This is a genomic window from Wolbachia endosymbiont (group A) of Icerya purchasi, from assembly GCF_947251635.1.
In the GTDB taxonomy this organism is placed as follows: Bacteria; Pseudomonadota; Alphaproteobacteria; order Rickettsiales; family Anaplasmataceae; genus Wolbachia; species Wolbachia pipientis.
In genome coordinates, this window is sequence record NZ_OX366357.1 from 57,672 (window position 1) to 115,342 (window position 57,671).

Below are 57,671 nucleotides of genomic sequence, written 5' to 3' on the forward strand. Positions count from 1 at the left end.
ATAAGATACTATTATTAATATAATGTTCAAATTTTTCTATTATATAAAAAAAGTAATGTATACTACTAAATACTAAACAAACTATAGAAAATTATGCAGCAAATAACAAAAGTAATATTTTCAAGTTTGATTTGTAACACTTTATTGTGGTATGACCACATGCTTTTCAGTCACCTAATAAGCATAATCGGAGATGTTTTTTTTCCATCAGATGATAAATTAGTCAGCATACTTAAGGCTTTTGGAGTTTTTGCAGTAGGTTTCCTGATAAGACCAATAGGTGCTGCTATATTTGGTCACATCGGTGATAAATATGGCAGAAAAATTGCCCTATTTCTTTCTATTATATTGATGACTTTGTCAACCGTATTAATTGCTTTTGTTCCAGGTTATCAAAGCATTGGAATACTAGCGTCAATGCTGGTAGTTTGTTTAAGGTTATTGCAGGGTATATCTCTTGGAGGAGAAGCAGGAAATGCACCATTTTTAATAGAACACGCTCCTAAAAACAAAAAAGGATTTTTTGGCAGCATTGAGGTATTAAGTGCAATTCTTGGTTCAATATTAAGCCTGATAGCGGTACTCATATGCAAGAAAGTATCTGATTTTGATTCTTGGGGGTGGAGATTACCTTTCATTTTTAGTTTAGCAATGGGATTAATCAGCATATATATGAGATATATACTTGATGAAAGTCCAGAGTATAAAAGACAAGAAAAACGATCTGAATTGCCGTTAAAAGAACTATTAAATGGCTATAGAAAACCTTTTCTGATATCAGTAGGAGTCGATATAGTTGAAAATTCATCTCTTTATATATATCTAGTGTTTTTCAATGTGCTTACATCAACAATAAACACTCAATTTAATCACACAGTGGAAATATTGAATCAGGTCGCACTTGGAGGGTTAACAATACTGTTTGCAATGCTTTCTGATAAAATAGGAAGAGCAAAAGTCATGAAATTTGCATTTGTGACTTTTATAGTAGTAAGTTATCCAGCTTTTTCAATGATACTAAGTGGTGATAATTTGCTCACCATAATGGCGCACGTTCTTTTTATAATCCCAATAGCTGCATCGCTTGGGCCTGTTAGTGCATTTATGTGTGAATTATTCCCAACAAGGGTACGATACAGTGGATTTGGTTTATCAAGAAATATAGCTTCGGGATTTTTTGGTGGCCTTGCACCATTTATATGCACAACAATTATCAAGGTTACAGGACAGGAAACTTCAGCTAGTTTTTACATGATTTTCTGTGCATTAATTGGGCTAGTTGCTATATCGCAAATTAAGGGTGAGCTTTCTTCAAAATCATCCAAAGTAAAACAAGTATAGTTGCAGTATAGCAGAATTTAAAAAAATCTAATCATATGGTGGGAAGTGCCAATTCTTAGGTGATAATGTGAATATTTCAGCACCATCTTTAGTTACTCCGAGCATATGTTCAAATTGAGCAGAAAGTGAAAGATCGCGTGTTGTCACTGTCCAGTCATCGAGTTTACTGAGCAGAGTCTCATGTTTTCCAGCATTAATCATTGGCTCTATTGTAAAAAACATACCTTCCTTCAAGATGAGATTTTCATCTTGATCATAGAAATGCACTACATTTGGCGGAGCATGAAAGACTTTTCCTATACCGTGTCCGCAGTAGCTGCGTACGATAGAATATCCAAAATCTCTAATATATTTCTCTATAGCAAGCCCTATTTCATTTAACTTATTGCCGGGTTTAACTTGTTTAATTGCTTCCATCAATGCATGATAAGTAGCGTCACACAAACGTTTTGCTTTTATTGATGGCTTGCCAACCCAAAACATGCGACTTGTATCACCATGCCAGCCATTTAAAATCACCGTGACATCAATATTTAAAATATCTCCATCTTTAAGTGGTTTATTATCGGGAACACCATGGCACACAACTGCATTTTTTGAAGTGCAAATCGATTTTGGATACCCCCTATAGTTTAGTGGTGCTGGAATTGCACCTGCATTAATTATAAAGTCATGGCATAGATCATTTAACTCATTAGTTGTCACCCCTATCTTTACGTACGGTGCAATGAAATCAAGAGTTTCAGCAGCAAGCCTGCCAGCCTTGCGCATAAATTCAAAATCTTCTTGTGAGTGTATAGTTATGTTCATATTTTCCATGTCTTATTATAATTGGTACGCTTACTTGCAGTACATAAATGTAATAACTTTGCGTATTATGAAAATAAGCCCTATGGATCCTAGCGTCAAGTCATTTGTATGAAAGGTGGTAAAACAGAAATCTAGACTGTAACTTTTGATTTAACCCAATTATACAATTTACTCATTTTACCATCCTGACCTAAAATACCAGAATTATTTTTATAAAAAGTGTCAACTATTAGCTTTATAGAGCCTATAGCAGCAGAAAATACAGGATTTTTATCATATTCGCCATCAAGACCGCTACAAGACTCAGGGCACCCAATTCGAACTTGCTTATTGAATATATAGCCTGCAATTTCCTTCATGCTTGTGAGTTGACTAGTTCCACCTGTGATCACTACTTTATTAATTGGATCTTTCTGCTCTTGAAATTGCTCTCTTACCATTTCAAGTATTTCTTCAACTCTTGGTCTTATGATGTTAATAAGCTCAGATTTGAATACTTGAGTAGGTTCATCATTTTCGTTGTTTTGCATTGTAATGTACTCATTCTCATCTATTGAAGTTACGATAGTGCTACCATACAGTATTTTTATATACTCTGCACGTTCTATGCTTGTGCATAGCCCGTAAGCAATATCTCGAGTGATATGAACGCCACCAATTGGAACGCTGCTTGCATACACAAGTTTCTCTCTTTTGAAAATTCCAATTGCAGTGCACCCACCGCCTATATCAACAATAGCAGTCCCGAGCTCTTTTTCATCTTCACTCAGACAGGCAAGACCTGCAGAATATGCAGAAGCAATACAACCTGCCATATTTAATCCACCATTATTGGTAATACAGTTTTCAATATTGGTAAGCGCTGGACGCGAAGCAGTGACAACATTAACATCAGCAGATAGTCTTTTTCCGTACAATCCACCAACTTCTTTTATGTCAGTCATGTCATCTAAGTGATATTTCAGTGGTATATTGTGAATGATAACATTTTCTTCAATATATTTCTCAAACGTCTGAAAAACTACACGTTTTATATCCCGGTCAGAAATTTCATGATTAGCTGCAATAATTTCATTATGTACATTAAAAGATGAGATGCCACATCCAGCAATATTCACATATATCTGATCTATAGTTTCCTCTGACACTTGCTCAGCTAAACCTATAGTTGATGAGATGGAGTAATTTGCGTGTTTTACATTAGTTATTGATCCACCGTTTACACCTTCTGCAATCTTATAACCCGTTCCTGTTACTTTATAGCTGAAGTTGCCATTTATCTTAACGATTAGACAGATAATTTTTGTTGTACCTATGTCTAAAACAGCAAAAACATTTCTCTTTGGTTTTGCTATTACTGCAGAGTACATTAGTTAACCTTATTACGCAATTTCATTTAAATTGTAGCTTTCTTTAATAATTTATATTTCTATTATAGATATAGCAACATTTTAATATACACTAAATTCTGGACAAAAGGAAAAGCAAAACATAGAATTATAATTTTTATGTCCATATTACCAATTGTAATTGTTCTTGATGAAAGACTAATCACACGTGCCAGTGAAGTAACAGATATAAACGATAAAATTAAAGAATTAGTAAACGACATGTTCGAAACTGTGTACGATGCAGAAGGTCTTGGCCTTGCTGCAGTGCAAGTTGGAGTGTTAAAGAGAATTTTTGTTGTGGATGTTCAGCTAGAAACAATTGAAAATGAGCCAGCAGGATATGAATCAACTGGCAAATTTTGCATGATTAATCCAGAAATTACGGAATTATCTGATGAACAAGTGACTCTCAAGGAAGGGTGCCTTTCAATTCCAGAGCAAAGCTATGAAATTAAGCGTCCAAAGTATTTAACTGTGAAATACAGAGACTTGAATAACGAAGAACAGACGCTAAAAGCTAGTGGTTGGCTTGCAAGGTGTATTCAGCATGAATTAGATCACTTAAACGGCATATTATATATTAGACATTTATCTAAATTAAAGTATGATATGGCCATGAAAAAAGCACAAAAGGTTAAAAAGCATTATGAGCAATAAAGACCTAGAATTATTAAAATTTTACCATGAAGTGGGCGTTGATTGCACACTAATGGAGGGTGAAGAGGAAAAAAAATTGGAGAGCAAAGAGAGTGTACAACCCTCTGTTATCCAAACTGGGACCAAGAAGAAAGATGCAGATATGCGCTGGAATGACACTAAAGATGGAAAAGACATGTTTCCAAGTGACTGGATAATTGAAGCAAGAAAACTCGCAAGTAAATGTGGTAGTGTGGATGAATTAAGAAGTGCAGTGAAGTCATTTGAAGGTTGTGAGATAAAAAAAACTGCAACTAATACTGTCTTTTCCGATGGTAATCCAAATGCAAAAATTATGCTCGTTGGTGAAGCTCCAGGGGCAAATGAAGACCTTCAAGGCATACCATTTTGTGGTGCAAGTGGAATGTTGCTCGATAAAATGTTAAATGCAATCAATCTTGATCGCACCAAAGTTTATATAAGCAATACCGTATTTTGGCGCCCACCTGGCAATAGAAAGCCAACTGACCTAGAGCTTGATATGTGCAGACCATTTGTTGAGAAGCATATTGCACTAGTTTCACCACAGATTTTGGTTTTAGTTGGTGGAATTGCGTGTTATAGCCTTCTTGACAGCACAAAAACTATATCGAATTTGCGTGGTAGATTTCATACGTACACTAACCAATATTTGTCCAATTCAATCACCACATCTGCTATATTTCACCCAGCTTACCTACTGCGTCAGCCAATGCAAAAACGTTTAGCCTGGGAGGATTTAAAGAAGATTAGGGAGTATCTTGATAACACCAATAACTGTACGAATACTTAACACCACTGGTGTCGGAAAGTAGCCCGCAGAAACGAAAAAACTTGCTTGACAAACTCCGCCAGCCCCCCTACCATGAAACTGAAGCTATTTATTTATCTTCTCTGTACAGATTAAATGACAAAAAAACTCAACGTATCTGGTGTCTCATGTTTAATTTTTTGCACTATGTGCACCTTATGTCTTTATCAAATTTCTAGCTACACAAGCTGAAATACGCTATTTAAAACATTAAAAAACGCCAACTTAAAAAATGGATAGTGAATAACTAGCTACCCTAGGGTCTCTTTTGCCTTTTTTTCGTTTGGTAAATTTCTTAATGTTTATGGCTAAACGACAACCGTCATCCCGCTGCTTGTTAGCGGGATCTATGCTTTGAGATACCGCGAATAAATCGCGGTATGACGTAGAGCTTGCGTTAGCTACACTTTTATGCTTACCAACTCAGTATCCAATCAAAATCCTGGATTTCAGTGTCAAGCACTGAAATAACACCAAAAACGCAAATTCTGGATTAAGGAAGGAAGTATAGGAAATAGAAGGCTTTTTGGATTTGATGGAATAGGAGATGAGAGTAGAAAAGATATGAACCAAGAAATCAACAGGGGATCTATGGCGAGTGTGTTCAATTTCTAGTCTATTTTTTAGGTAACCAAAAACAGTCTCAATGATAGACCTTTTTCTCAGTAAAATCTTCTCATTTAGCGAAATTAATGTATTTTTCATACCTTTTTTCACCTTGGTAACAAGTTTCAAACCTCGGTCAAACAGCTTCTGAAAAAGCTCTTTTGCAATATAACCTTTGTCACCAAACAAAAGGCCGGTTAATTTTTCCGTCAAATTTGGCACAGGTATCCTATCATCAACATTGCCTTTTGTTAGCGTAAGTGCATGAATTTCACCATTTTCATTGATTACCATATGTAATTTGAAACCAAAAAACCAGCCGTAAGTACTCTTGCTTAATTTTGCAATTCCAGCAAAAACTTTGTTTTTGGATATTCTTTTTGCATGACAAACTGCAATGGGAGTTGTGTCTATATATGAAATTCCAGTGTTTTCTGACTGTCCACAAAGCCAATGCAACAACATTGCTAAATGCCACAAAACCCTAGGCTTTAGAGCAACAAACCTGGTATATGAAGGCAACTTTGGAAACTCTGATTTGTAGAGCAACGTTAGGTAATGTAGATAGAAAGTTTTGAAATTTTTACACGGAGATTGTTGATATAGCAGGATTATTGTCATGATTTCAGAGTGCTCAATTTCCGTTGTTCTTGTGGGTTTTTTACCATTTGGCAGTAGTTTGCCTGCAAAATTTTCTCTATATCTCTGCAAAAATCATCGACCAAACAAAACAGTTTTGTTATATCTTCCATGGGTAACCTCATCTATTTTTTTATAACTGCTGAGTTTACCCTGTTTTCTGCCTTTTCTATTCTCCTTTAATCCAGAATTCGCGTCTAAAGTAAAAAAAGATAAAAAAGGAATAAAAGAAAAAATAAAAAGCTTTAAAATAAAACCCGTAAAAAAAGAGCTAAAAAATGGCAATACGTTCAAAAAAGGTTTCAAAAAGCTAAAAGGGAAAATAAAAAAATTAAACCCAATAAAGGTTAAGAAAAATAAGATAATCGGGAGCAAGAAGTTAGCATTTTTACTAACATCTGCTACAATCGTAGCAATTTTACCAACATTCAGTTTAGCTCCCTTGCCAGCATTAGCGGTAACTTCTGCATGTGTTTTCAGTATTAATTTTATAGCTGTGAAGACGTTAAAGAAAGTTATCAAACAACGCAAATTAGCAGCAAAACACCAAGAAGCAGAAACTAAAGAAGAGTCAACTGTGGCTGAATTAGAAAATCCGAAAGAAGAAATTCAAGATGTGTCTATAAAACCAGTAAGTAAAGAAAATTCTGAGCAAATTTCTAAAGATCTTCACCAATAGATTTATTAAATACTTTTCTATTTTTATTTAAATATTATGTTCTTAATAAAAACACTAGCAAAGCGGGAGTTTTATTTGCAATATAACATAAAAGTGAGTGCAAGAGTTAATAATTTAAAAACATTTATCGCTGCATACTCATATACAAACACATTTTTTGTGAGGTTGTTGTGAAGATCGAAAAAATTTTACAAGACGCTTCCAAGAAGATTTATGAGTTTAGAAATCCTAGTCTTCTTTCATTGATCGTTTTCAAGACTATCAAAACTATTATCAATAGTAGATTTGGTACTAAAATTTTACATTTCTCTGCAAAACGCAATCTTTACAACTTATTTCTATTCCTTGTAAAATATGATGCTAATGTTGATGCAGTAAATAGAAAGGGCAATACAGTACTACACATTGCCTCTCAATATGGATCCACAGCAATAGCAGAGGTTATTGTAGTAATGAGCAAAAATGTTAGTGCTCAGAATATCGATGGCGACACTCCTTTGCATTATTCAGTAAAATATAGATATCTGGACGTTATGCAAAAGTTATTACAATTTGGTGCAGACATTAATTGCCTAAATCGTCTAGGTGAGTCTCCTCTTCATTTGGCTGTACAATATGCTGACGGAGTAATGTTGGGATTGCTGATAAAGGGAGGGCTTTTCTTGAAATTAAAAATATAGAAGGAAGTACCCCTCTTCACCTTGCAGTTTCATTGAATAAAAAAGATCATGTGGAGCTTTTATTGCAAAATAGAGCAGATATTAATGCAATTGGAAGAGATGGTTGTACTCCGCTACATCTGGCTGTTATGAATGGCAATAAAGAAATTGTGGAATTATTGCTGAGTAAAAAAGCAAATGTTTATCTGAAATGTTTTTATAACTCTGCAGAAGGTTATACCGCACTGGAAAACGCTGTAGCAAATCGAAACAAAAAAAATTGTAGCATTGTTTCTGCTTCATGGAATCATTTTAGAGTAGAGAAGATGTCCTACGAGCAAATCGTTATATACGGTATAATATTAATTAGTGCTATTAAAATATTTCTCTTTTTTAGGAGAATATACAAAAACCTCGTCAATCTGAGAGAAAGTGAAAAAGAAAATGGAAAATATGTATCAAAAAAAACTTCATTTTATGACATCCAGGTTTATAAAGAAAATCTGAAAATAGTTGGCATTGCAAAGCCAGTGGGCAAATGGACACAAATGGCTATACTCAATAATCAATTGATGCAGCGTTTAGCGCAACTGATACAACAAGAAGGCGACCAGAAAGGATTTTGGGAGCTATTTGTAAAAGCTCAAGTTTCAACTAGAGGTAGATATAAGGGCAGAGGGCGGTAACCCTTTTTTGAATATTCCCAACAGTTCTTGTTGAACCACTTTGTTTTTTCTGGCTTACAAAACAACGTATCGCTACACCTTTTACAGCTCTTTCTGTAATCTACACATCTTCCCTCAAATTTTAAGCATCATGTAAAATTTTTACTAATTAATTTTTTAAATTTTATCCTCGCTAATCTTTACAACCTCTGATAAAAACGAATGTAATAAACTTTTTAACCTTTGATCATCAATTTTTTGATATTCTTGCATTATACTCAATATCTTGTTTTCTCCTTGACCATCCTCATTTTCACAATAACTTTCCGCTTTTGATGTAGGCAGTAGAGCTCCAGAATGTAATGACAATCCTCCTGCAATTTTAGGTGCTATTTTGAACGATGCATCCCCTTGTTCATACCTGACTATTTGTGACTTGAATATTCCGCTTTTATCCGCTAATTCCTCCTGTGTATACCCCTTTGCAAACCGCCAATCTTTTGCCTTTTGTACCATTTGGTATTTTACAGGTCTTACCTCTGTTATAACCTTGCTAATTTGAATTCCTTTTGACAAAAATCTAGTTAGTACACACACCGCATCACGCACTTCCTGGTCCTTAATTCTTTTTAGGATTTGCACTAAATTAAATGCCTCCTTGTCTTCACTATCAATACAAACTGTTGGTTTAGGAAAGAAAATTTCAATATCACAAGATAATTTTTTTGCTATCTTCTCGAGCGTTTCAGGTTGAATGTTGTGTACCCCTCGATCGTACTTTCCTATTAGTGACTTTGCTACACCAGTTTTTGTTGCGAAATCCGCCTGAGAGTATCATAGTTCTAACCTAACATCTTTTACCTTTTGAGTTATTTGGTAGCATAAAGAGCCAGGATCTATCTTCTTTTCGGTACTCATGTTTTCACTCATTTGCAGTACAAACATATAGTACATTATTATAAAATTTTATTAAAGCCTCACGAAAAAATTGTAACACTCGGCTAAAGTTGCCCAAAACCAGAATAAAGTCTTGAGCACTGAGTTTTTGCCTACAACAATCCGTTTTCTCTAAAGCTAAAATAGCCTCCACTTGTGATGATAATGTGATCAAATAATCTCACACTTACAGTACTACACGCTGCTGCCAAGCTCTTTGTTACTACTTGATCTTCTTCTGACGGCTCTAAACGCGAATTCTGGATTAAAGGAGAATAGAAAAGGCAGAAAACAGGGTAAACTCAGCAATTATAAAAAAATAGATGAGGTTACCCATGGAAGATATAACAAAACTGTTTTGTTTGGTCGATGATTTTTGCAGAGATATAGAGAAAATTTTGCAGGCAAACTACTGCCAAATGGTAAAAAACCCACAAGAACAACGGAAATTGAGCACTCTGAAATCATGACAATAATCCTGCTATATCAACAATCTCCGTGTAAAAATTTCAAAACTTTCTATCTACATTACCTAACGTTGCTCTACAAATCAGAGTTTCCAAAGTTGCCTTCATATACCAGGTTTGTTGCTCTAAAGCCTAGGGTTTTGTGGCATTTAGCAATGTTGTTGCATTGGCTTTGTGGACAGTCAGAAAACACTGGAATTTCATATATAGACACAACTCCCATTGCAGTTTGTCATGCAAAAAGAATATCCAAAAACAAAGTTTTTGCTGGAATTGCAAAATTAAGCAAGAGTACTTACGGCTGGTTTTTTGGTTTCAAATTACATATGGTAATCAATGAAAATGGTGAAATTCATGCACTTACGCTAACAAAAGGCAATGTTGATGATAGGATACCTGTGCCAAATTTGACGGAAAAATTAACCGGCCTTTTGTTTGGTGACAAAGGTTATATTGCAAAAGAGCTTTTTCAGAAGCTGTTTGACCGAGGTTTGAAACTTGTTACCAAGGTGAAAAAAGGTATGAAAAATACATTAATTTCGCTAAATGAGAAGATTTTACTGAGAAAAAGGTCTATCATTGAGACTGTTTTTGGTTACCTAAAAAATAGACTAGAAATTGAACACACTCGCCATAGATCCCCTGTTGATTTCTTGGTTCATATCTTTTCTACTCTCATCTCCTATTCCATCAAATCCAAAAAGCCTTCTATTTCCTATACTTCCTTCCTTAATCCAGAATTCGCGTGTTGAAGGTAAATTGCACAGCAAATGGTGTCATCCCAGTGCTTTAGCACTGAGATCCAGAAAACTTAATTTTAAATAAGTACACCAGATAGCTGCATAATAAAGGCTGGATTCCAGTGCTTGGCACTGGAATGACATCCTCCCTTGTGGAAATTGCTCTCAAATCACAATGTTCGTACAGCTATGGATTCATTCGCGGTATAGATTCCGCTAACTAGTAGCGGAATGACGAATTTGTTGTTTTAAAATTGTCAGTAAATCTAAGTCAGTTTAGCTATATAGCACGAACTAAACCACTAAGCAGCAGAAGACCTTGCATGACCTCCAAAAAATGCTTTTACTCTTTCAAGATAAGTAGGTGGTTCTGCAGGGATTTCTATTTCATCTATTTTAGAATATATTACCGCGTCTACGACTTCATCCGTTATTAACTCCCTTAACCTTTGTTTTATCTGCCCTCTCTGAATATGCTCCCCATAGTCGTTATAAAACTTTACATATAATTCCTTAAACACGAATTCTTTTATAGCATCTCTTGTATAAGAAATGCCGTCCTTTACTTCATCACTCATGTTGCTCAAATCCACCCCAGAACTTGGTGAATACAAATTATCAAAATTTTCTTTCAAAACTTTTATTTTATGGTAGTGCTTATCCACATATTTCTCAAGAAATCTTTTAGTAGCATTACCAGCCAACTTCCCCATTAGCTGAGGCTCCAGTTGAGCTGCAAAGTTGTTTTCTGCTTCAAGGCCACTTAATGCATAAATAATACGGAGAAGCATTCCAGGAGCACATTGGCGGTTACTTTCTTCAAAGCGAACCAGTAATATAGATTTCAATAGTTCTACGTCTGCATTTTGCTCTCTTGCCGCAATTAAAACTAAATTTATAGCCTGTGTCAATGTCAATCCGGTTTGTGAATCTACCCAATTTACCCACTTCCCAGTTTCATAACCATCCAATCTTAGATAAGGTTCTATCATTCGTTTTTGCTGACTTGTTAAACCGCTTATATAACTTTTAAACTCTTCATCCAACTCATTTAACGGCGTACCATGTTCTTCCTTTAATTTTTTGGCACATTCAATAACGCTTTGCTGAAAACTTCTAGTATGAACGCTCTGACTACTAGTACCCACATTACTTACATTAAACAAAAAGCTTAGCTGCTTTACATTCAAACCCAAAGGTGAAAAGAGTTTTACTGATGGATATTTTATTAACTCAAGAAGTGCTACTGGAATTAGCAGTGCATAATTTAACAATAATAAACCAAAATTAAATATAAGAAACCCACGTAGAGCTGATACCTTTGATGCAATGTACAAAAATGGAAGCTGTAGGTAATATATCAAGTGTATACTGAAGAATAAGATTTTGTCCTTTAATTTTATTGTTGGATCTTTATAAACCTCAAACAACATGCTATTGCTATCAATATTGTCGTTTTTAAAGGAGGTATAGTTGTTTGTGATCTTCTCTTGCAAGGGAAGAAGCATTTTATTCAGGCAAATAAACGCAGCAATAACAATAAAACCTGTAGCCAAAAATGCTAGTGCAGGGCTAGAAGTGCTTGTAGATAAATAGGCATAAAGACCATCAACAATTAAGTTTTTGTATAATCTTTCAAAGGGACGAACTAGAATCAGGCCAAGGATATAGTTAACAAGAAGATTTAAATAATACACGAGAAACAAAAGTGCAATCAAAAATGCTTTTAACCTCGGATCCATAACCTCCTCTTAATAACTTGTTAATATAATCTATTTTAGAAATAAATTGAGAAAAATGCAATTTTTTATAAAGATCGATTGAAATTTCCGAGCTTCAGTTATATTGTTAATCTATTCAGATAGAAATTAGAAACTATTGTGTCAAATAAAATAGGTTTTTGGGCTATTTTTGCCTTAGTGATTAGTAGCCAAATTGGCTCTGGAATTTTTATGCTTCCAATTAGCCTTGCTCCATATGGCATGTATAGCCTTATAAGCTGGATAATATCAGGGCTTGGTGCTATATCTCTTGCTTTAGTTTTTGCCTCACTCTGCGCAAAATTTCCGGAAACGGGTGGCCCTCACGTCTATGTAAAGCATGCTTTTGGCCCTGCTGCAGCTTTTTTTGTTGGTTGGACGTATTGGGTGATCTCATGGGTTAGCACAACAGCCGTAATAGTTGTGGGTGTTGGTTATCTTACACCATTTTTCCATGAAGATATTCAAAACGTACATCTGTTTTTAGAGATGTTATTACTTACAATTATTACACTAATAAATTTTAGAGGAGTAGCTACTGCTGGACGTGTTGAGTTTTTATTGACGGTGATAAAAATTTCTGTATTGCTTGTAATACCTATAGCAGCATTGTTTTTTTTTGATAGAAATAACTTCATCATAAGTGAAGAAATATCAAATCTTACAACATCGCAGATTCTTGCCCGTTCTACACTTATTACTCTATGGGGTTTTATTGGAGTTGAATTGGCAACAGCACCTGCAGGGTCAGTTGATAATCCAGCTAGAATAATACCAAGAGCTGTGGTACTTGGAACAATCTCTGTTGCTGTTGTGTATTTTATCAACAATCTTGCAATTATGGGATTAATAAATGGCAATGATTTAGCAAGTTCAAGAGCACCATATGTTGACGCAATAAAAATTATGGCCTCTGGCACTTGGCACTTGATTATTTCTATAACTGCGTTCATTTTTTGTGTTGGTACTTTAAACGCTTGGGTACTAGCTAGTGGACAAGTGGCCCTTGGCCTTGCAAAAGATAAACTGATGCCACAGTTTTTTGCTCAAAAAAACAAGCACGGTTCTCCTTTCTGGGGCATAACAACTAGCTCAGTTGGAACTGCAACTTTACTAATCCTCACTTCAAGCAACAATTTTGCTAAGCAGATCACATCAATTATCGACTTTTCTGTAGTTTCATTTTTATTTGTTTACCTTGCATGCAGTCTTGCTTTTCTCAAAGTTATTGTGCAAGAAAAGAGTTGTTACAAATTTTTAATTGGCAGTATAGCAACAACCTTTTGCTGCTGGGTAATATTTGAAACTTCTGTGAATACCTTGCTGATCGCAAGCTTATTCACTGCAAGTGGCGTACCTCTTTATTTATTTTGGTATCGCAGAGTTTCTGTATAGCAAATGTTATGTATCTGTTCAGCAGAGTGGCAAAATAAGGTAGACGAGAAAAGACAACTATAGGAAGAAATGGGTGTCATGCCAGTGCGTGACACTGGCATCCAGTTCTTTCGCGCAGTTCAATCAAAAACGTTGTAAAGCGCTTTCGTGTTTACCAACTTAGTGCCCAATCTGGATCCCAGTGTCACGCACTGGAATGACAAGAAAGGGAACACTGGAATTTTTGTTTCAATATTTGTACATGAGCCATGCATCTGAACAGATACAATGTTGTAGCTAGAGATAATTTTTAAATGATTGATATTTATGAATCACGACTTTTCTTGTTGTCCACTTGTTCAACATTACCCTTCTCAAGTTTACTATCTACTTCTTTTGTGTGTTCATCATCTATACTAGTTTCATCTTTTATCTTACTAGGGTAATCTTCCTGCGATTTTTTATATGCTTCCATGTTGTCATATATAGGGTTACTGACGATTTCTATTTTTTCAGGTGTGAAAATCCTTGCTAAAAATCTCCTTATTATTGGTATTGACCTTAAGAGATCTCTTAGCTTTGAAGATTCTTGTCTTTTGTTTAGAGACTGTTGGTCTATTTTAGAGGTTTTTACACCATACTTTTTATCATCAAAATTTATTGTAGGCTTTCTTTTATTCGAAAGAACACTTTGGGCCTTTGATCCATTGGCTCCTTCAGGCCCTTGAGGTGTAGACATTGCAGGTTTAACCTTAGTTTCATCGTATTCCTTACTCATCTTTCATTTCATTATGTAATATTACTAATATTGCATAATAATAGCTAAATTACAATTAATTGCAAGGTAAAAATATTAAAACAATTGTAAATTTTGTCAGTAAAAATATAATAGAGCTTTAAAATTAGAGGTTCATCTATATGGGATACAAAATTGCTGTTATTGGAGCAACCGGAAGAGTAGGGCGTGAGGTATTAAGCACGCTTGCTGAATTTCAAGATGAGGCGATAGATTGCGTTATTGCACTTGCATCGAAAAAATCAGAAGGGAAGAAGGTGAGCTTTGGTGACAAAGAGTTAACAGTTTTATGCCTTGAGGATTATGACTTCGTTGGAACTAATGTAGCCATTTTCTGTGCTGGATCTCATGTTTCTGAAGAGTATGTACCAATTGCAACACAGGCTGGATGCATCGTGATAGATAACAGTTCCCATTTTAGAATGAAAGAGGGTGTGCCACTCATTATTCCAGAGATTAATAAAGAAAAAATTATGGAATATAAAAACCACAACATAATATCCAATCCAAACTGTACTACAATACAGATGCTGCTAGTACTACATCTATTACACCAAAAAGCAAAAATAAAGAGAATCGTTGCTTCAACTTATCAATCAACTTCTGGTGCAGGCAAAGCAGCAATGGATGAGCTCTATGACCAGACAAAAAAAATCTTTATGAACGAAGCTAAAAAACCCAAGATATTCTCTAAGCAAATAGCATTCAATTGCATTCCCCATGTAGGAGAATTCATGGAAAATGGTTCTACAGAAGAGGAATGGAAAATGCAAGAGGAGACAAAAAAAATTTTAGAGGAAGATATAAAAGTTACTGCAACTTGTGTAAGGGTACCCGTCTTTATCGGTCACGCTATGGCAGTAAATGTGGAATTTGATCAACATATCACTGAAGAACAAGCTCGTGAAGTGCTAAGTGAAGCCGAAGATAGTGGAGTTTTAGTGTACAACAGGCGTGAAGATAGTGAATACATAACTCAAATTGATGTTGTACAGGAGAATGCTGTATATGTATCGCGTATTAGAAGAGACAATACTGTTGAGCACGGATTAAATATGTGGATAGTGGCTGACAACCTGCGCAAAGGCGCAGCATTAAATATAGTGCAGATTCTTGAGATTTTGATAAGAGAGCATTTGTCAATCAAGTGCATATAGAGCGCACGTACGTTGTAATTCGAAGGAAATTTGTATACCACATGGCAGCGCGTGACGCTGGAATGGCTTTGTTGCATCGCTACTTATGAAAGGCTAACTATAATTAGGATTATAAGCAACTTATTGAAAATCTTGTTTTTTTTGCAATCAATCTGATCAAATTTAAGAATAGTAACTTGTTATTTATATTAATAAATTTAATTCTATTGAAAATAGCTAAAGCATTGAAATTCTTGAATTTTAGCCGGATTAGTGAGTGGTAGTGAAATTTCTTTTACTCAAATTTAGGTATTCACTGACCGTTCTTGTTATAAATACCAGAATAATAAGCTACTGATATTCTCCACCTTTTTTATCTTTAATCCATCATAGCTAGCGATGCAACAAAGCCGGCTGGATTCCAGTGTCAAGCACTGGAATGACACCATTTGCTGTGCAGTTTACCTTCAAAAATGAATGTTCGTACAGCTATGGAATAAATCGCGGTATGACGGTTCGCAGCGGTATAGTAACTCGTCACCCCGCTACTTGTTAGCGGCTGAGATACCGCGGCGGTATGACGTAGAAGCTATACTTTTATACTCACCAACTCAGTATCCAATCTGGATCCAAGTAGTCAAGCTATTCGGATGACACCCTCATAAAGTGAAATGAGATCCCGCTAACACGTAGCGGGATGACGGGAAAAGAGGTACTGGGAGACATCCTTCCTGGTAGACCCAAATCACAATGTTCGCACAGTTGTGCGTCACGCGCTGCCGAACACTGTATGGTTATACAAGAAAAATTAAGGCTTAAAAGGAATTTTAAGTATCAGGACTCAAGGTTTTTATTCCTTCTTAATAAAACATAAAAAGCCCCTTTACCACCATGTTTTTTCGTAGCTTGTTGGTAGTATAGAACCATATGCTGGATTTTAGTGTCATTTAACCATTTATTTAAGTTACTCTTTATAGTGTCTGTTTTATTTGTTGCACTGCCGTATCCCGTAATTACCAATAAACATCTATTTCCTGCTCGATAATTTTTGATAATAAAATCTATCAATTTACAGTAAGCATCCTCTATATTATAGCCGTGCAAATCGAGCTTATCGCTTATAAAATATTTACCCCTATCAATCTTTGATTTTGTGTTGTAGTCAAGACAAAATGATGAGTTACTATTATTGGTATTAAGAAAATTCCCTTGTAAGTCGGAGGTACCTTTATCAACCATAGACTTTATATTTACTTTATGATCAACTTTCAAAGTAACTTTTCCACATTCTATTGGCTTAACATTTTTTTGCCAATCCAACTCATCGTCCGACATAAACGCATTAATCGAATTGTATAATTTTACAACAATATCCAAACATAGTAAAATGTTGCTTATTCTATAAAAACCCGATTTTCAATAATACGATGAAATCGTCAAAAACTAATGAGAATTTTTGGCTGTATGGAAAGCACACCTGCATGTCAGCACTGAAGAATAAAAATAGGCGGTGTATAGAACTGTTAGTAACAGAAAATTTCTATAGAGAACATGAAAAAGAAATTAGGCAATGTGCAAATAGTAAGGGCATTAAAGTTCGATTAGTAGAAAACAAAATACTTAATGACGTTTTATCTAAAGGTGCTAACCATCAAGGAATTGCTTTAAATGTTGCCCCTATTCTTTATAACTTAAGCATCGAAGAGGTAGCTGAAAGCTCAAACGAAAGCTCTACTATAGTCATTTTAGATCAAGTCACTGACACGCACAATATTGGATCAATTTTAAGAACTTCAGCTTGTTTTAATGTCGACGCATTGGTTTTACCACATAATCATTCACCGAGTGAAAATGCATCTATTGCAAAAGCAGCAAGTGGAGCTTTAGATATTGTTCCGCTAATATACGTTACAAATATAGTAAAAACTATGCAGTATTTGAAGAAGGTCGGCTACTGGTGTTACGGGCTTGATTGCAATGCTAAAGAAAATATAGATGAAATAAAGAGCTTTGAGAAAAAAAGAGTAATTATTTTTGGTTCTGAAGAGAAAGGAATGCGGAGGTTAGTTAAAGAAAATTGTGATTATCTTTTAAAAATACCAATGTCAAATGCAATTAACAGTTTAAATGTTTCAAATGCAGCAGCAATAGGCCTATACTCCATCTACATTAAAACAAAAATAACTGCACACTAAAAAAATGATTTTATGCTTGATAAAAGTGCAATTTTATACTATAATGTATTATTAAGGGATGAAAAGGAGTTATATTTATGTCTTACACGAGAAATGAACAGGATATTCGCTCTCAAGGCGTTTATTATAGCGCTGGGCTTAGAAGTTACCTAATTAAAGTATATAATTATATGGCTTTAGCTTTGGGTGTTACAGGACTTGTTGCGTTCCTAACAGTATTTTCTGGCCTTTTTCAGGCAATCTATTCTAACCCTGTTCTGTCACTTGTAATAATGCTATCTCCAGTTGCATTGGTGTTCTATATGTCCTATAGACTTCAACACCTAAGTGCTCAATCCACAGTTACCATATTTTTCTTGTTCTCAGTTCTAATGGGGCTTTCCCTATCTTATGTTTTCATAGTTTATACTGCAGAAAATATAGCAAGAGCATTTTTCATTACATCAATCATGTTTGGCTCTATGGCTTTATATGGCAATAGCACAAAAAAAGACCTGTCAAGTATGGGTTCTTTCTTGATTATGGGAATCTGGGGATTAATTATCGCATCTATAGTAAATTTATTTCTTGGAAGCAGTCCACTCTACTTTGCAATATCGTTCATATCAGTAATAGTATTTACCTTGATGACTGCGTACGATGCTCAGAGAATCAAAGACGTTTATTATAGATATAATGATGGCTCAGAAGTTGCCACTACTAAATTGGCAATACTCGGTGCAACTAATCTTTATTTTGACTTTATTAATATATTTCTCAATCTACTCAGGTTACTTAACTTGTTCAACAATAGGGATTAGATGTTTTCCTTTTTAAGGAAAGGCAGTAAGAATTCTATAGTTTTCTTTTTAGTATCTTTAGTTGTGTCGATGATATGTCTTGCATATGCATCGGTACCTCTATATAGCATTTTCTGTAAAGCTACTGGGTATGGTGGCACAATAAGAAAAGTAACTAACACAACAACAAATATAACTAACCAAAAGATCAGGGTCCATTTCAATGCTGATATAATGTCCGATCTACCTTGGGAGTTTAAATCAGAAACTAACTACGTTGACGTAAACATAGGAGAACAAAGTTTAGCGTTTTATTACGCAAAAAATCTATCTGATCAGCCTTCATTTGGAATGGCGGTGTATAATGTTACGCCTTTCAAAGCAGGTAAGTATTTCAATAAAATTGCATGCTTTTGTTTTGAAGAACAAATGTTGCTACCAAAACAAAAAGCAGCTATGCCCGTATCTTTTTATATAGATCCTGAGATAATGCTTGATAACAATACAAAAGATTTGAGCGAAATAACACTGTCATACACGTTTTTTAAGCTTAAGTAACAGAATGTTTGCAAACCATGTCATTTCAGTAATCAATAGGGTGTCATCCAAGTAGCTGACACTGGAATGACAGGAGGTAACGCAAGAAGTCTATTGATTGTGAAAACAATAACTTTGCAAAATATTAATTGTTAGATAACATAATCAAAGTTTTTATCTTAATATTCATCATGGTTAGAGCTATACAAATTAAAAAAACTGGGGGACCAGAAGTATTAGAATTTGTAGATAAGAGCATAGGTGAGCCAAAAGGCGAGGAAGTCTTAGTGCGTCACACAACTATCGGCTTAAATCGTTATGATTTAGAGCACAGAAAAGGTACACGCAAAATTAAAAATTTACCATCAGTGCTTGGAGTGGAAGCAGTTGGGGTTATTGAAAAACTTGGTAAAAAAATCAGTGATGGATTCAAAGTTGGAGACAGAGTTGGATATTGCACAGCTCCTCCAGGGGCATATTGTGAAAAGCGCATTATACACCAGAAATATCTGATAAAAATTCCAGATGACATATCCGATGAAGTTGCTGCTGCAGTGCTGTTTAAAGGTATGACAGCTCACTATTTAGTTAATCAATCTTATAAAATCAGGCCTGGTGCTTTCGTGCTAGTTCATGGAGCTAATGGTGGCTTAGGGCAAATAATATGTCAATGGGCAAAGGATAAAAAAGGTGTAGTGATAGGTTCTGTAAGCTCTGATGAAAAAATGAAGATAGCTTTACAAAGTGGCTGCACATACGCAATAAACTACAATGATAAAGACTTCGTTTCTAAAATTATGGAGATTACGCAAAACAGAGGAGTAGGTGCAGTGTATGACCCCATAGGTTACGCTACAAGTAAGCTCTCTTTTGAATCTTTAGGCAGGTTCGGCATATACGTTTCCTATGGGCAGATATCAGGTAACGCTCCTATTAGTTTTTCTTTACTTAGTTCACGTTCGTTATTTGCAACTGGAACCTCAATATACCATTATAAGCATGATAGATTCACATTAGTGCTTACCACAATGGAAATCTTCGAGATGATAAGAAAAAAACTTTTAACTGTACGGATCAATAAAAAATATAAACTTGATGAAATAATTCAAGCCCATCACGATATGGAAAATAGAAAAATGAGTGGGTTAAATATTATTAAAATCTCTCAAATAAATTAGTATTTAAACTAACCATTCATTAAATTATATCAACTAGAATTTTACATATTTAATTCTCCTTTTGGGGGAATTAAAAGCATATAGCTAAACTGACTTAGGCTTACCGACGATTTGAAAAACCATCATTCCGCTACTCGTTAGCGGAATCTATACCGCGAATAGACTTCTTGCATAACCCAAACTAAGTAGAAAGAAGGTATCATCCGAGTAGCTGACACTGGTTCCTTTATGACGGTAGTAGCCCCCTTCTCCTGTCATTCCAGTTCTCTCTTCTTGTCATCCCAGTGCCCAAACACTGGGATCCAGTTTCACCTTATGATGGTGTCATGAAAGTAGCTGACACTGGTTTCCATCCAAGACGGTGTCATTCCTTACTATTACCCACAAATATAAATGTACTTATAAATAAAGTATTACAATATTAAAGTTTGCAAATATTGAGGGTATAAAAATGGCAAACGAGAGTAATGAATGGGCTAAAAATGAATTTGGAGATGCTGTACTTGGAGATAAAAGATTAACTGACCGATTAGTAAAGATTGCTGATAGTTTGATAAGTTTACCTGAAAGCTCAATTAATGAGGCATGCGGAAGTTGGTCAGAAGCAAAAGCAGCATACCGTTTTTTTCAAAATGAGAATGTAAAAGAAAGTGATATTTTAGCTACACATATTAATAAGACGGTTGAGAGAACAAAAGCTCACAAGAGGGTTCTTGTCATTCAAGATACCAGTTACATTGTATATAATAACCATAAAAAAACAAGCGGATTAGCAAATTTGTCCAGTTATGATACTGCAAAAGGTATTATAATGCATACAGCTTGTATCTTGTAAAAAGCATTTAATGTTTTAAGCTTAAGCATTAGATGGAGAAGGGAAAAACTCTAGCATTTGGCTTAGATATAAAATCTGTGCAAGAGATAAGAGTTCCCTTCTCAAAAGTATAGGCTGGACGGTATCGTAGAAAAACCTAAATGGTTCTAATTCTGTATTCACAAGGTAAGCCTTACTTTTCATTTTTAATGGTAACGTATGGGGTTATATATGATCAACAACTTTTTAGGAATAGACATATCAAAAGATCGCTTTGATGTTTTTCTTTCATTCATAAGCAAAAAAGGAAAACGTGAAACTAGGAAAAGGAATTTTAAAAACGAGGATTCTGGGTTTCAAGGTTTGCAGGACTTTCTACAAAAACATAATGTAGAAGAAGTAAAAGCCTGTATGGAAGCTACTGGTTGTTATGGTGAAGCTTTGGCTGAATTTCTTCACAATGCTGGATATTTTGTTAGTGTTGTAAATCCTTATTGCATAAAATCTTATGCGAGGAGTAAGCTTGTACGACAAAAGAATGATCAGACCGATGCAGAAATTATTGCAGATTATTGCCAAAGGCAGGAACCAACTCGCTGGGCACCACCTTCTCCCGAAAAGAAAAAATTAAAACATCTTTATCGTTGCTCGGCTGCGTTAAAAGATGAATTGACATTAGTAAATAACCACTTAGAAAAAAAAGAGAGACTGCCTAAAGAAGTTGCAAATGCTTGGGAAGACCTTGCAATGAACATAGAGCAAAAAATAGAAACAATAAAAAACTCCATACGTGAATTATTAAAGCAACACAAAGAGTTGTTGGAAAATTTTCAACTTCTACTGACTATTCCAGGAATAGGAGAGGAATCAGCAATAGCTATTTTAGCGGAAATTCCTGACATAAAGGATTTTATAAATGCCAGGCAATTGGCAGCATATGCAGGAACTATATCACAAAATATAACGTCAGGTTCATCTGTACATGCCAAGCCCAGATTAAGTAAATCAGGTTCACGAACACTACGCAAGGCTCTGTTCTTTCCTGCCATAGTAGCTAAGAATCACAATCCTATCATTATGAGTTTTTGCCAAAGATTAAAGGAAAAGGGTAAGCATAATATGGCCATCGTTGGTGCTGCAATGCGTAAGTTACTCCATATCATTTTCGGTATTCTGACATCCAAAAGTGCTTTTGATCCAAATCATATCAAGAACTACAGAGCTAGGATGTTGACTGAAGGTTTAGTGCTTTAAAATCAAAAAATGCTTCCATTTTATCTTATGTAAAATATTATCTTATACAAATTTATTGAATGTAGTTGGTTAGTGTATATATTGATAAGTAAATTAGTTTTATACATACAAAACAACAGAAATTTACTTATCAATATATACATTAACTATACCGCTACACAGTTGGAAGTACTTTTTGATTTTACAATGCAGCTTAAGATTCAATTTTTATAATTTTCTTGTTGACTGGCGAGACGGTATCTCTTGTACTTCCTTTCTAACAAGGTAAGGTGGTGTGGGATCAAAAATTATACCAACAACTTTTCCATTCTGATCTTTTGCCTCAACTCTATTAGAACTTGCTTTGTATTTTCCTCTATGATACAAATCTTTTTCACTATAAAGTAGCATCTAGTTGTTAATGTGCAATATTGATGACTCACTAATTGGAATATCCGTATAATCATGAAATATTAGTTTAAGCATTGCTAAGTAGCCAGCAATTTCTTGCTCATCTCTATTTTTAAATTTTTTGACACGTAGGTTTTTATATAGATCCTCAACTTCTTTATCGGTTAGACGATTTCCTTCAATACGGTTAGAAGCGCCAGAAGATGTAACAATAACTGAATGAGTTAATCTTTCAATTGTTTGTGGTAGTAGTTTTTTCGTTATCTGCCAGCTATTTTTAACACTATCAACTGCAGTAATTAACTCGTACACTTGCTCAATTACAGGCCCTTCTAGGTTGAGACGTGTACTAAGACGAAAATTCTTCCAGTTCATATTCTTCTCACATGCATATTATGTGAGATAATGTGAGATAATGTGATAAAAGTCAATAGTAAGCTTTATATGCATAGCAGAGCTAACTACAAAAATTATACATTTTCAAGTGATCCTAACCATATCAAAAACTACAGGGCAAAGCTGTTGGAGGAAGGCTTAATTAGTTAAAAATTTCAATCTTATGTAAAATATTGTCTTATTTTGTAATTTTCTTGTTGACTAACGAGACGATATCTACTTTTCAATAAACTCCATTTGCATTTCTTGTATACTACTTTCTATTTGCTCTATTTGTTCTATTAACCTTTCTTCTAAGTCAAGATTACCGCTCAGCCTCGCTTCGGTTCTTTCTTTTCGTAATGCATTTAATTCTTTTAGTAACACTATATTATTCCACACAATTTCTGCAGATTTTCTCTCGTTCAGTTGGCTATTTAGTACACTAGTTTTTTCAAATACATACTTTATAACGTTAAACTGTTTCAATTCTTGTAACAAAGCCTCTTTATCGAGTTTGCTTTTGTTACTTATTACATCAATTATACGCTGTTGTAATCTTTTCATCTCATTAGTAAATTCAAAATGAGAAAATTGCTCAAAAAATATAGGACGGTTCAAGATTTCAGGAAATTCTACGGCTATACGCAAAATTACGGCCTGATTTTGCTCTGCTTCAATTAGCTCTGGAGATTTGTTATGAAGATACTCACCTTTTGTTGCTCCAGTTTTACTATTAAAAATCTGTTTTTTGAAGCTACTTCTTAATTCACTAGCCTTATTGTAAAAATAATCTCTGTAATACCTTCTAATACTGCTGTTGCTAATAGTATTTACATATTCCATGAACTTGTGCTCAAGAATTGAATATTTTTCCGGAGCAAGTTTTTCATAATTTTGCAAATTGCTATCGATTATGTGATGCCATAAATATTCAGAATGCAGTTTTGTTGAATGGTCAAGAGCAGTCAATACGTCTTCTTTCTTGTATTCCAGTTCGTTACATATATCGTATGGATCTTTATTACTCGGCAAAGTCACAAACTTTAACGTGTATCCAGGCTCTAATATTAGCAGAGCAAGTTCTGCAACTCGAGTAGCAGCATGACGTCCAGCACTATCGCCATCCATACAGATGGAGATTTCTTTAGCAAATTTCCATAGATTTTTTATCTGTTCTGCAGAAATTGCAGTACCAAGCGAAGCAACTGTATTGCTAATTTCCGCTTGATGTAGTGCTATCACGTCCATATATCCTTCAACAACAAATATGTGCTGTTTTTTACGTATTTCGCTTAAAGCAAAGTTTAATCCGTATAAATTCTCTCTCTTCTTGAAGAGCTGACTCTCTGGGCTATTTAAATATTTCGGCTGTTGCTCAGAACTTAGCGCACGTCCGCCAAAACCAATAACCCTCCCTGCAATGCTCTGTATAGGAAATATCAGCCGGTCATAAAAATAATCACGAAAATTTTTGTTTACTAATCCAATATCAATTAAAATTTTGTCTTCAATACCTGAAGAGTTTAAATACTCTTTCAAACCAGAGCTTGATGCATAACCTATCTTAAATTTATCTATGATTTTAGGTAAAATCTTACGCTGCTTTAAATAATCTACAACACCTTGATTTTTTTGTGCAAACCAATTTGCAGCTAAATCAAGCGCTAAAAATAGTTTATTATCCTCTTTTGTAATACTAAGATTTTTGGGCAGTTCAACACCTGTAACCAATGCTAATTTTTCCAATGCTTCTTTAAAGCTTAATCCTTCAGTTTGTGAAATAAATTCAAATGCATCACCACTAGCTAAGCAACCAAAACAGTAATATAACCCCTTAGTATTGCTCACCGAAAAAGATGGGTTTTTTTCGTTATGAAATGGACAGAGCCCAACAAAACTATCTCCTCTTTTTATTAGCCTGACTTTTTTACCTACTATGTCAGATAATAATAATTTTGACTTTATAATATCTATATGATCCATCTTGTTAAATTAGTAGTAGGATAAAAATTATATAGAATTTATACACATTTGACTCGAAATTTATTTCAAGCTTTAGGACTCCCGAAAGATCAGGAGTATTAAAACGGCTTGACAGAAAGATCAAAATAAATTACCCATATAAATATCCTTAAGTTATGCAAGATCAACTTTTTATATGTCAGATGTAGTATCAATTGCTTCAGATCATGCTGGTTATGAATTAAAATCAGAAATAAAACCTTACCTGGAAGCCCTAGGTTATAGAGTGATAGATCAAGGCTGCACTGCTAAGCAAAAGTGTGTAGATCACCCAGACTATGCTGTTAAAGTTGTAGAAGATATAACAGACAAAAAAGCAAATTATGGGATATTAATTTGTGGTACAGGTTTGGGCATGAGTACTGTGGCAAATCGTTTTGAAGGAATCTACGCTGCTTTATGTAACAGTGTTGAGATCGCAAAATTAGCTCGCGAGCATGGCAACGCAAATGTACTGTGTCTTGGTGCAGGATTTACTGCGAGTGGATTAGCAAAAGACATAGTCAAACAATTCCTCGAAACAGAATTTTCAAAAGAAAGCAGACATAAAAAACGCCTTGATAAACTAAGTAATATAACCTCTAAGAAAAAAAAAACAAAAACTTATAACGAAGATGAAATATCAAAATTCGCTAAAATGGCAGGCCAGTGGTGGGATGAAAACGGCAAATTCAAACCATTGCACATGATGAATCCTGTTAGAGTATCTTACATTATTGAGAAAATAAAAGAGTTAAAAAAATGCGATTTAAAAGAATTATCATTGCTTGATGTTGGATGCGGTGGTGGTATTTTGTCAGAGTCAATGGCACGCGTTGGCATTAACGTTGTGGGAATAGATGTATGTGAAGAAAACATAAAAGTAGCGCATTCACATGCAAAAAAAGTAGGGTTAAATATAGAATATATACACACCAGCATTGAAGAGCTAAGCAATGACAAAAAGCACGACGTGGTTCTGTTGATGGAAGTAATTGAACATGTGGATAATTTAGAGCTTTTCATGAAAAAAGCGATAGAACTGCTAAAACCGGAGGGGTTAATCTTTATATCCACAATAAATAGAACTATTAAATCCTTTTGTCTTGCAATAATTGGTGCAGAGTACATATTAAATTGGCTGCCAAAAGGTACACATAACTGGAATAAATTTCTCAAGCCATCAGAAATTGCAAATCACTTAAGAGAAAATAATGTAACGCTGCAAAACATGGCTGGCATGGAGTACAACGTAATAAAACGTGAGTGGAGTCTAACTAAAGGAGTAGATGTTAATTATATACTTTGTGGGAAACTCTGTTGTAAATAGTCAGGTTCAGTGCATAGTAGATCTTTAATATAACAATGTTTTTTTATATAAAGTACTACTTCATTGCCACACTTTTGAAGGATTATTAGTACAATCTCCTTGATTAGTGATCATAGAGCCAGGAGGGCAACAAACATATTGTCCCTTATTATGTTTGTCAGGAGATATACCACACTGTTTACCCACAAGTTCATGCCCAGTAGCAGCAACACATTTTCCACTATCCAATGTTTGTCCTCTCTTAAGACAACAAACTTCCCTTCCTGTTATCGCTTTTGTAATTTGGGGCCACCAAAAAACACTGCAACGAACATACCCAGTGAGAAAAGCGCAGGCCAAGGCATTTTGCCAAATATTGCAAGTAAGCTTGAACCAATTATTACCAACGCAAATTCTGGATTAAGGAAGGAAGTATAGGAAATAGAAGGCTTTTTGGATTTGATGGAATAGGAGATGAGAGTAGAAAAGATATGAACCAAGAAATCAACAGGGGATCTATGGCGAGTGTGTTCAATTTCTAGTCTATTTTTTAGGTAACCAAAAACAGTCTCAATGATAGACCTTTTTCTCAGTAAAATCTTCTCATTTAGCGAAATTAATGTATTTTTCATACCTTTTTTCACCTTGGTAACAAGTTTCAAACCTCGGTCAAACAGCTTCTGAAAAAGCTCTTTTGCAATATAACCTTTGTCACCAAACAAAAGGCCGGTTAATTTTTCCGTCAAATTTGGCACAGGTATCCTATCATCAACATTGCCTTTTGTTAGCGTAAGTGCATGAATTTCACCATTTTCATTGATTACCATATGTAATTTGAAACCAAAAAACCAGCCGTAAGTACTCTTGCTTAATTTTGCAATTCCAGCAAAAACTTTGTTTTTGGATATTCTTTTTGCATGACAAACTGCAATGGGAGTTGTGTCTATATATGAAATTCCAGTGTTTTCTGACTGTCCACAAAGCCAATGCAACAACATTGCTAAATGCCACAAAACCCTAGGCTTTAGAGCAACAAACCTGGTATATGAAGGCAACTTTGGAAACTCTGATTTGTAGAGCAACGTTAGGTAATGTAGATAGAAAGTTTTGAAATTTTTACACGGAGATTGTTGATATAGCAGGATTATTGTCATGATTTCAGAGTGCTCAATTTCCGTTGTTCTTGTGGGTTTTTTACCATTTGGCAGTAGTTTGCCTGCAAAATTTTCTCTATATCTCTGCAAAAATCATCGACCAAACAAAACAGTTTTGTTATATCTTCCATGGGTAACCTCATCTATTTTTTTATAATTGCTGAGTTACCCTGTTTTCTGCCTTTTCTATTCTCCTTTAATCCAGAATTCGCGTTAATAGTTCTTTATGTCTTTTTTGTGTTACTTTCAACACTTATGGATGACACCCTGACAACCGTCATCCCGCTACTTGTTAGCGGGATCTATGCTTTGAGATACTGCGAATGAATCGCGGTATGACGGTTAAGTAAGGGATCTATGCTAAGAGATGCCAAAGACCTTCATGAAACTTTGCCCATTTGGCTTCTCTAAAGATTTCGTTTACAGAATCTAGTAATTCAGCTATGCAGAATGAAAAAAGTTTGTATGGTATATAAATAGTGTGTTTTTTTTGTAATTATTTTCTATAATACGCAAACCTTTGGTTCAGTAAATGCTACCATAGGCATTAAAAGTTAATTAACAAACTGTAATATATAATGAAAGAAAGACACTTGTAAGATTTTGATCTTGCAAATCATAAACTTGTCATAAAGTTTAATAGTGTCTGTTACTGCTTTTAGGTGTGAGGCTAGAGGGTTATTAGCAGTAACAGACACTATTAAACTTATTATAGAATTTACTTAAAGTAAATACTTAATTTAAAATATTATAATATTTTTACTTACAATAGATTTATGTAAATGCTTTTTTCCTCAAATTAGTATTGTACTATTATACTTGTTGAATGCTAAAAAATTATTAACCATCACTAATCTCTATTTGCATAGTAAGTTTATATATACTATTATACAGTATATCATTTAGTTTTACAGCAAACAAACAAAAGATATGGTGAAGTTATTTGCACTATTGATAATATTTTACTCAAATATATCTGTTGCCTCTGCTCCTGCTTCTTGGCAATTTGGATTCCCTGCTCCTGCAACTGAAGTAATGGAGGCTGTAGTTAGGTCACATTCGTTTGTGATGCTTGTGATGGTTGCAATAATGCTTTTTGTGTGGGCGCTGCTTGCTTATGTAGTATTTCGCTTTCGTAAAAGCAAAGTGGCAAACGTAAGCCAAACTAACCACAATGTCCTTTTAGAAATTGTTTGGTTTGTTATACCAACGATTATTGTTGGAATATTAGCCTTTGAAAACGCTAAATTACTGAAGCTACAGGAAGAAATACCGAAAGCTGATATAACACTGAAAGTTATTGGCCATCAATGGTATTGGAGCTACCAATATCCAGAATATCGGGGTGTATCATTTGACAGTTATATTAAGGGAAAAGATGACTTTATCGAAGGAGATTTAAAGCTATTCTCTGTTGATAACAACGTCGTTTTACCCGTTAATACTAATGTTCGTTTACAAGTCACAGCAGGGGACGTAATACATAGTTGGGGAGTACCGGCTTTTGGTGTGAAAATTGACGCAATACCAGGAAGGCTAAATGAAGCGTGGTTTAATGTCAAAAAGCCAGGTGTTTATTACGGGCAGTGCTACGAATTGTGTGGTCAAGGCCATGGATTTATGCCAATTGTTGTTGAAGCAGTAAGCAAAGAAGATTTTAATAAGTGGATCGAAAATAGAAAATTAGTGAGTTAAATTTGGAGTATAGATATGAGTGACGTACCAAAGGGCATAAAGCGTTGGTTATTTTCCACTAATCATAAGGACATAGGGACACTGTACATTATTTTTTCCATATTAGCTGGAATTATTGGTGGGTTATTATCGGTGATTATTCGCACTCAGCTAATGCACATTAATATACTTAACAATAACTATCAACTATATAACGTAATGGTTACAGGGCATGCGTTGATAATGGTGTTTTTTATGATAATGCCAGCCCTCATGGGAGGATTTGGTAATTGGTTTGTGCCTCTTATGATCGGTGCACCCGATATGGCATTTCCTCGTATGAATAATTTAAGTTTCTGGTTATTAGTGTCATCTTTTATTTTGCTCATTCTCTCAGTGTTTATTGGTGAAGGTCCAGGTACAGGTTGGACTTTATATCCACCTTTATCACAGGTAATGTCCCATCCAAGTGCAGGAGTTGACCTTGCTATACTTGCACTCCACGTTGCTGGTATGTCGTCAATTGTTGGGGCGATCAACTTTATAGTTACTATATTTAACATGCGCGCAAAGAGCATGTCATTAACTAAGATGCCACTATTTATTTGGTCTGTCTTGCTAACAGCATTTATGTTGATTGTCGCCTTACCAGTGCTTGCCGGTGCTATAACTATGCTTCTTACTGATCGCAATATTGGCACTTCCTTTTTTGATCCTGCAGGTGGTGGTGACCCTGTGTTATTTCAACATTTATTTTGGTTTTTTGGTCATCCAGAAGTTTACGTAATTATTTTTCCTGCATTTGGCATCATAAGTCAGGTTGTATCAACTTTTTCTCACAGACCTGTATTTGGTTACATAGGGATGGTTTATGCAATGATAGGTATAGCAGTATTTGGCTTTATGGTTTGGGCTCATCATATGTTCACTGTTGGGCTTAGTGCTGACGCTGCTGCATTTTTTAGCACTACCACAATTTTTATCGGTGTTATAACTGGTGTAAAAGTCTTTAGCTGGATTGCAACTATGTGGGGTGGAGCAATTGAGTTTAAGACCCCTATGCTATTTGCACTAGGTTTTATTTTTATGTTTGTTGGCGGTGGCATAACGGGAATAATTCTTTCTCATGGTGGAATAGATAAGCTCCTGCACGACACCTATTATGTTGTTGCTCACTTCCATTATGTCATGTCACTTGCTGCATTATTTGGAGCTTTTGCTGGCTTTTATTATTGGATTGGTAAAATGTCGGGTAAACAATATAATGAGCGCTTAGGTCAAATCCATTTTTGGCTTACTTTTATTAGCACCAATATCACTTTTTTACCTCAACATTTCTTAGGATTAGCTGGTATGCCAAGGCGTATACCTGATTATCCTGATGCGTTTATCCCTTGGAATTATATATCCTCAATTGGTTCGTATATGTCCTTTGTTTCAGTTATGTTTTTTGTGTTTATAGTTATACATCTCTTTAAATGGGGCAAGAAAGCTGGAGATAATCCTTGGGAAGGTGACACCTTGGAATGGACGGTATCTTCACCACCGCCTTTTCATACTTTCGAAAAGCCACCAGTGGTAAAATAGAATGTACACAAGTGTTTTGCTAAATGTTGAATCAATAATACTGGATTTTTGGCGTTTGCTGAAGCCAAGGATAATGTATCTTGTGGTATTTACTGCAGTTGCTGGTATGGTTACTGCACCAGGTAGTATGCACCCTTTTCTAGCACTAATATCTCTTATATGTGTTGCTCTTGGCTCAGGATCTGCAGGTGCTATAAATATGTGGTATGACAAAGACATAGATCTGCTCATGGAAAGGACAAAAAACCGCCCTATACCTTCAGGTAGAGTTTCTGCAGAAAGCGCGCTTGAATTTGGTATAACTCTTGGAATATTGTCAGTATTTATCATGGCAATAGCAGTAAATTATATTTCTGCTGCTTTGCTTGCAGTTAGCATATTATTTTACGTTTTCGTATATACAATTTGGCTAAAAAGGCGTACTCCGCAGAATATCGTTATCGGTGGTGCAGCAGGTGCTTTTCCTCCAATGATTGGCTGGGCAGCTGTGACTAATTCTGTCAGTTGGGAAAGTTTCATTTTATTTTTAGTAATTTTTATGTGGACTCCACCACACTTTTGGGCCCTATCTTTAAATAAGTCTGAAGACTATGCAAAGGCATCGATTCCAATGTTCAATATTGTTTATGGTCCGGAAAAAACAAGAAAATATATATTAATTTATAGTGTGTTGCTGGTGCTAACTAGCTTGCTTCCAGCTCTATTTTTGAAAAAGGCTTTACTTTATCTAAGCATGGCAAACTTTGAAGGGTGCGTTTTTATTTGGTACGCTATATCAATTCTCAGATTCAAGAACCACAGCTCACAGAAAAAAATGTTTTCTTATTCAATTTCTTATCTATTTTCCCTATTCGCCAGTGTTATTTTTTGTTCTATTGATTTATTTTAGTTATGAAAGAACGGCAGAAACATAAAAACTATTTTTTACTTTTCCTTTTGGTAATGCTCGTTGTCACACTTTTTTTTGTTTCTATAATAAAATTTAAAGGTGCAGCTTAAACTACCTTTAGAAATTGTGCTTTCATAAAAGCAACTATATACTTTATTAATTCATTACAGTTAAAGATGAGCAAAAAGGAAGTGATAATATACACGGATGGAGCGTGTTCTGGTAATCATGGAGCGGGAGGATGGGCAGCTATCATATTATTTCAAGATTATAGAAAGGACATTTATGGTAGAGAAGAAAATACCACAAACAATAAAATGGAGTTAACAGCGGTGATCAATGGGCTGAAAGCGTTAAAATTTTCTTGTAATATTAATTTATATACGGATAGTCTTTATATTAAGCATGGCATAACAGAGTGGATAAATAAGTGGAAAATGAATGGTTGGAAAACAAGTAATAAAAAATCAGTAAAAAATATGGAATTGTGGAAAGAGCTAGACAACGTTGCTTCACAACAAGAAATTGATTGGAAGTGGGTTAAAGCACACAGTGGCGATAAGTATAATGAGGAGGCTGATAGTTTAGCAAGAAAAGCAATAATCGATGCTTAAAAAAATCACTATATCACTTTCCATAGTTCTATTGTTCATATTGTGCTTTTTTACTTTTTTAAAGCCTTTAGAAATCAATATTAATTATATTAATTTTTATGTTAAACATAAAATATCAAAAATATTTGTTGGCTCAAGCGTTAATATGGAGAATACCTCAGTTGTTTGGCAGAAAGATGCGTATTTAGTCATTACAGATTTAGCAATAGCAAATCCTAATTTTACTATAAAAGTTCCTGAGCTTTTTGTACATTTTAAGTTAAGTTCCTTATTTAAAGATAGCACAAATCTCTCTCAGGTTTCAGCTGATAATGTGCATGTATATATCAATCAGAAAGAAGCTGACTTTAAAGCAGTAAATTTTAATCTGCAAAACTCAGTAAAAACAATAAGGGAATTTTTTTTTGACTTAAATGCGGATTCAAAAATTGAATTTACTAACATCGCTATTGATAAAAGCACAGAAGATGAATTTTTTATTGATAAATTATATATAGGGAAGGGGGAAGATTTTAATGTTTTAGATATTCATGTGAATACAAAAGATGGAAAGGGATTTTTGGATGATTTATCAATTACGATAAAAAATCGCAACAATTTGCTAAATGTGTACGGGACATTTTATGATCTAAAATTGGGACTATTGAGCGAGTTTTCTACATTAGTTAAAAGCTACAATTTGGACAAAAATATAGGATTCAAAGGAAGCTTCTCAGTGAAAATTAATAAAAAGGATGAAATTGTAGATGGAAATATATACGTATTGAATACAGAAAATTATTTGAACAAAAATTTGGCCTTAACTAATGTAAATATAAATTTAACATATAGTGATGGAATTATTAGTGTAAAAAACTTTCATTTTAAGTTAAATGGCACGTATCTCTCTTTAATAGGCAAGATGAACTTTAGTACAAGCGATGCTTTGCTTAGAATTAATATTAGTAAGTTTGCTGCAAAGGATTTATGTACTTATGTACCAGATAGTGTAGTGAATAGTAAATTTAAAAGCTGGTATTGTGATAATATTGATGGGAATGTTTTAAACACAATTGTAAGTTTCAATGGCAAAATTAAAAATTTATTTAATGACGATCTGTCAGATATCGTAGTAGTTGATGATATAGAAAACGGTAGCGTAAAATTTGATGAAGATTTTGAGCAAGTAAAGGAATTAAAGGGTGATTTGATCATCAAGAATAACGATCTTAAAATTACTGTAAATAGCGCTAAGTTTCAAAATTTCACTATTAATGGTGGTGATATTGAAATGAAATCTCTCGATAAGGAAAATTCAGTTCTAACCATTAATGGCCAAGCTGTAAGTGATGCTTATGGTTTATATGAGCCTATAAGATTTAAGCTGGATGATGTGGTGAAGGTTGGAAGGGATAAAGTAAGTGGAATGGCAAAATCCGTATTTAATTTTCGCATTTTTAATCTAAACGTTGATGACAAAAAAGTAGATTTTTCAGCCAATTTTCATTCTGAAATTGACAATTTGGCCGTCTATAATGCAAGTCTTGGTAAATATGATATTAAGCTTAATTTTGGCAGTGACTTTATAGATTTAAATGGTAGTGGTATGGTGAATAACACACAGCTATTATTTGACCTGAAAAGTAGCAATAGGAATGAAAGTTTTGCCTGGAATTTGACCGGAGATTTACCCGCTCAAATACTTAATTTTGATGAAAATATAGGTGGCTATGTCAATACAAATATAGAATCGGTGATAAATCAAGATAAGACGGGGCATGTTAATGGTAATATGGATTTATCAGAGCTTGAATCACGTTCAAGTTATTTAGGATGGAAAAATCGTTTTGAAGATCACAATAAAATTTTGTTTTCTACAAGGTTAAAAGGAGCAGGTGAATTGTTAATAGACAAATTAGATGTTGTAGGAAATGACCTAGATATAAAATTCAGCGGAAGAGTAGAAAATGGAAATTTATATTTAAATTCTAGTAGCTTTAAATTGCCTGATAATGATTTTAGTATAGAAATTGAATCAGGTAAGGAGAGAAATGTTATAACTGTTCATGGTGAGGAAATTAACTTAAGTGATATTTTAGGCTTGCTTGGTAAAAACAGTAATGGATTAAACAAAGATATAGAGATTAGTATGAATGTTGACAATGTAATGATGAAAGAAGGCATCGTTATCAAAAATGCTAAGCTGAATGTAACCTGTACTAAAGGTAATTGCAATGGAAGTCAATTTACAGGACAGTTTCTAGAAGATAGCAGCAACATACTAGCGGAATATAGTGGAATGGGGCTCGAAATATATGCGGATAATGCAGGTATACTTTCGCGTTCCTTAGGCATTAGTAAATCAATTAAAAACGGCAAATTGTCTTTTTATCTCTCTCCTCAGAGAGAAAGTGGAGAACATTATGGTACGTTATCCATTAGCAATTTCTACATCAAAGATGCTCCACTACTTACTACTTTATTGTCGATGTCTTCATTGCCTGGCATTGTAAATGCCATAAAAAATGAAGGTGTATACTTTTATAAATGTAATGCACCTTTCTCATACAAAGACGGCTCTGTCGAAATTGAAGAATCTTGGCTTGAAGGAGCGGAATTAGGCATTAGCACTAGCGGTAAGCTCGACATTAGAAATTATAAATTCCAAGTTGAAGGACAAGTAATACCAGCATATTCAATTAATAAATCTTTGTTAAAAATTCCTATAATTGGGAAACTTCTTACTGGCGGGAAAAGTAGGGGAATCGTTTCAATAGACTATAAAGCAAGTGGTGATGACAAAAACAATAACGTATTTGTTGATCTTATCTCTTCGCTAACTCCAAGCCTATTAAAGAGGTTATTGGGAGTGTTTGATCGCATTATGACAAAAACTAACGAAAGTGGCTTAAAACGCGAATTCTGGATTAAAGGAGAATAGAAAAGGCAGAAAACAGGGTAAACTCAGCAATTATAAAAAAATAGATGAGGTTACCCATGGAAGATATAACAAAACTGTTTTGTTTGGTCGATGATTTTTGCAGAGATATAGAGAAAAATTTTGCAGGCAAACTACTGCCAAATGGTAAAAAACCCACAAGAACAACGGAAATTGAGCACTCTGAAATCATGACAATAATCCTGCTATATCAACAATCTCCGTGTAAAAATTTCAAAACTTTCTATCTACATTACCTAACGTTGCTCTACAAATCAGAGTTTCCAAAGTTGCCTTCATATAGCAGGTTTGTTGCTCTAAAGCCTAGGGTTTTGTGGCATTTAGCAATGTTGTTGCATTGGCTTTGTGGACAGTCAGAAAACACTGGAATTTCATATATAGACACAACTCCCATTGCAGTTTGTCATGCAAAAAGAATATCCAAAAACAAAGTTTTTGCTGGAATTGCAAAATTAAGCAAGAGTACTTACGGCTGGTTTTTTGGTTTCAAATTACATATGGTAATCAATGAAAATGGTGAAATTCATGCACTTACGCTAACAAAAGGCAATGTTGATGATAGGATACCTGTGCCAAATTTGACGGAAAAATTAACCGGCCTTTTGTTTGGTGACAAAGGTTATATTGCAAAAGAGCTTTTTCAGAAGCTGTTTGACCGAGGTTTGAAACTTGTTACCAAGGTGAAAAAAGGTATGAAAAATACATTAATTTCGCTAAATGAGAAGATTTTACTGAGAAAAAGGTCTATCATTGAGACTGTTTTTGGTTACCTAAAAAATAGACTAGAAATTGAACACACTCGCCATAGATCCCCTGTTGATTTCTTGGTTCATATCTTTTCTACTCTCATCTCCTATTCCATCAAATCCAAAAAGCCTTCTATTTCCTATACTTCCTTCCTTAATCCAGAATTTGCGTTTCCTAAGGTATAGTATAACTCAGTTAAACATATGTTCCTATTTAAGATTAGAGAGTTAAATTTTAAGTTAATATATTGTAATATTATATATATTAGCTAATAAAGCAACAGGTTTACAAGCATTAAATTATCACTATTCTATAATTAATCATTAATTAACTGGGTTTAAAATGAATGTTAAAAATTTTTTCACTAAAGTAACCGTTGTCCTTTTAGCTTGCTTGTTAATCTTCATGGGAATTGGCAACCTTTTATCAGGTGATGATGAAAAAGAAGAGGTAGCTAGGGTTGGAAAAGAAGTTATAACGTCAGATGAGTATAAATCACTATATCAAAATTATGAAAAGCAAATTTCTGGATCTGATGCGAGTAGAGAACAAGTAAAAAAGCTGAAATATGATTTGCTTAACGCACTTATAGAGCAAAAACTATTGTTTAACCTAACTAGTGAGCTGGGGTTGACAGTTGGAGAAGAATCTATAAAAAACCATATTAAAAACACCAAATACTTTCAAAATGATAAAGGTGAATTTGACAAAAATAAATTCTATGAAACGCTAAATGACCTGCATATGACAGAGAAAGAGTATATAGCAAAGCTAGAGAAAGTCCTGCCTGCAATGATGTTCATGACTTCATTATTTAAAGATAATTATCCAGTAACTTTTGGCGAGAAAATTGATGAGCAGATATACAAAAGTCGCTACCAAACTAGAGTAGTTGATATTGTTAAAATAACTGAAGATGCAGTTACAAACATTCCTGAACCAGATGATCAAGCCTTACTTGATTTGTACGAAAGAAATAAATCCCATTTTTATTATCCTGAGTATCGAACTGCGCAATATATTTCCCTAGGCCAAAAGTATTTTGAAGATCAAATCAAAATCTCAGATGAAGAAGTTGATGGTATAATAGAACAACAAGAACTTAAAGATCAAAGAGATATATTCAATGCAATATTTTCTACCAAAGAAGAAGCTGAGACAGCAAGAAGAGCATTTGAGAAGGGTAAAACAAGCTTTGAACAGATAGTAGAAGAGTTTGGCAAAGCAAAACTTGAGGAAACTAGAGTAAATAATATAACTAAGGATTTTTTACCAGAAAACGTGAGAGAGAAGGTATTTGCTCTCAAAGTAGGTGAAGTAAGTGAAGTTTTAGCAAGCAGTTTTGGTTGGCACATAGTAAAAGTGGAAAGTGCGCATCAAATCTCTGATGAAGACTTAGTTGATTTAAAAAAAGACATAAAGTCAGTTCTAACTAACCAAAAGTCTTTTGAAAGAGTCAATGATTTCATAAACCAAGTGAACTATAAGATATACAATGGTTCAGAAATTGAAGAAATATTGAGTGAATATAATTTACCTATACAAACTATTGGTCCAGTAGATGCGAGTGGAAAAGATCAAAGCGGTAATAACGTAGGAGATTCTGGTGATTTGATTTCTTTCGTTTTTTCGCGAGAAAAGGATCAGAAAGGTTATTTTAAGGGCATTGGGGACGCTGTTGTTAGTGTAAAAATCGTCGATATCGTTCCACCCAAATTGCAAAGTTTTGAAGAAGGCAAGGCATTAGCGGTAGAGCTTTGGCGTAGTGAGTTTATAAAAGAAAGAATGTTTAAATTCGGGCAAGAGGTTGCAGTTCAACTAAGAGAAAAAACAGATTTGGAAGAAATTCAAGGTGTGGAATTAGTTAAAGGTCAGCAGATGCACCGCAATAAAGTGGATCAACAAAACTACCCCTTTTCTTTTGTAGAAGAGATTTTCAATATGAAAACAACTGGTTCAGTGACAGATCCTATTCAATACAATAATGAAATTATAATAGGTGTTCTAAAAGAAATGCATTCATCAAATGGCAAATTAAACACGCTTGACACCGGAAAACGTGTGATGATATCGCTAAAAGAGCAATTAATTAGCTATCTGGAATCAAAGTATAAAGTCGAAGTTAATCACGCTATACTTGATGATATATAATCAAAAATCTTATAAGTTGCTTCAAACGCATCCAGTGCCCAGACACTGGGATCCAGGAATTTTATTAAGTTGGTAAGCATAAAAGTAGCCGTTTTATGTTAAAATACAACGTTTTAATGATTAAAAAAAGGCTGGATTCCAGTGTCAAGCACTGGAATGACACCATTTGCTGTGCAATTTACCTTCACAAATGAATGTTCGTATAGCTGTGCACCCGGCACTGCCCTACATTATTGGTAATTATATTATAAACGCGAATTCTGGATTAAAGGAGAATAGAAAAGGCAGAAAACAGGGTAAACTCAGCAGTTATAAAAAAATAGATGAGGTTACCCATGGAAGATATAACAAAACTGTTTTGTTTGGTCGATGATTTTTGCAGAGATATAGAGAAAAATTTTGCAGGCAAACTACTGCCAAATGGTAAAAAACCCACAAGAACAACGGAAATTGAGCACTCTGAAATCATGACAATAATCCTGCTATATCAACAATCTCCGTGTAAAAATTTCAAAACTTTCTATCTACATTACCTAACGTTGCTCTACAAATCAGAGTTTCCAAAGTTGCCTTCATATACCAGGTTTGTTGCTCTAAAGCCTAGGGTTTTGTGGCATTTAGCAATGTTGTTGCATTGGCTTTGTGGACAGTCAGAAAACACTGGAATTTCATATATAGACACAACTCCCATTGCAGTTTGTCATGCAAAAAGAATATCCAAAAACAAAGTTTTTGCTGGAATTGCAAAATTAAGCAAGAGTACTTACGGCTGGTTTTTTGGTTTCAAATTACATATGGTAATCAATGAAAATGGTGAAATTCATGCACTTACGCTAACAAAAGGCAATGTTGATGATAGGATACCTGTGCCAAATTTGACGGAAAAATTAACCGGCCTTTTGTTTGGTGACAAAGGTTATATTGCAAAAGAGCTTTTTCAGAAGCTGTTTGACCGAGGTTTGAAACTTGTTACCAAGGTGAAAAAAGGTATGAAAAATACATTAATTTCGCTAAATGAGAAGATTTTACTGAGAAAAAGGTCTATCATTGAGACTGTTTTTGGTTACCTAAAAAATAGACTAGAAATTGAACACACTCGCCATAGATCCCCTGTTGATTTCTTGGTTCATATCTTTTCTACTCTCATCTCCTATTCCATCAAATCCAAAAAGCCTTCTATTTCCTATACTTCCTTCCTTAATCCAGAATTTGCGTTAGAAGGGCGCAGAAGATAAAGCTCTGTTGGTGGTTTTCTACTATTCTGTGACTCAATCATCAATATATAAGAATTGCCGTTAACTAACCGATAAGTTACAATCCCCTCAATAAATTCCGATTTTGATGTCATTGGATTAGGAGAATAAAGTAATTTCAGTAATGGATGAACTTTTAATTGTGGTTTCCCCTGATCAGTAAGCTGGCAGAGAGTAAGAGGTACCAAAGATGCAGCATTTGCAATCATATTGATTGCTCGAAAGGCAATAACATTTTTTATGTAACCTTCCTCAGCAAAACTTACATAATCACGCTTACTCCAACTTGGCTCCATCATTAGCTGCAAAGCAGAATATTTAGTAAATACTGCGCTTTTTTTTCTTTGAAAGATGTTGAAATTCATATGTGCCTCCTAAAAAATTGAATTTGTGGTAGAATTATATCAATTGGTGTCACAGGAAGGATATACTAACGTACGAACATTATGTTTGAGAGCAATCTTTACACAGTAGTTAAATGGCAAGCACAATAAGGGGTAGCAAAAAGAATGAGCTTTTTTTTTGAGCTGAGCGAAGCCACCTAAGGTAGAAAATGAATCAGGAAGGAGTAAAAATATATTTAATGTTTATATGATGTACTTGCTTATAAATATCTTTTCTGTGTCCTATCTCTGTGATAACCACTTCATATTTTATAATACTTACGGAATAGATAACGCGATAATCACCTACTCTTAATCTTCTTTGTCTTTTAAATCTGTAATATAATGGCTCACCAAGGTTAATGGATCAATTGTAAGGCGCTTATTTATCGCATTTATGATCCTTAATCTTATTGTTTTTGGAAGAGCTGGAAGGTCTTTCTCAAGAACGCTTTCTATGAAGATAATATTGTATTCCAGTCTACATCCTCACTTCTAATTTTCTTTACACCTGAAACATTACGTTTAGCAGCACGCTCAATTAGTATTTTATCTTCCTCATTTTCAATTGCTTCTTGTATTAGCTTCTCTGTTAGTTCTTTAATGGACTTATTTCTTATTTTAGCCAGTCCAGCAAGACACTCTGAAATTTCGTTGTTGAAAGTTATGCTAAATTTTGAGTTTGCCATGTATTTTACCTAAAATCTACTAATAATTATACAACATTTTTCTGAATTTTTCAATAAAAAAAGTTGCCTATACGTAAAGAGGACCTGTGTTGACAAACAATTAAACATTTGTCATGTACTATGTTTGTTAAGGAGAAATAGCACAGAAGTTAGTATTAAGTATATTAGGAATAAGAAAGGCTGCGCTCAGTGTCACACACTGGAATAACAGGAAAAGAACGAACTGCTATACTAAAAAAAAAGAAATTGAACATGACAGAATGGCTAATATCTAATCAGCTTATTGATTATAACTGTGCCGTAAAATCTATGGAAGAGAAAATTCAACAAATTCACAATAATTCAGCAGAAGAATTGGTATGGCTACTCCAGCACCCTCCACTTTATACTGCAGGAATCAGTGCAACAGCTGATGATATTGTTGAAAAACTATTTCCCATATATAAAACAGGAAGGGGTGGTAAACACACATATCATGGTCCAGGACAGCGCATCATATATTTAATGTTAAACCTTAAAAAAAGAAACAAATGCGATATAAAGCTATATATTAGAGATCTAAGTAAGTGGATCATAAATGTTTTAAAGCAATTTAATATACTTGGAGAGTTTAGAGAAGATAGAATAGGCATTTGGGTAAACCATAACGGAGTAGAAAAAAAAATTGCAGCTTTTGGTATTCGCTTAAGAAAATGGGTAACTTATCATGGCATAGCGCTTAACGTCTTTCCAGACCTCTCTCACTATAAGGGTATTATTCCTTGTGGGTTGCAAGGTTATGGCGTCACGTCAATGGAAGAACTAGGAGTGAAAGTTCCACTCTCTGAATTGGATGATATACTAAAAAAAGAGTTTTATAAGATATTTTAATGATTGTTTATCTTTTATATTTCATTCTCACTTTATGTGCTAACACAAGTATTCATGCAATCGACCAAGTTGATATTATTGCTCCTTCTTCGAAGGGAAAAGAATCAGATCTGACTACTATAAAAGAATATGTAGAAGCTTTGGATTTTAATCCCCATATTTCGGAGAAAATATATAGTAATGATAATCCATTTTATTCCAACTCTGATGAATTCAGAGCAAATGATTTGATTAGTGCACTAACTAATGACAGTAAAATAATTTGGTGTATCAGAGGAGGAGAAGGGGCTTCTCGGTTAATTCCCTATCTAGAAAAGCTACCCAATGATAAAAAAGAAAGAATTGCTCAAAACAAAAAAATCCTCATAGGCTATAGCGATATAACTGCCTTGCACATCCATCTACAAGCTAAATATGATTGGCAAACTCTTCACGGCACCATGTTGGAAATGATAGTAAATAACTCCGTTTCTGAAAGCTCTGTTGAAAAATTGAAAGAGTTAATTCTTAACAAGCGGGATTCTATCAGATTTGATAACCTAAAGACGATAAATAATGGCATTAGACTAAAAGATGGCAGATTAGAGTCTAAAATCATCGGTGGTAATATGACTCTAGTTGAAAATAGTATAGGAACCGCTTGGCAAATAAATGCGAAAGGTAAAATTCTATTTTTAGAGGACATAAGAGTTTACCCATACGCAATAGAGCGCAGTTTAGATCACCTAAAACAAGCCCACATCTTTGATGGAGTACATGCAGTAATCTTTGGGGATTTCGTTAACTGCTATAACGATAACCTTGTTGAAGTTATAAAAGAAAGGTTTGCAAAAAGTGTTAACTTTCCTGTATTTACAATGAAAGGGGTAGGCCATGGACATACAAATGATCCTTTGCCTTTTAACACTCACGCTATTATTAGCGTTCAAGACGAAAAAGAAGGTTTGTTTTTTATGGACGTGCAGAATGTTAGCTACACATAGCTGATAGCTCACTAGGCTTCTTTTGAAATTGTTAAGGTAATTGTCATCCCAGTGCCCTGACTACTTGGATCCAGAAGACTTAATTTTAACCAAGCAGGCTGCATAATAAAGGCTGGATTCCAGCGTCACGCGCTGGAATGACAAGGTATAAACCTTATCGTCATGCCGCCGCGAACCGTCATACCGCGATTCATTCGCGGTATCTCATCAGCTAACAAGCAGCAGTTCTACGTCATACCGCCGTGGTATCTTTTAACGCAAATTCTGGATTAAGGAAGGAAGTATAGGAAATAGAAGGCTTTTTGGATTTGATGGAATAGGAGATGAGAGTAGAAAAGATATGAACCAAGAAATCAACAGGGGATCTATGGCGAGTGTGTTCAATTTCTAGTCTATTTTTTAGGTAACCAAAAACAGTCTCAATGATAGACCTTTTTCTCAGTAAAATCTTCTCATTTAGCGAAATTAATGTATTTTTCATACCTTTTTTCACCTTGGTAACAAGTTTCAAACCTCGGTCAAACAGCTTCTGAAAAAGCTCTTTTGCAATATAACCTTTGTCACCAAACAAAAGGCCGGTTAATTTTTCCGTCAAATTTGGCACAGGTATCCTATCATCAACATTGCCTTTTGTTAGCGTAAGTGCATGAATTTCACCATTTTCATTGATTACCATATGTAATTTGAAACCAAAAAACCAGCCGTAAGTACTCTTGCTTAATTTTGCAATTCCAGCAAAAACTTTGTTTTTGGATATTCTTTTTGCATGACAAACTGCAATGGGAGTTGTGTCTATATATGAAATTCCAGTGTTTTCTGACTGTCCACAAAGCCAATGCAACAACATTGCTAAATGCCACAAAACCCTAGGCTTTAGAGCAACAAACCTGGTATATGAAGGCAACTTTGGAAACTCTGATTTGTAGAGCAACGTTAGGTAATGTAGATAGAAAGTTTTGAAATTTTTACACGGAGATTGTTGATATAGCAGGATTATTGTCATGATTTCAAAGTGCTCAATTTCCGTTGTTCTTGTGGGTTTTTTACCATTTGGCAGTAGTTTGCCTGCAAAATTTTTCTCTATATCTCTGCAAAAATCATCGACCAAACAAAACAGTTTTGTTATGTCTTCCATGGGTAACCTCATCTATTTTTTTATAATTGCTGAGTTTACCCTGTTTTCTGCCTTTTCTATTCTCCTTTAATCCAGAATTCGCGTCTAAAAAATAGACTAGAAATTGAACACACTCGCCATAGATCCCCTGTTGATTTCTTGGTTCATATCTTTTCTACTCTCATCTCCTATTCCATCAAATCCAAAAAGCCTTCTATTTCCTATACTTCCTTCCTTAATCCAGAATTCGCGTTTTTAGGTAATGAATTCTTTGAGTATAAAAAATACGATCCGCAGTATTCTAACGTTTTAGATGAATATAAATTCATAAGATTAAGTTGTATGAAAAAAGAATATAATCCAAATTTTGGCGAGTTACTTAGCCATCAGCCATCTTTTTTTATTACAGAAGGAACTGCTGAGCCAGATTCTCCAGGTAACTATCAAGCTGGCGTGTTCGAAGTAACAAGTAATGGAAAGGGTAGGAAAATCGCTACATTAATTGATGAATTTGGTTATTTCGATCAAGATGGTAAGTTTCATTATTGCGATTACCATATAAAAGCAGAGTGTGGTGTTTATGATCCTTCCAAGGTTAATAAAAAATACGCAATAACCGATGCAAACAGCGAGTTTTACCTTACAGAAAACGACAATATAATTCTTCACATCATTCCAGAGTTATTGTAATTATACCAATCAAAAGAACAAAATAAAAGAAGAATGAAGTCCATTCAAGTCAAGAGGAAATGGCAGAAGTGTGAAAGGAGGTAATGTTAGGTTAATGGCTTAAGAGATTTTCTAAGGAAATTGTCTTGATATTTATGGTTTTTCAAGCATGCCACTAGCTTTAAGATTTTTTAGGTCAGTCGCCTATATTAATAGGAACACCTACCTTAATTTGCCAACTCTTGAAATTCAGCTAACTTTAATAGACTTTAGCATAAAAAGGTTGAACATTTCTTCAGAATTGTGTATGATTATTAATGCTTTTTAGGTACTCTTGCTATGGCTCTTTCTAAGTTTCTTGACCCGAAGAATGATGTCGCATTTCGGCGTGTCTTTGGAACTGAAAAGAATAAAGATATCCTCATTCACTTCCTCAACGATATTCTGGGCCTTACTGGCAAAAATGCAATACAGGATATAGAATTTTTAAGTACTATTCAAGACCCTGATATTGCGTCTAAAAAGCAAAGTATCGTTGATGTGTTGTGTAGGAATTCCACGGGAGTGCAATGGATAATTGAGATGCAGGTCGCTAAAACTAAAGGCTTCGAGAAACGTGCTCAGTACTATGCTGCTAAAGCTTATTCAAGACAAGCTGACAAGGGTGATCAATACCATGACCTTAAGGAAATTATCTTCATTGCTATAGCAGATTGTGTGCTGTTTCCTAATAAATCTGAGTACAAGTCAAAGCATACTATTCGAGATGAAGACACTAATGAACACGATCTAAAAGATTTTTACTTTATATTTATTGAATTGCCAAAATTTCCAAAGAATAAGGAAGATCAATTGGAGAATATAGTAGAAAAGTGGGCTTATTTCTTTAGGTATGCAGAGGAAACCAGTGAAGAGGAGCTGGAAAAAATAATAGGGAGTGATTTTATAATCAAAAAAGCCTATGAAGAGCTAAATAGATTTAACTGGTCAGAAAAAGAATTTATTGCCTATGAACAGGAAATAAAACGTATTCTTGATGAACAGGCTGTCCTCGCTCAAAAACTTGATGATGCTACTGAAAAAGGCAAAAAAATTGGTAAAGAGGAAGGAAAAATTGAAGTAGCAAAAACAATGCTGGCTAATAATGTTGATGTTGACACTATTGTCAAGTTTACTGGTCTTTCTATAAGTGAGATAAAAGAATTGCAGAAAGTTTAATAACTTATAGGTTCTTCTAAAGAAATTAGCTTATTTGAAATTTGCTTGACGTTTTTTGAGCATGTCCTTTTATGTTGGATTCAAAGAAGATTGGATAATAGGCTGCTTCACACTTTTTACTTTCTCGAGCTTGGTGTTGGGATTTATGATATTGTACAGCGCAAAACTTACACAAGCTAATCCAACTATCCCGCCAACTACCGCTATGGCGTACATTTTCAATATATAAGCCACAATACTGCTAACTAGCAATGCCGCACCAACAACACCAGCTACAATTGGTTGAATTGCCTTTTTTGATGATTTTTCGTTTACAGAATTTCCTTCACTATCAAAACATGCAGCAGAAGAGGGGCTGTCAGGAACATTTGGCTCTACAGTAGTTTCTATTTGCGCTTCTTCGCTGCTTTCACTTATAGGTTGAAGATCTTCACTATTTATATTATATAATTTAATATCAGTATCAATTACGGATTTATGCTCTACATCACATACTTCATGCACTTCCTCTTCAGCCGGCACACTTTTGCCTGTTACAACCTGCTGCTTTATGGTTACTTCTTTATTAAGAACTTCTTCTGAAAGTTTTTTGCCTTCTTCTCTTGTTGTGCTGCTAGAAATACTTGGCTTGTATCTTGTAAAAAGCATTTAATGTTTTAAGCTTAAGCATTAGATGGAGAAGGGAAAAACTCTAGCATTTGGCTTAGATATAAAATCTGTGCAAGAGATAAGAGTTCCCTTCTCAAAAGTATAGGCTGGACGGTATCGTAGAAAAACCTAAATGGTTCTAATTCTGTATTCACAAGGTAAGCCTTACTTTTCATTTTTAATGGTAACGTATGGGGTTATATATGATCAACAACTTTTTAGGAATAGACATATCAAAAGATCGCTTTGATGTTTTTCTTTCATTCATAAGCAAAAAAGGAAAACGTGAAACTAGGAAAAGGAATTTTAAAAACGAGGATTCTGGGTTTCAAGGTTTGCAGGACTTTCTACAAAAACATAATGTAGAAGAAGTAAAAGCCTGTATGGAAGCTACTGGTTGTTATGGTGAAGCTTTGGCTGAATTTCTTCACAATGCTGGATATTTTGTTAGTGTTGTAAATCCTTATTGCATAAAATCTTATGCGAGGAGTAAGCTTGTACGACAAAAGAATGATCAGACCGATGCAGAAATTATTGCAGATTATTGCCAAAGGCAGGAACCAACTCGCTGGGCACCACCTTCTCCCGAAAAGAAAAAATTAAAACATCTTTATCGTTGCTCGGCTGCGTTAAAAGATGAATTGACATTAGTAAATAACCACTTAGAAAAAAAAGAGAGACTGCCTAAAGAAGTTGCAAATGCTTGGGAAGACCTTGCAATGAACATAGAGCAAAAAATAGAAACAATAAAAAACTCCATACGTGAATTATTAAAGCAACACAAAGAGTTGTTGGAAAATTTTCAACTTCTACTGACTATTCCAGGAATAGGAGAGGAATCAGCAATAGCTATTTTAGCGGAAATTCCTGACATAAAGGATTTTATAAATGCCAGGCAATTGGCAGCATATGCAGGAACTATATCACAAAATATAACGTCAGGTTCATCTGTACATGCCAAGCCCAGATTAAGTAAATCAGGTTCACGAACACTACGCAAGGCTCTGTTCTTTCCTGCCATAGTAGCTAAGAATCACAATCCTATCATTATGAGTTTTTGCCAAAGATTAAAGGAAAAGGGTAAGCATAATATGGCCATCGTTGGTGCTGCAATGCGTAAGTTACTCCATATCATTTTCGGTATTCTGACATCCAAAAGTGCTTTTGATCCAAATCATATCAAGAACTACAGAGCTAGGATGTTGACTGAAGGTTTAGTGCTTTAAAATCAAAAAATGCTTCCATTTTATCTTATGTAAAATATTATCTTATACAAATTTATTGAATGTAGTTGGTTAGTGTATATATTGATAAGTAAATTAGTTTTATACATACAAAACAACAGAAATTTACTTATCAATATATACATTAACTATACCGCTACACAGTTGGAAGTACTTTTTGATTTTACAATGCAGCTTAAGATTCAATTTTTATAATTTTCTTGTTGACTGGCGAGACGGTATCTCTTACTTGTTAATGGCTTCAAATTACTGAGGGTTGATGCCATTGCGTGAACGGATACAATTACTATGAACCCAAAACCCCTGTCTCAAACCTATCCTAAAAAGGCTAGAGATTATGTGTACCGAAATGACAATTTTATCACTATAAATATTGTTTTCACCAGAGTTTGTTTGAAGTTTTGTACCAATTTTCAACAGCTTCATTGATAAAATCAAAAATATTTCCTCTTTCTTTTAGAAATTTATTATATTCAATACAGTTACTAACTCTCATTCTTCGTGGCATAAGTTATATTTATTTGATAGATATTTACTCTATAACAGAATCGGTTAACAACCGCTAATCTTTTACTGCTATGCAATCGTCCTGGAACCATACATAAAAAGATCATCTATAAGACTGCATTAGACCATCTACTACTCTAAGAACATTTACAACTGATATTTGAGTATTTGGTCCTTGAGCACCATTATTGAATGCAGCACCCGATAAAACCATTCTATCCCCATCAGTAAGACGCACGCATCCCCCGCACTGTGCATATTCTTGTAACTGCTGATTTGCCTCTGCCATTCTTTGTTGTACTTGCCCTGCGGTATTAGCAAACTTTAACTCTATTCCAATCGGATGAGTATCACCCATTTCCAAAGATCTCGATAACACTAGATCTATCCTTCTTCCTCTCTCTAGCTGAAACTCAATAATTACTCTAGCAGGATTGCCAAGAGTATAAAATAACCCATGTAATACAGCTTGAAATTCAGCTTCACTTGTTACCAATCCTCGCCTTAACGGAAACAACACATTAGAAATTTCCTGAAATAAATTTTGATGCCTAATTAAATTTTGCCAGCCAGTATTCATCATTACATTTGCAGCTTCATGTACTTGTCCGATACCACCTACTCGTGAAAACGTGCCTAGAAAATTCACGTTACCCCTATTTTGTAAGTAATCAGCAGGTGTTTGAGACATTGTTACAATAACATTTATTGTATGATTATTGTTAACTGTTTCCAAATTACACACCACTTCACGTACTACAGCATTTTGCCAACCTGGACACAATAGATTTAGAGCATTTTGTGGAAATCGGTGGGACAATACACGACGGATATCAAACATAACCAACATATTTATTGCTGATGCAAACAGAACCATGGTCAAAGCTCGTTCCCGAACATTTACTTGTGAATTCATTTCTCTTACTGGACACAGCATCCTATCATCATCATGGTAATTGAATAGATACTTCGTCACTCTTGCAGAATTTGCGCCCACCTGAACAGTTGCCCTTGTAAATGCAATACTTGCAAATGTAAACCTAGAAATATAGGAAAACCAATTAACATGAGGTACCAAATTGTGACAAAAAAGCGGATATCGTAGGCAACTTCCCACATTTTCTTGAACTTCCCCTTGAATAGGATTAAGTAATCTTCTTATTAAGGAGGGTTCTTGCCCTAAAAAGTTTTCTATACCAGATTGCAGACGTTGAGCATTATCTAGGTTAAAGTTTAGTCCCACACAAACAGCATTTACTGATGAAGTGTGAATAGGTACAGATGAGATGGGACAGTTTCTAACATAACCTCTAGCTTGCTCTAACCCTTGCATAGCATTCTCTGGACCCACCTTAAGCTCAATTATAATGGGAACTGAATCATTCAAATTTTCCTGACTACGTACAAGTAAAACAACGTCTGCATATCCTCCTCCCATAATTAATTCCACGTAAACCTCAGCCATGGCACGGTACCTAAAGTTTACTAAAAATCCAGATAAAAAGCCATGATAGTCAGACTCCATGCCAAAATTTAATTCCTGTTGATATTGATCATAGACATCGATGATATATTGTAGAACTCCGTCAATACCGTCATTTACGTCGTCTATATCATCACTCGCTAACCCATTTACTTGACCTAATAAGTTACCTTGCTGCATGATTTGAACAATTTCGCGAAAAACTATGCCGTCAGGCTCATCACGGTGAGGAAATGATGCATTTCCTTGAGGGATAAAAACACAGTCTTCTCCCAACTGAGATATTTTATATTCTTCCCAGGCTAGTCCATCCTCCTGTAAGTCTTGTAGCCCATCTCCTGCTACCGACTGCCTTTCTTCTTCGCTAAACCTTGATCCAGGGCTGTTCTCATTATCAGCAACAGTATAACATCTGACTATTCTTCTATTTTCTTCATTTGTGTCATTAGTGAGAATAGCAACTTTTAGATTCCCTTTTCCGTTTCCGTAATTGTCAAAACGAAAGTAAATTCTTTCACCATTTGCAATATCAGAATCAAATACAGTAGCAAACATGCCGAAAAAGAATGCAGGAAAAAAGCCAGGGTTATTAGCTGAATGCAAAAAAGATGGACACTGGTCCAAAAAAAGACCAAATTTTTCATGCAGTCCATTACAATCTCCATTTAATAAATCTCTAATTAATTCATTATTCCCACCATTGTTATGCATAAAACGCCCCTACTTACTATGACTAGACAAACCACTAACACCAGGAGTTCCTAACATGGATTGCGGATTGCCAGCGCTACAAGGATCAGTAGGTAAAGGTGTCTTCTCTAATTCAGAAAACAAGTCTTCTGCCAATCCACTGTAATTTACACCTTCTTTCATGCCTTCCCTACCAACTGTTTTTAAATTTTTAACTATCTGCTTTTGAAATTCTGCAAAGTTGACTGAACAATGATCCTTCGCAAACTTTAAAATACCTGATATCGTTTTCTTTTTCTCTTCAGTAATACCTTGACCACCATTACTACGCTCGTAATCTACAATCAACCTTGCAAGAGTGTTCTTTATACGGTCTGAGGCACATATATCTTTAGAAGCATCAAAAATAGCTACTTTATGTTCAATAAATTGACTGCATTCCCAAAGATTCACAATAACCTCTCTTGCCTTAGTTTGGATATCTATATCTGAATTTTTTAACATCAAATTTGAAAGCGAGGAAAGGAGAGATGCATAGTCTCTACTTGAGAGAATTTTCTCTTTCTTAGGTAATGAAAGTTTTTCCTCAGACCAATATTTTACCACATCTTGAACTACATCAACAAAACTACAATGTACTAATGTGCTAAGAGTTCGATGCATAACTCCTTTGCCTTTATTTGATAACCCAGGTAATAATTTATACTTTGCTGAATCAGTGATTATTTCACGTATAAGAAAATCTAAAACAGTAGCAACATTATGGTTAGCTTTAACAGCAGATAAGTTAGCAACAGCGCCAACTATTAGGTTATCAATCTTTTCTTCTTGACTCATACGGCGATAGAAGTATTCCACTCCTTCACTCCATTTAAATTCCACAGCTTTATTAAAACCCTCTACTGCATTATCATGCTTTTTAAATTCTCCAGATTTTTTATCAATCCAGAAAGTAAACACAGGGTCTACACTTTTCATAGCATCCAATAATTCATTTCTTACATATTTGTGGTTGTTGGTTGCAGGCTTACCATCATCATCTACTTCTTCGGAAGAGAAGCCACTTTTGTAAGACTCAAGTTGCTTCTGAAAAAGTTGAGGAATCTTATCTGTCACACAATACCTGCATGCCATATTATATCTACAAAGTGGATTATTTATTTCTCCTATTTTCTCTTCAGTCAATTTCTGACCTAAAACAGGATTATTTAGTCTTACACTTGACCAACAACTCTCGTCTTGGAAAACCTTATACAAAAACTGCAGCTCATCTTCTTTGAGATACTCTACCTGCTCTATATAAGTCTTTACCCATTTTTCGACAGACAAGCGCCTCCCAGGAGTGATATTAGAGTCTTTATGTTGAATAGAATCTTGCAATTTTTTAAGTACTGTAGCACGACGCTCTATTTCTCTTGGCATTTCACCCCCTATAAAAAATATTCACTGCATTATGCAAAAGTTAGAATCAAATAGCAACACTAAAATTATCAAGGATAAGAAAAATTTTATGAAAAACATTTTTTATATTTAAATATCATCTATTTTGCGCCTAACTGATGCGTAAAATTAGTGAGAAAATCAAATAGGCCATAGCGAGAATAGCGAAAGAGTTAGATATAGGCTCTAGACTAGTAGATAAAGAAATACAATAAGTTGAAAAGAGCTTTAATGGAGTTGCAGCACTTAGGCTTTTTCCTTAAGTTTTGAAATTTCAGCTTGAGAAAGACCGGTAGACTCAGCTATTAAGTCAACAGATATACCTGCTTTAAGTAAGTTTTTTGCAACCTCGATTTCTCTTTCTTTTCTGCCTTTTTCATGTCCGATTTGGATGCCTTCTTGTCTACCTTTAGCAGTAGCATCATCGAGTTTTTGAGCAAGAATAGCCTTTTCATCAAGAATACGTTTTATTTCCTGTTCATAGGCAATAAATTCTTTTTCAGGCCAGTTGAATCTATTTAGCTCTTCATATGCTTTTTTGATTATTACATCACTTCCTATTATTCTTTCTAATTCCTCTTCGCTAGTTTCATCGGCGTACTTGAAAAAATAAACCCATTTCTCAACTATATTTGAAAGCTGATCCTCTTTTGTTTTTGGAAATTTAGGCAACTCAATAAATATAGAGTAAAAATCTTTTAGATCATGTTCATTAGTATCTTCATCGCGAATAGTGTGCTTTGATTTATACTCGGATTTATCAGGAAATAAAATACAATCTGCTATGGCAATAAAAATAATTTCCTTAAGATCATGGTATTGATCACCCTTGTCAGCTTGTCTTGAATAGGCTTTAGCAGCATAGTACTGAGCTCGTTTTTCAAAGCCTTTGGTTTTAGCGACCTGCATTTCAACTATCACTTGCAGCCCATTTTCATCTCTGCAAAGAACATCGACAATGCTTTGTTTTTTAGAGGCAATATCAGGGTCTTGAATAGTACTTAAAAACTCTATATCCTTTATTGCACTTTTGCCAGTGAAGCCAAGAATATCATTAAGAAAGTGAATAAGGATATCTTTATTTTTTTCAGTACCAAAGATGCGTTTGAATGATATGTCATTCTTAGGATCTAGAAACTTCGAAAGAGCCATGAGAAAGTAAGTTAAAAAGCATTGGTAATTATAAACAATTGTGAAGCAATATTCAACTCTTTTGTTTTTCTAAGTTCTGAATATGTTGGTGAAAAAACAGCCTTCATAGATAACCATAGAATAGCATTATATTAATATCCTAACTAATTCATAAAAAAATAAATGAAAAAGATTTAAAAATTGATTTGACTTCAATCGAAAGCTATGGCTTTATGCCAATGCTGATAAAAAAGCAGCAGTAAATATTTAAAAAAAGTTTGTTGTTAGTGAAGGGTAAATTATATGAATAAAAGTGAAGATCGTAGAAAAGAAATAGAGTATAGAATATTACAAGGTGAAGAAGCAGTTTTTAATAATGAGGTTTTTGAAATGCTGCTCAATGCAGTGCATGATGAAACCCAAGCTCAGGTTATTTCGAAAAGATTAACAGATCATTTTAAAGGGGTGGGAAGGATTTTAAGTCAGGAAATGGATGATCTAAAAATTATAGAAGGGGTAACCGATTCTACAGTGGCAATAATTCGTGGTGCTAGTATGCTTGCGAATCGTGCGTTAATAGAAGAGGTAGAAAAAGGTCCAGTAATAGATAATTGGGAAAAGCTAACGGATTATCTGCAGGCTAATATTGGTCATGCAGAGAGGGAAAACCTTAAAATAATGCTTTTGAATAAAGGGTTCTATCTAATAGGAGAGGAAACATACGTAGGCACAATGAGTCAGGTACCCATCTTAGTAATGGAAATAATAAGAAAAGCAGTACTTACAAGAGCAACATCAATGATAATATCGCACAACCAACCTGGAGGAACTGTAAAGCCATCAGAGCGAGATAAGGCTATGACTAAAAGCTTAGCTTCAGCTTGTGCAATCATAGGTATAAAGTTAGTAGATCACATTATTGTTGCAGGGAACGATTATTTTAGCTTCAAGGAAAGCGGATTGTTATAAGTTTTTGTTTTAACTGTAAAGATCCTTTTTTTATGTTTTGACTTTTATTAATGTGTAAAAAAGTATTTGCATATCCGGGATTTATACTTTATTTATTCCTATAAAGGAACATATTAGATTAACAGTAAAGCAATAAATTACGCTGTAAACTTATATAGTTAATAAATAATAGGAGGCCTATATGGCAAAGGTAAAAAATTTGAGTAAAAATCAATTAAATAAACTACATAAAGGAATATTAGCTGCCATAGGAAGTAGGACTAATATAGAACAACCAATGGCTGTTAATGAGGTTAAAAAAAGGTACCTTTCCCCGGTGATGGACGTAACAAGACAATCAACTCGGGAAAAGGACTTGATTATGTTTATGGCAAAAGACCTTTAAATAGTCAAGCAGATTATCCTGAAGGTTTAAATCCATTTGATTCAAGTTTGCAAAAAAGAAAAATAAGTACAAGAGAAAGTGAGTGGTTGAACTACTTAAAAGGCATAATTGTAGCAGCAAATAGCCCAAAGGAAATGAAGGAAGTTGTGGACAAAGCAATAGTAACTGGGATGAAAATGAATGGATGTTATGAAGAAGGTTGGAGTTTTGCTGAGTATGTGGTATTGGGCATGCACTTACATAAATTTAAACAAGCTGATCAGGAAGAGGTAATAAGTCAATTGATGCTGAATGGTGCAAAATTTCATGATACTTTACTACAGAATAAACTGATAAGTGAAGCTTGTAACAAGCTGCAACGAGAGATTCAACCTTACGTGGATGAACGACTTGAAGGACGGAGAAAAGCTGGTGAAAATGCCGTTCAAGTGGGAGGGGGAAGTGTAATAGATGTTGAAATAGATAATAAAACATCTCTTATAGAATTTTCTCCGGATAGCATAGTAGAGGTTGCAAAAGCACTTGAAGGAACAGATCCAAATAAAGGGCTAGGAAGTCATATAATGAAAATGGGTGACGGTGACGGTGAAGTAGAAATTAAAAATGAAGAAGGAGGTAAAAGAAACTATGTCGATATATTAGGTGGATTCGAGATCGGATTTCCTACAAACGCGAATTCTGGATTAAAGGAGAATAGAAAAGGCAGAAAACAGGGTAAACTCAGCAGTTATAAAAAAATAGATGAGGTTACCCATGGAAGATATAACAAAACTGTTTTGTTTGGTCGATGATTTTTGCAGAGATATAGAGAAAAATTTTGCAGGCAAACTACTGCCAAATGGTAAAAAACCCACAAGAACAACGGAAATTGAGCACTCTGAAATCATGACAATAATCCTGCTATATCAACAATCTCCGTGTAAAAATTTCAAAACTTTCTATCTACATTACCTAACGTTGCTCTACAAATCAGAGTTTCCAAAGTTGCCTTCATATACCAGGTTTGTTGCTCTAAAGCCTAGGGTTTTGTGGCATTTAGCAATGTTGTTGCATTGGCTTTGTGGACAGTCAGAAAACACTGGAATTTCATATATAGACACAACTCCCATTGCAGTTTGTCATGCAAAAAGAATATCCAAAAACAAAGTTTTTGCTGGAATTGCAAAATTAAGCAAGAGTACTTACGGCTGGTTTTTTGGTTTCAAATTACATATGGTAATCAATGAAAATGGTGAAATTCATGCACTTACGCTAACAAAAGGCAATGTTGATGATAGGATACCTGTGCCAAATTTGACGGAAAAATTAACCGGCCTTTTGTTTGGTGACAAAGGTTATATTGCAAAAGAGCTTTTTCAGAAGCTGTTTGACCGAGGTTTGAAACTTGTTACCAAGGTGAAAAAAGGTATGAAAAATACATTAATTTCGCTAAATGAGAAGATTTTACTGAGAAAAAGGTCTATCATTGAGACTGTTTTTGGTTACCTAAAAAATAGACTAGAAATTGAACACACTCGCCATAGATCCCCTGTTGATTTCTTGGTTCATATCTTTTCTACTCTCATCTCCTATTCCATCAAATCCAAAAAGCCTTCTATTTCCTATACTTCCTTCCTTAATCCAGAATTTGCGTTTGTAACTTAATTTCATGTGCTATCAGAAACTCCGCTGCACTTTTGTGTTTCTTTTTAACAGCCAAATGCAAAGGAGTTTTGCCATCTGTGTTTTGTAAATTAACATCAGCCTCTGCTGCTAATAGAGCATTCACTGTATCTGTATGGCCATTCACAGCAGCCCAATGTAAAGGAGTCCATCCATTTTCACCCTTCACATTAACACTAGCCTTACTTGCTATTAGAACTTCTACTATCTCTTTATGGGCATTTTTAGTAGCCCAATGTAAAGGAGTTTTGCCACGCGCGTTTTGTAAATTAACATCAGCCTCTGCTGCTAATAGAGCATTCACTGCATCTGTATGGCCATTTTCAGCAGCCAAATGTAAAGGAGTTCATCCATTTTCACTCTTCGTATTAACACTAGCTTTACTTGCTATTAGAACTTCTACTATCTTTTTATGGTCATTTGCAATAACCCAATGTAAAAGAGCCCATCCATAATTCCATAAACCATCACTCGTATTAATATTAAATTCTTCTGCCTCCAATAGAGCATTTACTGCTTTTGTATGGCCATTTTTAATAGCCAAACGTAAAGGAGTTTCTCCATTATCATCTATTGCATCAATATCAGCCCCTTCTGCTAATAAAGCATTTATTGCACCCGTATGGCCTGTTTCAGCAGCCCAATGTAAAAAAGTTTGTTCCTTCTTACTTTTTGCATTAACATTAACCCCCGCCCCCGCTTTTATTAGAGCATTTACTACCTCCTTGTAACCAAATTTTGCAGCCCAATATAAAGGGGTTAGTCCATTCATATCTTTCGTATTAACATCAGCTCCATTTGATATCAGAGCTTCTACTACCTTTTTGCAGCCACCCTTAGTAGCCAAATATAACAATGTAAGTTTAAAAGAGGCAAGACCTGTATATAAGGTGAATTTATAATTTATGTTAAATCTATCATTTTTCCAATTCTGGAATGTACTTAAATCTATCCTCTGTAACCTCTCTTTTATTTTTTCGATTATGTTACCCTGATTTAAATCACCATCAGCATTTACTGCACTTAATATTTTTATCCACTGTTCATATTTCATAACTTTTCTCTACTAAACACTATACAAGCGTTTTATCCAGTATTTCAGCAACTGTCAATTTTGCTAACAAATCACGTAAAAATTTGTAGAAAACACTGGGCTCCGTAGCATTACAAAAAATCCAATTATTTTCTTGCATTACTCTCTGTCATTCTGTTGCTCCTTTCTTGTCATCCCGCTGCGAACCGTCATACCGTCACGGTATCTCATCCGCTAACAAGTAACGGGATGACGGTTGTCGTTTATCCATAAATATTTAAGAAATTTACCAAATAAAAAAAAGGCAAAGAAACCCCGTAGTGCGAGTTTTGACTCTCTAATGCTTTAAGTTGGCGCTGTAATAATGTGCTGACGCTTAGTTTAAGCGCGATTTGGCTGAATGTAGAAAAAATTTAAAAGACATGCAGCCGCTATAATTTTATATAATCTGCTAATAAACACCTGAGTTTTTTACTGGATTTTGTTGTTGAGCCCGCGCGGATCAAAAACAAGTTTTGAGTCAGAAATACTCTTAGTGCCATGATAAGGGCGCTGGCGGAGTTTGTTAAGCAACTTTCTATATAATATTTTCTAAAATAAATAGACTTCTCGCATCCAATTTCAGCAGCGCGTGACACACAACTGCAATGACAAGGTGTCGCAAGATAAACATCATATTCACACGAAGTACTTGACTTCACTTGTACTAAGAAGCATTTTATATATGTTGTGTGCCCGTAGCTCAGCTGGATAGAGCAACAGCCTTCTAAGCTGTGGGTCGTAGGTTCGAATCCCACCGGGCACACTCTTCTATCAATACTTTCTATAAATCTTCAAATACTCTAGCACCACATTTTCAATTGCTAATGGTCGAACCTTCATTGTTTCAAGGTCAACTGACTTTTCAATTGAACTATTCATCATAACTTTCACCTGATCTTGAGTAAGCATAGGGTTCGTATCTCCGGTTATTGGTTTTAGCAGCATAGAAATAATTTTATTTTCTAAAAAGAAAGCTATTAACTTTGCCATTGGAAAAGATACATTGATCAACAAACACTTTCTGTTAGTAACATTCAGAATAAACTTCAATAAGCTTTTGAAGGAGTAAACCTTTGGTCCACCCATGTTATAAATTTTCTTGTCTTGCTTATTAAAACTTGATAATACGATATACCACTTCAGCTAAGTCTGTTACACATATTGGCTGAAATTTAGTCGTTCCA

Annotated in this window: 51 protein-coding genes, 1 tRNA gene and 10 pseudogenes (1 of these 62 only partly in view); 36 read left to right on the forward strand and 26 right to left on the reverse strand. The window is 34.7% G+C overall.

What is annotated here, in order from left to right:
- Positions 1 to 93: 93 nt before the first annotated feature.
- Positions 94 to 1,341, forward strand: a complete 1,248-nt coding sequence (locus tag OPR17_RS00310; RefSeq protein ID WP_265021699.1) for an MFS transporter — start codon at positions 94 to 96, stop codon at positions 1,339 to 1,341.
- 27 nt (positions 1,342 to 1,368) lie between these two features.
- Here OPR17_RS00310 and map read toward each other — a convergent pair whose 3' ends face one another.
- Positions 1,369 to 2,151 (reverse strand): type I methionyl aminopeptidase, encoded by a 783-nt coding sequence (gene map / locus OPR17_RS00315; RefSeq protein WP_265021700.1) that lies wholly within the window; start codon positions 2,149 to 2,151, stop codon positions 1,369 to 1,371.
- A gap of 131 nt (positions 2,152 to 2,282) precedes the next feature.
- Positions 2,283 to 3,521 carry a cell division protein FtsA gene (gene ftsA, locus OPR17_RS00320; protein ID WP_265021701.1) on the reverse strand — a complete coding sequence of 413 codons (1,239 nt, stop codon included), beginning with the start codon at positions 3,519 to 3,521 and terminating at the stop codon, positions 2,283 to 2,285.
- A 138-nt stretch (positions 3,522 to 3,659) separates the two neighbouring features.
- Here ftsA and def point away from each other — a divergent pair, with 138 nt between their 5' ends.
- Positions 3,660 to 4,199, forward strand: coding sequence for a peptide deformylase (def, locus tag OPR17_RS00325; RefSeq protein ID WP_265021702.1), 540 nt, complete (start codon positions 3,660 to 3,662; stop codon positions 4,197 to 4,199).
- Positions 4,189 to 5,010 carry a uracil-DNA glycosylase gene (locus OPR17_RS00330; RefSeq protein WP_265021703.1) on the forward strand — a complete coding sequence of 274 codons (822 nt, stop codon included), beginning with the start codon at positions 4,189 to 4,191 and terminating at the stop codon, positions 5,008 to 5,010. Before def ends, OPR17_RS00330 begins: the two co-directional genes overlap by 11 nt.
- A gap of 441 nt (positions 5,011 to 5,451) precedes the next feature.
- On the opposite strand, the pseudogene OPR17_RS00335 reads toward OPR17_RS00330, so the two are convergent.
- Both OPR17_RS00335 and OPR17_RS00340 read right to left on the reverse strand, forming a co-directional pair.
- A pseudogene (locus OPR17_RS00335) lies at positions 5,452 to 6,386 on the reverse strand (IS982 family transposase).
- On the reverse strand, positions 6,349 to 6,558 hold the full coding sequence (locus tag OPR17_RS00340; protein ID WP_265021704.1) for a hypothetical protein: 210 nt from the start codon (positions 6,556 to 6,558) through the stop codon (positions 6,349 to 6,351). Before OPR17_RS00340 ends, OPR17_RS00335 begins: the two are co-directional and overlap by 38 nt.
- A gap of 157 nt (positions 6,559 to 6,715) precedes the next feature.
- Here OPR17_RS00340 and OPR17_RS00345 point away from each other — a divergent pair, with 157 nt between their 5' ends.
- The 3 genes from OPR17_RS00345 (at position 6,716) to OPR17_RS00355 (ending at position 8,297) form a co-directional block, all read left to right on the forward strand.
- Positions 6,716 to 6,952 (forward strand): hypothetical protein, encoded by a 237-nt coding sequence (locus OPR17_RS00345; protein WP_265021705.1) that lies wholly within the window; start codon positions 6,716 to 6,718, stop codon positions 6,950 to 6,952.
- A 170-nt stretch (positions 6,953 to 7,122) separates the two neighbouring features.
- Positions 7,123 to 7,632: an ankyrin repeat domain-containing protein gene (locus OPR17_RS00350; protein WP_265021706.1), complete on the forward strand. Its 510-nt coding sequence runs from the start codon at positions 7,123 to 7,125 to the stop codon at positions 7,630 to 7,632.
- Positions 7,633 to 7,664: 32 nt separating this feature from the next.
- Positions 7,665 to 8,297 carry an ankyrin repeat domain-containing protein gene (locus OPR17_RS00355; protein ID WP_265021707.1) on the forward strand — a complete coding sequence of 211 codons (633 nt, stop codon included), beginning with the start codon at positions 7,665 to 7,667 and terminating at the stop codon, positions 8,295 to 8,297.
- Between the two features lie 156 nt (positions 8,298 to 8,453).
- Here the strand turns inward: OPR17_RS00355 and OPR17_RS00360 are convergent, their stop codons facing one another.
- Complete coding sequence (locus tag OPR17_RS00360) at positions 8,454 to 8,918, reverse strand: helix-turn-helix domain-containing protein (protein WP_265021708.1); 465 nt, start codon at positions 8,916 to 8,918, stop codon at positions 8,454 to 8,456.
- Between the two features lie 407 nt (positions 8,919 to 9,325).
- A pseudogene (locus OPR17_RS00365) lies at positions 9,326 to 9,463 on the reverse strand (JAB domain-containing protein); the annotation flags it as partial.
- On the opposite strand from OPR17_RS00365, the gene OPR17_RS00370 reads away from it, so the two are divergent.
- Together OPR17_RS00370 and OPR17_RS00375 are read left to right on the forward strand one after the other, a co-directional pair.
- Positions 9,430 to 9,585 (forward strand): hypothetical protein, encoded by a 156-nt coding sequence (locus tag OPR17_RS00370; RefSeq protein WP_265021710.1) that lies wholly within the window; start codon positions 9,430 to 9,432, stop codon positions 9,583 to 9,585. The pseudogene OPR17_RS00365 and the gene OPR17_RS00370 overlap by 34 nt on opposite strands.
- A pseudogene (locus OPR17_RS00375) lies at positions 9,548 to 10,431 on the forward strand (IS982 family transposase). The gene OPR17_RS00370 and the pseudogene OPR17_RS00375 overlap by 38 nt, the downstream one beginning before the upstream one ends.
- Positions 10,432 to 10,721: 290 nt before the next feature.
- On the opposite strand, the gene OPR17_RS00380 reads toward OPR17_RS00375, so the two are convergent.
- Positions 10,722 to 12,161 carry a hypothetical protein gene (locus OPR17_RS00380; RefSeq protein ID WP_265021711.1) on the reverse strand — a complete coding sequence of 480 codons (1,440 nt, stop codon included), beginning with the start codon at positions 12,159 to 12,161 and terminating at the stop codon, positions 10,722 to 10,724.
- A 138-nt stretch (positions 12,162 to 12,299) separates the two neighbouring features.
- Here OPR17_RS00380 and OPR17_RS00385 point away from each other — a divergent pair, with 138 nt between their 5' ends.
- Positions 12,300 to 13,574, forward strand: coding sequence for an APC family permease (locus OPR17_RS00385; RefSeq protein ID WP_265021712.1), 1,275 nt, complete (start codon positions 12,300 to 12,302; stop codon positions 13,572 to 13,574).
- A 304-nt stretch (positions 13,575 to 13,878) separates the two neighbouring features.
- On the opposite strand, the gene OPR17_RS00390 is transcribed toward OPR17_RS00385, so the two are convergent.
- Entirely contained in the window at positions 13,879 to 14,331 is a 453-nt protein-coding gene (locus OPR17_RS00390) for a hypothetical protein (protein ID WP_265021713.1), read from the reverse strand.
- Between the two features lie 140 nt (positions 14,332 to 14,471).
- Between OPR17_RS00390 and OPR17_RS00395 the strand changes: the two genes are divergently transcribed.
- Complete coding sequence (locus OPR17_RS00395) at positions 14,472 to 15,506, forward strand: aspartate-semialdehyde dehydrogenase (protein ID WP_012673309.1); 1,035 nt, start codon at positions 14,472 to 14,474, stop codon at positions 15,504 to 15,506.
- Positions 15,507 to 16,319: 813 nt separating this feature from the next.
- On the opposite strand, the gene OPR17_RS00400 is transcribed toward OPR17_RS00395, so the two are convergent.
- On the reverse strand, positions 16,320 to 16,820 hold the full coding sequence (locus OPR17_RS00400; protein ID WP_236514444.1) for a Smr/MutS family protein: 501 nt from the start codon (positions 16,818 to 16,820) through the stop codon (positions 16,320 to 16,322).
- A 92-nt stretch (positions 16,821 to 16,912) separates the two neighbouring features.
- Here OPR17_RS00400 and rlmB point away from each other — a divergent pair, with 92 nt between their 5' ends.
- The 6 genes and pseudogenes from rlmB to OPR17_RS00430 all read left to right on the forward strand — a co-directional run bounded on the left by rlmB (position 16,913) and on the right by OPR17_RS00430 (position 22,242).
- On the forward strand, positions 16,913 to 17,680 hold the full coding sequence (rlmB, locus tag OPR17_RS00405) for a 23S rRNA (guanosine(2251)-2'-O)-methyltransferase RlmB (RefSeq protein WP_265021714.1): 768 nt from the start codon (positions 16,913 to 16,915) through the stop codon (positions 17,678 to 17,680).
- Between the two features lie 77 nt (positions 17,681 to 17,757).
- Positions 17,758 to 18,480 carry a Bax inhibitor-1/YccA family protein gene (locus OPR17_RS00410; protein ID WP_265021715.1) on the forward strand — a complete coding sequence of 241 codons (723 nt, stop codon included), beginning with the start codon at positions 17,758 to 17,760 and terminating at the stop codon, positions 18,478 to 18,480.
- The gene (locus OPR17_RS00415) at positions 18,481 to 19,017 is read left to right on the forward strand and encodes a cytochrome c oxidase assembly protein (protein ID WP_006279376.1); all 537 of its coding nucleotides are present in this window, start codon (positions 18,481 to 18,483) and stop codon (positions 19,015 to 19,017) included.
- A 170-nt stretch (positions 19,018 to 19,187) separates the two neighbouring features.
- Positions 19,188 to 20,174: a quinone oxidoreductase family protein gene (locus tag OPR17_RS00420; protein WP_265021716.1), complete on the forward strand. Its 987-nt coding sequence runs from the start codon at positions 19,188 to 19,190 to the stop codon at positions 20,172 to 20,174.
- Positions 20,175 to 20,625: 451 nt separating this feature from the next.
- Positions 20,626 to 20,997 (forward strand): annotated as a pseudogene (locus tag OPR17_RS00425) (IS4/Tn5 family transposase DNA-binding protein); the annotation flags it as partial.
- Positions 20,998 to 21,219: 222 nt separating this feature from the next.
- Positions 21,220 to 22,242 (forward strand): IS110 family RNA-guided transposase, encoded by a 1,023-nt coding sequence (locus OPR17_RS00430; protein WP_265021361.1) that lies wholly within the window; start codon positions 21,220 to 21,222, stop codon positions 22,240 to 22,242.
- A gap of 207 nt (positions 22,243 to 22,449) precedes the next feature.
- Here OPR17_RS00430 and OPR17_RS00435 read toward each other — a convergent pair whose 3' ends face one another.
- The 3 genes from OPR17_RS00435 to dnaG form a co-directional block, all read right to left on the reverse strand.
- Positions 22,450 to 22,632, reverse strand: coding sequence for a hypothetical protein (locus tag OPR17_RS00435; RefSeq protein ID WP_265021717.1), 183 nt, complete (start codon positions 22,630 to 22,632; stop codon positions 22,450 to 22,452).
- Positions 22,633 to 23,007 carry a Fic family protein gene (locus OPR17_RS00440; protein ID WP_265021718.1) on the reverse strand — a complete coding sequence of 125 codons (375 nt, stop codon included), beginning with the start codon at positions 23,005 to 23,007 and terminating at the stop codon, positions 22,633 to 22,635. It lies immediately after the preceding gene.
- 237 nt (positions 23,008 to 23,244) lie between these two features.
- Entirely contained in the window at positions 23,245 to 24,993 is a 1,749-nt protein-coding gene (gene dnaG / locus OPR17_RS00445; RefSeq protein ID WP_265021719.1) for a DNA primase, read from the reverse strand.
- Between the two features lie 175 nt (positions 24,994 to 25,168).
- Between dnaG and ubiG the strand changes: the two genes are divergently transcribed.
- Positions 25,169 to 26,341: a bifunctional 2-polyprenyl-6-hydroxyphenol methylase/3-demethylubiquinol 3-O-methyltransferase UbiG gene (ubiG, locus tag OPR17_RS00450; RefSeq protein WP_265021720.1), complete on the forward strand. Its 1,173-nt coding sequence runs from the start codon at positions 25,169 to 25,171 to the stop codon at positions 26,339 to 26,341.
- A 266-nt stretch (positions 26,342 to 26,607) separates the two neighbouring features.
- Here ubiG and OPR17_RS07350 read toward each other — a convergent pair.
- Positions 26,608 to 26,730 (reverse strand): annotated as a pseudogene (locus OPR17_RS07350) (TrbC/VirB2 family protein); the annotation flags it as partial.
- A gap of 12 nt (positions 26,731 to 26,742) precedes the next feature.
- Positions 26,743 to 27,605 (reverse strand): annotated as a pseudogene (locus OPR17_RS00455) (IS982 family transposase); the annotation flags it as partial.
- Positions 27,606 to 28,404: 799 nt separating this feature from the next.
- Here OPR17_RS00455 and coxB point away from each other — a divergent pair.
- The 9 genes from coxB (at position 28,405) to OPR17_RS00500 (ending at position 39,309) form a co-directional block, all read left to right on the forward strand.
- Positions 28,405 to 29,169 (forward strand): cytochrome c oxidase subunit II, encoded by a 765-nt coding sequence (coxB, locus tag OPR17_RS00460; protein ID WP_265021721.1) that lies wholly within the window; start codon positions 28,405 to 28,407, stop codon positions 29,167 to 29,169.
- A 15-nt stretch (positions 29,170 to 29,184) separates the two neighbouring features.
- Complete coding sequence (ctaD, locus tag OPR17_RS00465) at positions 29,185 to 30,735, forward strand: cytochrome c oxidase subunit I (RefSeq protein ID WP_265021722.1); 1,551 nt, start codon at positions 29,185 to 29,187, stop codon at positions 30,733 to 30,735.
- Position 30,736: 1 nt separating this feature from the next.
- Positions 30,737 to 31,624, forward strand: a complete 888-nt coding sequence (locus tag OPR17_RS00470) for a heme o synthase (protein ID WP_265021723.1) — start codon at positions 30,737 to 30,739, stop codon at positions 31,622 to 31,624.
- A 176-nt stretch (positions 31,625 to 31,800) separates the two neighbouring features.
- On the forward strand, positions 31,801 to 32,238 hold the full coding sequence (gene rnhA / locus OPR17_RS00475) for a ribonuclease HI (protein WP_265021724.1): 438 nt from the start codon (positions 31,801 to 31,803) through the stop codon (positions 32,236 to 32,238).
- Positions 32,231 to 35,158 carry a DUF3971 domain-containing protein gene (locus tag OPR17_RS00480; RefSeq protein WP_265021725.1) on the forward strand — a complete coding sequence of 976 codons (2,928 nt, stop codon included), beginning with the start codon at positions 32,231 to 32,233 and terminating at the stop codon, positions 35,156 to 35,158. The genes rnhA and OPR17_RS00480 overlap by 8 nt, the downstream gene beginning before the upstream one ends.
- A gap of 56 nt (positions 35,159 to 35,214) precedes the next feature.
- Positions 35,215 to 36,108 carry an IS982 family transposase gene (locus tag OPR17_RS00485; protein WP_265021726.1) on the forward strand — a complete coding sequence of 298 codons (894 nt, stop codon included), beginning with the start codon at positions 35,215 to 35,217 and terminating at the stop codon, positions 36,106 to 36,108.
- Between the two features lie 157 nt (positions 36,109 to 36,265).
- The gene (locus OPR17_RS00490; RefSeq protein WP_265021727.1) at positions 36,266 to 38,074 is read left to right on the forward strand and encodes a peptidylprolyl isomerase; all 1,809 of its coding nucleotides are present in this window, start codon (positions 36,266 to 36,268) and stop codon (positions 38,072 to 38,074) included.
- Between the two features lie 190 nt (positions 38,075 to 38,264).
- Positions 38,265 to 38,447 (forward strand): hypothetical protein, encoded by a 183-nt coding sequence (locus OPR17_RS00495; protein ID WP_265021728.1) that lies wholly within the window; start codon positions 38,265 to 38,267, stop codon positions 38,445 to 38,447.
- Positions 38,410 to 39,309 carry an IS982 family transposase gene (locus OPR17_RS00500; RefSeq protein WP_265021729.1) on the forward strand — a complete coding sequence of 300 codons (900 nt, stop codon included), beginning with the start codon at positions 38,410 to 38,412 and terminating at the stop codon, positions 39,307 to 39,309. Before OPR17_RS00495 ends, OPR17_RS00500 begins: the two co-directional genes overlap by 38 nt.
- Here OPR17_RS00500 and OPR17_RS00505 read toward each other — a convergent pair.
- The 3 genes and pseudogenes from OPR17_RS00505 to OPR17_RS00515 all read right to left on the reverse strand — a co-directional run.
- Positions 39,294 to 39,692 (reverse strand): annotated as a pseudogene (locus OPR17_RS00505) (phage portal protein); the annotation flags it as partial. The gene OPR17_RS00500 and the pseudogene OPR17_RS00505 overlap by 16 nt on opposite strands.
- 193 nt (positions 39,693 to 39,885) lie before the next feature.
- On the reverse strand, positions 39,886 to 40,074 hold the full coding sequence (locus tag OPR17_RS07260) for a type II toxin-antitoxin system RelE family toxin (protein ID WP_320109873.1): 189 nt from the start codon (positions 40,072 to 40,074) through the stop codon (positions 39,886 to 39,888).
- 91 nt (positions 40,075 to 40,165) lie between these two features.
- Complete coding sequence (locus OPR17_RS00515; protein ID WP_010081986.1) at positions 40,166 to 40,399, reverse strand: DUF6290 family protein; 234 nt, start codon at positions 40,397 to 40,399, stop codon at positions 40,166 to 40,168.
- A 252-nt stretch (positions 40,400 to 40,651) separates the two neighbouring features.
- Between OPR17_RS00515 and lipB the strand changes: the two genes are divergently transcribed.
- A complete protein-coding gene (gene lipB / locus OPR17_RS00520; RefSeq protein WP_265021730.1) occupies positions 40,652 to 41,269 on the forward strand; it encodes a lipoyl(octanoyl) transferase LipB in 618 nt (205 codons plus the stop codon).
- Positions 41,269 to 42,252, forward strand: coding sequence for an LD-carboxypeptidase (locus OPR17_RS00525; RefSeq protein WP_265021731.1), 984 nt, complete (start codon positions 41,269 to 41,271; stop codon positions 42,250 to 42,252). Before lipB ends, OPR17_RS00525 begins: the two co-directional genes overlap by 1 nt.
- A gap of 232 nt (positions 42,253 to 42,484) precedes the next feature.
- Here the strand turns inward: OPR17_RS00525 and OPR17_RS00530 are convergent, their stop codons facing one another.
- Positions 42,485 to 43,387, reverse strand: coding sequence for an IS982 family transposase (locus OPR17_RS00530; protein ID WP_265021732.1), 903 nt, complete (start codon positions 43,385 to 43,387; stop codon positions 42,485 to 42,487).
- A gap of 84 nt (positions 43,388 to 43,471) precedes the next feature.
- Here OPR17_RS00530 and OPR17_RS00535 point away from each other — a divergent pair.
- Together OPR17_RS00535 and OPR17_RS00540 are read left to right on the forward strand one after the other, a co-directional pair.
- A pseudogene (locus OPR17_RS00535) lies at positions 43,472 to 43,603 on the forward strand (IS982 family transposase); the annotation flags it as partial.
- A gap of 771 nt (positions 43,604 to 44,374) precedes the next feature.
- Entirely contained in the window at positions 44,375 to 45,253 is an 879-nt protein-coding gene (locus OPR17_RS00540; RefSeq protein WP_265021733.1) for an Rpn family recombination-promoting nuclease/putative transposase, read from the forward strand.
- 69 nt (positions 45,254 to 45,322) lie between these two features.
- Here OPR17_RS00540 and OPR17_RS00545 read toward each other — a convergent pair whose 3' ends face one another.
- On the reverse strand, positions 45,323 to 45,901 hold the full coding sequence (locus OPR17_RS00545; RefSeq protein WP_265021734.1) for a hypothetical protein: 579 nt from the start codon (positions 45,899 to 45,901) through the stop codon (positions 45,323 to 45,325).
- 203 nt (positions 45,902 to 46,104) lie between these two features.
- Here OPR17_RS00545 and OPR17_RS00550 point away from each other — a divergent pair, with 203 nt between their 5' ends.
- Positions 46,105 to 47,127, forward strand: coding sequence for an IS110 family RNA-guided transposase (locus OPR17_RS00550; RefSeq protein WP_265021361.1), 1,023 nt, complete (start codon positions 46,105 to 46,107; stop codon positions 47,125 to 47,127).
- Between the two features lie 321 nt (positions 47,128 to 47,448).
- On the opposite strand, the pseudogene OPR17_RS07565 reads toward OPR17_RS00550, so the two are convergent.
- The 4 genes and pseudogenes from OPR17_RS07565 to OPR17_RS00565 form a co-directional block, all read right to left on the reverse strand.
- A pseudogene (locus tag OPR17_RS07565) lies at positions 47,449 to 47,653 on the reverse strand (IS5 family transposase); the annotation flags it as partial.
- A gap of 102 nt (positions 47,654 to 47,755) precedes the next feature.
- Entirely contained in the window at positions 47,756 to 49,846 is a 2,091-nt protein-coding gene (locus OPR17_RS00555) for a hypothetical protein (RefSeq protein ID WP_265021735.1), read from the reverse strand.
- Positions 49,847 to 49,855: 9 nt separating this feature from the next.
- Positions 49,856 to 51,247 carry a hypothetical protein gene (locus OPR17_RS00560; RefSeq protein ID WP_265021736.1) on the reverse strand — a complete coding sequence of 464 codons (1,392 nt, stop codon included), beginning with the start codon at positions 51,245 to 51,247 and terminating at the stop codon, positions 49,856 to 49,858.
- A 264-nt stretch (positions 51,248 to 51,511) separates the two neighbouring features.
- Positions 51,512 to 52,417, reverse strand: a complete 906-nt coding sequence (locus OPR17_RS00565; RefSeq protein WP_265021737.1) for an Rpn family recombination-promoting nuclease/putative transposase — start codon at positions 52,415 to 52,417, stop codon at positions 51,512 to 51,514.
- A 282-nt stretch (positions 52,418 to 52,699) separates the two neighbouring features.
- Here OPR17_RS00565 and OPR17_RS00570 point away from each other — a divergent pair, with 282 nt between their 5' ends.
- The 4 genes from OPR17_RS00570 (at position 52,700) to OPR17_RS00585 (ending at position 55,394) form a co-directional block, all read left to right on the forward strand.
- Positions 52,700 to 53,365 carry a JAB domain-containing protein gene (locus OPR17_RS00570; protein WP_265021738.1) on the forward strand — a complete coding sequence of 222 codons (666 nt, stop codon included), beginning with the start codon at positions 52,700 to 52,702 and terminating at the stop codon, positions 53,363 to 53,365.
- Between the two features lie 181 nt (positions 53,366 to 53,546).
- A complete protein-coding gene (locus OPR17_RS00575; RefSeq protein ID WP_265021739.1) occupies positions 53,547 to 53,750 on the forward strand; it encodes a hypothetical protein in 204 nt (67 codons plus the stop codon).
- A gap of 47 nt (positions 53,751 to 53,797) precedes the next feature.
- Positions 53,798 to 54,541, forward strand: a complete 744-nt coding sequence (locus OPR17_RS00580) for a hypothetical protein (protein WP_265021740.1) — start codon at positions 53,798 to 53,800, stop codon at positions 54,539 to 54,541.
- Entirely contained in the window at positions 54,504 to 55,394 is an 891-nt protein-coding gene (locus OPR17_RS00585; RefSeq protein ID WP_265021741.1) for an IS982 family transposase, read from the forward strand. Before OPR17_RS00580 ends, OPR17_RS00585 begins: the two co-directional genes overlap by 38 nt.
- On the opposite strand, the gene OPR17_RS00590 is transcribed toward OPR17_RS00585, so the two are convergent.
- Entirely contained in the window at positions 55,366 to 55,746 is a 381-nt protein-coding gene (locus OPR17_RS00590; protein WP_265021742.1) for an ankyrin repeat domain-containing protein, read from the reverse strand. The genes OPR17_RS00585 and OPR17_RS00590 overlap by 29 nt on opposite strands.
- A gap of 12 nt (positions 55,747 to 55,758) precedes the next feature.
- Complete coding sequence (locus tag OPR17_RS00595) at positions 55,759 to 56,466, reverse strand: ankyrin repeat domain-containing protein (RefSeq protein ID WP_265021743.1); 708 nt, start codon at positions 56,464 to 56,466, stop codon at positions 55,759 to 55,761.
- A gap of 710 nt (positions 56,467 to 57,176) precedes the next feature.
- On the opposite strand from OPR17_RS00595, the gene OPR17_RS00600 reads away from it, so the two are divergent.
- A tRNA-Arg gene (locus OPR17_RS00600) sits at positions 57,177 to 57,250 on the forward strand.
- A gap of 8 nt (positions 57,251 to 57,258) precedes the next feature.
- On the opposite strand, the pseudogene OPR17_RS00605 reads toward OPR17_RS00600, so the two are convergent.
- Positions 57,259 to 57,671: pseudogene (locus tag OPR17_RS00605) on the reverse strand (complex I NDUFA9 subunit family protein) (it continues 540 nt past the right edge of the window).

What these genes read in the sequence shown, in the direction of transcription:
- rlmB (WP_265021714.1), top strand. Translation starts at nt 16,913, where the DNA reads ATGAAATCGTCAAAAACTAATGAGAATTTTTGGCTGTATGGAAAGCAC.
- OPR17_RS00435 (WP_265021717.1), bottom strand. Translation starts at nt 22,632, where the DNA reads ATGCTACTTTATAGTGAAAAAGATTTGTATCATAGAGGAAAATACAAA.
- OPR17_RS00480 (WP_265021725.1), top strand. Translation starts at nt 32,231, where the DNA reads ATGCTTAAAAAAATCACTATATCACTTTCCATAGTTCTATTGTTCATA.
- lipB (WP_265021730.1), top strand. Translation starts at nt 40,652, where the DNA reads ATGACAGAATGGCTAATATCTAATCAGCTTATTGATTATAACTGTGCC.
- OPR17_RS00495 (WP_265021728.1), top strand. Translation starts at nt 38,265, where the DNA reads ATGAATGTTCGTATAGCTGTGCACCCGGCACTGCCCTACATTATTGGT.
- OPR17_RS00430 (WP_265021361.1), top strand. Translation starts at nt 21,220, where the DNA reads ATGATCAACAACTTTTTAGGAATAGACATATCAAAAGATCGCTTTGAT.
- OPR17_RS00440 (WP_265021718.1), bottom strand. Translation starts at nt 23,007, where the DNA reads ATGAACTGGAAGAATTTTCGTCTTAGTACACGTCTCAACCTAGAAGGG.
- OPR17_RS00420 (WP_265021716.1), top strand. Translation starts at nt 19,188, where the DNA reads ATGGTTAGAGCTATACAAATTAAAAAAACTGGGGGACCAGAAGTATTA.
- def (WP_265021702.1), top strand. Translation starts at nt 3,660, where the DNA reads ATGTCCATATTACCAATTGTAATTGTTCTTGATGAAAGACTAATCACA.
- OPR17_RS00380 (WP_265021711.1), bottom strand. Translation starts at nt 12,161, where the DNA reads ATGGATCCGAGGTTAAAAGCATTTTTGATTGCACTTTTGTTTCTCGTG.
- OPR17_RS00575 (WP_265021739.1), top strand. Translation starts at nt 53,547, where the DNA reads ATGGCAAAGGTAAAAAATTTGAGTAAAAATCAATTAAATAAACTACAT.
- OPR17_RS00500 (WP_265021729.1), top strand. Translation starts at nt 38,410, where the DNA reads ATGGAAGATATAACAAAACTGTTTTGTTTGGTCGATGATTTTTGCAGA.
- coxB (WP_265021721.1), top strand. Translation starts at nt 28,405, where the DNA reads ATGGTGAAGTTATTTGCACTATTGATAATATTTTACTCAAATATATCT.
- rnhA (WP_265021724.1), top strand. Translation starts at nt 31,801, where the DNA reads ATGAGCAAAAAGGAAGTGATAATATACACGGATGGAGCGTGTTCTGGT.
- OPR17_RS00550 (WP_265021361.1), top strand. Translation starts at nt 46,105, where the DNA reads ATGATCAACAACTTTTTAGGAATAGACATATCAAAAGATCGCTTTGAT.
- OPR17_RS00540 (WP_265021733.1), top strand. Translation starts at nt 44,375, where the DNA reads ATGGCTCTTTCTAAGTTTCTTGACCCGAAGAATGATGTCGCATTTCGG.
- ftsA (WP_265021701.1), bottom strand. Translation starts at nt 3,521, where the DNA reads ATGTACTCTGCAGTAATAGCAAAACCAAAGAGAAATGTTTTTGCTGTT.
- OPR17_RS00585 (WP_265021741.1), top strand. Translation starts at nt 54,504, where the DNA reads ATGGAAGATATAACAAAACTGTTTTGTTTGGTCGATGATTTTTGCAGA.
- OPR17_RS00525 (WP_265021731.1), top strand. Translation starts at nt 41,269, where the DNA reads ATGATTGTTTATCTTTTATATTTCATTCTCACTTTATGTGCTAACACA.
- map (WP_265021700.1), bottom strand. Translation starts at nt 2,151, where the DNA reads ATGAACATAACTATACACTCACAAGAAGATTTTGAATTTATGCGCAAG.
- OPR17_RS00565 (WP_265021737.1), bottom strand. Translation starts at nt 52,417, where the DNA reads ATGGCTCTTTCGAAGTTTCTAGATCCTAAGAATGACATATCATTCAAA.
- dnaG (WP_265021719.1), bottom strand. Translation starts at nt 24,993, where the DNA reads ATGGATCATATAGATATTATAAAGTCAAAATTATTATTATCTGACATA.
- OPR17_RS00490 (WP_265021727.1), top strand. Translation starts at nt 36,266, where the DNA reads ATGAATGTTAAAAATTTTTTCACTAAAGTAACCGTTGTCCTTTTAGCT.
- OPR17_RS00515 (WP_010081986.1), bottom strand. Translation starts at nt 40,399, where the DNA reads ATGGCAAACTCAAAATTTAGCATAACTTTCAACAACGAAATTTCAGAG.
- ctaD (WP_265021722.1), top strand. Translation starts at nt 29,185, where the DNA reads ATGAGTGACGTACCAAAGGGCATAAAGCGTTGGTTATTTTCCACTAAT.
- OPR17_RS00555 (WP_265021735.1), bottom strand. Translation starts at nt 49,846, where the DNA reads ATGCATAACAATGGTGGGAATAATGAATTAATTAGAGATTTATTAAAT.
- OPR17_RS00330 (WP_265021703.1), top strand. Translation starts at nt 4,189, where the DNA reads ATGAGCAATAAAGACCTAGAATTATTAAAATTTTACCATGAAGTGGGC.
- OPR17_RS00395 (WP_012673309.1), top strand. Translation starts at nt 14,472, where the DNA reads ATGGGATACAAAATTGCTGTTATTGGAGCAACCGGAAGAGTAGGGCGT.
- OPR17_RS00415 (WP_006279376.1), top strand. Translation starts at nt 18,481, where the DNA reads ATGTTTTCCTTTTTAAGGAAAGGCAGTAAGAATTCTATAGTTTTCTTT.
- OPR17_RS00570 (WP_265021738.1), top strand. Translation starts at nt 52,700, where the DNA reads ATGAATAAAAGTGAAGATCGTAGAAAAGAAATAGAGTATAGAATATTA.
- OPR17_RS00310 (WP_265021699.1), top strand. Translation starts at nt 94, where the DNA reads ATGCAGCAAATAACAAAAGTAATATTTTCAAGTTTGATTTGTAACACT.
- OPR17_RS00390 (WP_265021713.1), bottom strand. Translation starts at nt 14,331, where the DNA reads ATGAGTAAGGAATACGATGAAACTAAGGTTAAACCTGCAATGTCTACA.
- OPR17_RS00545 (WP_265021734.1), bottom strand. Translation starts at nt 45,901, where the DNA reads ATGCTTTTTACAAGATACAAGCCAAGTATTTCTAGCAGCACAACAAGA.
- OPR17_RS00470 (WP_265021723.1), top strand. Translation starts at nt 30,737, where the DNA reads ATGTACACAAGTGTTTTGCTAAATGTTGAATCAATAATACTGGATTTT.
- OPR17_RS00595 (WP_265021743.1), bottom strand. Translation starts at nt 56,466, where the DNA reads ATGAAATATGAACAGTGGATAAAAATATTAAGTGCAGTAAATGCTGAT.
- OPR17_RS00560 (WP_265021736.1), bottom strand. Translation starts at nt 51,247, where the DNA reads ATGCCAAGAGAAATAGAGCGTCGTGCTACAGTACTTAAAAAATTGCAA.
- ubiG (WP_265021720.1), top strand. Translation starts at nt 25,169, where the DNA reads ATGTCAGATGTAGTATCAATTGCTTCAGATCATGCTGGTTATGAATTA.
- OPR17_RS00530 (WP_265021732.1), bottom strand. Translation starts at nt 43,387, where the DNA reads ATGGAAGACATAACAAAACTGTTTTGTTTGGTCGATGATTTTTGCAGA.
- OPR17_RS00400 (WP_236514444.1), bottom strand. Translation starts at nt 16,820, where the DNA reads ATGTCGGACGATGAGTTGGATTGGCAAAAAAATGTTAAGCCAATAGAA.
- OPR17_RS00485 (WP_265021726.1), top strand. Translation starts at nt 35,215, where the DNA reads ATGGAAGATATAACAAAACTGTTTTGTTTGGTCGATGATTTTTGCAGA.
- OPR17_RS00410 (WP_265021715.1), top strand. Translation starts at nt 17,758, where the DNA reads ATGTCTTACACGAGAAATGAACAGGATATTCGCTCTCAAGGCGTTTAT.